The following is a 57016-nucleotide window of genomic DNA, read 5'->3' as shown; positions in this document are numbered from 1 at the left end:
CGATTTGCTGCAAAAAGAGCCGGATGTCCTGAAGCGTTTTGTGGCGGCATCAATGGAAGGCTGGAAATCCTACCTTGCCAATCCGGCTGCCGGTAATGCGCTGATCAAAAAGGAGAACCCGCAGATGACTGATGCGGTTCTCGCCTTTGGCGTATCGCAAATGAAAGCCCTGCACCTGATTGACGGCGGCGATGCCGCGCAGCAAGGTTTAGGCGTGATGACGGATAAACGCTGGCAGGCAACGCGTGACTTTATGGTCAACGCCGGTTTACTCAAAGCGTCCACCGACTGGCAGAGCGCGTTTAGCACGCAGTTTGTCGCGGCGAAAGTGGAGTGAGGTGCTCATGAGCCAACTGCTAATTCAACACTGCGCCGCGATCCTGACCGGCGATAAACAGCAACCGCGTAGCAGCGCGCGCGATATTCGACTGCGCGATGGCCTGATTGTGGAGATGGGCGAACTCGATGCTGTCGCCGATGAAACCGTGATCGACGCCCGCGATTGCGTGGTTTATCCCGGCTGGGTTAATACGCATCATCATCTGTTCCAATCGCTGCTGAAAGGCGAACCCCAAGGTCTGAATCTGAGTCTGGGCGGCTGGCTGGCGGCGACGCCGTATCGCTTTCGTGGTGCCTTCGACGAACAGACATTTCGCATCGCCGCGCGGGTGGGTCTGGTCGAGCTGGTGCGTTCCGGCTGCACCACCATCGCAGACCATCACTATCTTTATTGGCCTGATATGCCGTTTGATGGCGCAGAAATCCTGTTCGATGAAGCCGACAAGCTAGGCGTGCGCTTCGTGCTGTGTCGCGGCGGTGCGACGCAAAGCCGTGGCTTAGAGAGCGACTTGCCCACCGCACTGCGCCCGGAAAGCTTTGACAGCATGATGGCCGATGTTGATCGTCTGGTGGCGCGCTATCACCAACCGCAGGATAGCGCGATGCGCCGCATCGTGATGGCGCCGACCACCACGCTGCACTCCACCACGCCGCAGGAGCTGCGCGAGAGCGCGCGCCTGGCACGTCAGCTCGGTATTCGCCTGCACAGCCATCTGTCGGAAACCGTTGATTACCTTGATGCCGCACGCGCGAAGTTCGGTATGACGCCGCTGCAGTTTTGCGCCGAACACGACTGGATTGGCGATGACGTGTGGTTTGCGCATCTGGTGAAACTGCTGCCGGAAGAGATCGCCATGCTGGGCGCGGCGGGCAGCGGTATCGCGCACTGCCCGCAAAGTAACGCGCGCCTCGGCAGCGGCATTGCCGATTTGGTGGCAATGGAACACGCAGGCGTGAAGATCTCGATTGGCGTTGATGGCGCGGCCTCAAATGAAGCAGCGGATATGCAAAGCGAAGCCCACGCCGCCTGGCAGCTCCAGCGCGCACGCAAAGGCATGCTGGCGCAGCCGCGTTATGCCGGTGGAACCTTTGAAGGCGGTGGCGACGCCGCCCGCATTGAAGATGTGGTGCGCTGGGGCACATCCGGTGGCGCGCAGGTTTTGGGCTTAAACACCGGCCGCCTTGCACCTGGCATGGCCGCCGATATCGCCATCTATCGGCTCGACGATCCGCGCTATTTTGGTTTGCACGATCCCGCCATTGGCCCGGTGGCCAGCGGCGGACGCGCCAGTTTAAAGGCGCTGATTTGTGCCGGAAAACTGCTGGTGCAGGATGATGTGATTGCCGGAGTGGATTTGGCGGAACTGGGCCGCGACGCTGCACAAGCGGTAAAAACCTTGCAACAACGCGCGGCGGTTTAACCGCGTTACGCCGCTGCGTCTTTCTTGCGCAGCGGTGATTCTGGCAGAAACAGCAACAGCACAAAGGCCAGCAGCATCACACCCGCCGCCATTTGAAAGGCTGAATGCACCGCATCGCCAAACACCTGCAAATAGGCTTGCTGCACATCATGCGGCAAACGGTGCACCGCATCAGGATCGAGCGTACGCGGCAATGCTTTGCCCTGCTCCACCAGCGTGGTCAAACCCGATTTCAGCACCTGGCTAAACACCGCGCCAAACAGCGCCACGCCAATCGAACCGCCAACCGAGCGGAACAACGTGACCGACGAGGTAGCGACACCGATGCGATCGGGCGTTACGGTGTTCTGTACCGCCAGCACCAGCACCTGCATCACCATGCCCATTCCCATCCCCAACACGCAGGCAAACAGGTAGATATGCCACAGCGGCGCATCAATGGTCAGCGTGGTCAGCAGCGCCATGCCGATAGTCGCCAGCAAGGTACCGCCAATCGGGAACAGGCGATATTTGCCGGTACGGCTAATAATGCGTCCGCTGACGATGGAAGTGATCAGCAATCCGCCCATCAGCGGCAGCAGCTGTAAACCGGCTTCGGTCGGCGTCGAGCCCTTCACCACTTGCAGATAGAGCGGTAAAAACGTCACGCTGCCAAACAGCGACATGCCAACGATAAACGCCATCAAACTGGCGAGCGAGAAGCTGCGATTGCGGAACAGTGACAGCGGAATAATCGGTTCCCAGGCGCGGCGCTCCTCATAAATAAAACCGAGCACACCAATTACACCAAACGCCAGAATGCACCACAGCAGCGGATCGGACCATTCACGTAACGTGCCGCCTTCGCTGGTAAACAGCGTGATACCCACCAGCGCCAGGCTGAGAAACACCGCGCCGGGATAGTCAATCTCATGCGGCTTGCGTTTGTTGTCGGTCTTAAACACCGCGTTGATGATCACCAGCGCAAACAAACCAAGCGGCAAATTGATGTAGAAAATCCAGCGCCATGAAGCGTGCTGCACGATAAAACCGCCCAGTAGCGGCCCAATCACCGTTGCCAGACCGAAAACGCCGCCAAACAGGCCCTGATATTTACCGCGCTCTTGCGGTGGAATCACATCGGCGACCGCCGCCATGCTCACCACCATCAAACCACCGCCGCCTAAGCCTTGCAGCGCACGAGTGAAAATCAGCTGCTCCATATTCTGCGCCAGACCGCACAGCGCCGAGCCGATTAGGAATAGAATCACCGAGATCTGCAGCACCGATTTGCGACCAAACAGGTCGCCGAATTTGCCGTACAGCGGCACCACAATCGTCGAAGCCAGCATATAAGCGGTGACGATCCACGACAGGCGATCGAGCCCACCCAGTTCGCCGACGATAGTCGGCAACGCGGTGGAGACGATGGTTTGATCCAGCGCCGCCAGCAGCATCACCAGTAATAAAGCGCTCATCAGTAAGCGAACAGAAGGAGGATTCTCCTGCCCGCTGCCCGACTGCGGCGCGAGTGTTTGGGGTTTCATAACAGACACCAATTGAAATTAATTAAATACACAATTAATATTGCCTGCAGTCTGACATGAATCAAGTGAGCGAGTAAAGATGACCGCACGAAAAGTCCCTGCTGACGATATGGCCAACGCAGTCAAACCCCGCCGTCCCGGCCGTCCGCGCGGCGGCGCGATCAACGTGCAGCAGCGCGAACATCTGCTCGACATCACCCTAGCGCTGTATGCCGAAAACGGCATCGGCGAAACCTCGCTCAATGCGATAGCGCGCAAAGCGGGCGTGAGTCCAGCGATGCTGAATTACTATTTTCAGTCGCGCGAATCGCTGCTGGATATTGTGGTTGAGGAGCGTTTTTTGCCGTTACGCCAGCGCCTGGTGGCGCACTTTATGGATGACCCGCGCGATCCTGTCACCACGTTCAGCGCCTTTATCCGTGAAGTCGCGGACATCGTCACCACACACAACTGGTTCGCGCCGCTGTGGATGCAGGAAGTAATGCAAGGTGAAGGCGGTTTAGGTCAGCACATCAAAAAGCGCTTTGGTCACGGTGAACGTGATGAAGTGAAAAAACTGATTGAAGGCTGGCAGCAGCAAGGATTACTCAACCCCCATCTGGAGCCACAACTGCTGATGACTTCGATTCTCAGCCTGGTGCTGGTGCCCTTTACCCGCTTTGCCAGCGATCCCGCTTACTCGCGTGAAATCATTGTCCAGCACACGTTGAGTCTGTTTTGTCAGGGGATCCAGCCAACACCCTAAGGTCGCCATTCATGGCGACCTTAATTTAAACCAATTTATCCTCTGTAAAGGATAAAACTATATTTATCCCCCGCAAGGGATAGAGTTGACATTATCCCTTTCAGCGGATAATGTCATTAATATCCTCAATAGAGGATAATCCTGGCTTTCGCATCGACCCTAAATGAGAATAAGCGATGATTTACAGTCCGCGTCAACTTGCTCATCACGTCAGGCTAATTCGCCAAAAAAACCATTGGACGCAAAGTGAGCTGGCGAAAAAAGTCGGCCTTAAGCAAGCCACCATATCTCACTTTGAAAACAATCCCGACCTCACCACGCTCGCGACGCTGTTCAAAATATTACAGTCACTTGATCTAAAAATGGACGTGCAGGAAAAAGATCCATCGGCTGTAAATGGTCAGGAGAATGACTGGTGAAACAGGAATTGATTGCCTGGATGAACGGCGAACGCGTAGGCATTCTCACGCGCAATACCAACGGTGCGCATACTTTCCAATATTACCCGAGCTGGTTGAGCAATCGCCTTGCCAGGCCTTTATCTCTGTCGTTGCCATTACAGTTACCGGTGATCACATCCACCGCAGTGCTCAACTATTTTGATAATCTACTCCCTGACAACCCTTTAGTACGCGATCGCATTGTCGCGCGTTATCACGCGAAATCGCGTCAGCCTTTCGATCTGCTAAGTGAAATCGGCAAAGATAGCGTCGGTGCCGTCATGCTGCTACCACCGGAAAATACGCCCGCCGATTTAGGATTGAACTTCGAAAGGCTGAATGAAGATAAGCTGGAACGTGTGCTATCGGCTTATCGGACCGATATTCCGTTGGGCATGATCAGTGAAGAACAAGACTTTCGCATCTCCGTAGCGGGTGCTCAGGAGAAAACAGCGTTGCTGGCAACGGACGATGGCTGGGCCATTCCGCATGGCGCCACGCCCACATCGCACATTATCAAATTGCCTATCGGTGAAATTAAGCAACCTTTTGCCACTTTGGATATGCGTGAAAGTGTCGAAAATGAGTATCTTTGCTTAGCGCTGGCGAGAGAGCTGGGATTTGCCGTGCCCGATGCCAGCATCATTCGCGCGGGCAAGATGAAGGCGTTGGCCGTGCAACGTTTTGATCGGCGCTGGAACCACCAGCAGACACAATTGCTACGTTTACCTCAGGAAGACATGTGTCAGGCATTCGGCTTACCGTCAGCACGCAAATATGAATCTGATGGTGGACCCGGCATCGCCGATATTATGCAATTCCTGATGGGATCCAGTAATGCATTGGCCGATCGCTATGCCTTTATGAAATTTCAGGTATTCCAGTGGTTGATTGGCGCAACGGATGGTCATGCCAAAAATTTCTCTGTTTTTATCGAACGCGGCGGAAGTTATCGTCTTACGCCTTTCTACGACATCATTTCTGTCTTCACCTCGATGGGCGGAAATGGTCTGAATATCCGCGACCTGAAACTGGCGATGAGTTTGAAAGCCAGCAAAGGCAGAAAAAATCAAATAGATAAAATTTTCCCTCACCATTTTTTAGCCACGGCAAAGCAGGTGAATTTTGATCAAAACCAAATGATTGAGATCCTGGATTTCTTTAGGGATGAAATGGGCACGGCTATTAGACGTGTCGCAATTACATTACCAGTAGATTTTCCGATGAGCGTCGCTGATTCACTGTTTGAAAATAGTTTGTCCCGTATTGACCGACTCAGGCGATAATTTTTTCACCCCCACCGAAACTTTCCTCCCTGCCCCAGCGAACTGAACTAATGAGACATCCAAATCGGAACTCCCATACATCGCAGGAGCAGAAAATGAAACGCATCAAATCCCTCGTTTGTACCCTGACCATGACCGCAGCGCTGGGTCTTTCCGCCTTTAATGCCGGTGCCGCATTGCCGGTGGGCGCGAAAGCGCCGAACTTCGAACTGCAGGGCGCGTTGGCCGGTAAGCCGTTGACCTTCTCGCTGGAAAAGGCGCTGCAAAAAGGTCCGGTCGTGCTCTATTTCTTCCCGGCGGCGTTTAGCGCGGGCTGTACCATTGAAGCGCACGATTTTGCTGAAGCCACAGACAGCTTCAGCAAAATGGGTGCCACGGTAATTGGGGTGACCGCGGGCAATACCGATCAGGTCAGCGATTTCTCTAAACTTGAGTGCCGCGATAAATTCACCGTTGCCGCCGATCCCGGTGCGAAAGTGGCGGCGCAGTATCAAACCACCATGCAGATGAAAGGCAAAACCCTGTCCGATCGCACCTCTTACGTGATCGCGCCCGATGGCGACATTCTGCTGAGTTACACTGACAGAAATCCGGACACACATATCGAGAAAGCGCTTGCCGCCGTTAAGCAGTACGACGCTTCTCACCCGCAAACTCATTAAGTAAAGAGGCCAGCGATGTTAACCGCCATGCTGGCCGCCTTCATCGGCGGCATCATTCTGAACTTAATGCCCTGCGTGTTTCCGGTGATCTCGCTGAAAGCGCTCGGCCTGTTGCGCCATACCGATAACGCCGCCAGCGCGCGTCGCGAAGGCTTGGGCTTTTTACTCGGCGTTGTGGTGACCATGATGGCGCTGGCAGGCATCCTGCTGGCGGCACGCGCCGGTGGTGCGGCGGTTGGCTGGGGTTTCCAGCTGCAATCGCCGCTGGTGATCGCCTTGCTGTCGCTGGTGATCCTCGCCGCCGCGCTCAACTTGCTCGGCGTGTTTGAAGTAGGCTTATCCGTGCAGCGCGTCGGCTCGGTAGATGTTGGTCGCGGTGCCTTTGCGCGTTCGGCGTTAACCGGTGCGCTGGCAATCGTCGTCGCCACGCCGTGCGCCGCACCCTTTATGGCGAGCGCCATTGGTTATGCGTTGGTGCAGCCGCCTGCCGTCGCCTTAGTGATCTTCTTTGCGCTGGCCATCGGCTTCGCCGCACCGTTCACGCTAGTTTCACTGTTCCCGGCGCTGGCGAAATTCCTGCCGCGTCCCGGTGCATGGATGGATGTATTGAAACGCGGTCTGGCGTTCCCGATGTTTGGCGCGTATGCCTGGCTGGTGTGGGTGCTGGCGCAGCAAGCGGGAAGCGCGGCGCTGGCCACCTTGCTGGCCGCTTCCGTGGTGGTCGCCTTCGCCGGCTGGTTGTACGGCATGGCGCAACATCGCCACTTTGCCGGTAAAAGTCACAAGGTGCTGTTTGCCGTTACGGCGCTGCTGATTATCGCGGTGATCGCCCCGTTGCCAACGCTGATCAAACCCGGTGCAGGCCTGGCGGGCGATCAGTTGACGGCGGAAGTGACCAAAGCCAAATGGACGCCGCAGGCGGTTGAAGCGCAGCGCGGTCACGGGAAAGCGATCTTTGTCGATTTCACCGCATCCTGGTGCATCACCTGTCAGGTGAATGAAAAAACCTCGCTCTCAACCCAGGCGGTTAAAGAGGCCATCGCTAAAACCGGCACGCTGTACATGGTGGCAGATTCCACTAAATTTAACCCGGACGTGGATGACACCATGAGTGAATTTGGTCAGGGCGGATTACCGATGTATCTGGTTTACCCTGCCGACGGCGGACCGCCGAAAGTGCTGCCGCAGGTGCTGACACCGAGTATTGTGGTGAACGCATTGAACCAGGCGAGCAAGAAGGCGTAAGAACAACAAGGCGGATTATGCAAACAAGCGATAGCGCGCGCGAAGGTTGGCCCGCGCTAATGGAACAGGCGCAGGCGGGCGATCAGCTCGCCTATACCCGACTGCTGAAAGCGCTGGTGCCGGTGATTCGTTCGCAAACACGCAAACAGATCGCCGATGATGCACTGGTAGAAGATGTGATTCAGGATGTGCTGCTAACGGTGCATCGGGTGCGTCACACCTATGATCCTGCCTACCCTTTTTTACCCTGGCTGATGGCGATTATCTCGGCGCGCGCGATTGATGCGCTGCGGCGAAGTGGCCGCCATCAGCAGTGGGAAGTTAACAACGCTATCGTGCCGGAAGCCGCCAGTGCGCCAGACGCACCGCAGCAGGACTCGCAGGAAGAGCTGGCCGGATATCTGCGTCAGCTCCCTTCGCGTCAGCGCGAAATTGTCGAACATGTGCATCTGCGCGAAATGAGCCTGACGGAAGCGGCCGCGCATAACAATCTGAGTGTGGCCGCGGTGAAATCGCTGCTGCACCGCGCGCTGACCAATCTGCGCCGCTTTGGAGCCAATCATGACCGATCATGACCTGTTAATTGAAAAACTCGGGCGCGAGATGCGACCGGTTAAACCGCTGCGATCCACTAGCTGGCGCGTTATCACCTGGCTACTGCTGGCATTGCCCTGCGGCATTGCCGCCAGCTTCCTGGTGCAGCGCAGTTTCACCGACTGGGCGCAGCCGGGCGCGCTGCAGGCGATCTTGCAGCTGGTGCTGGCCTTTGTGCTCGGCACGCTGGCAATTCGTAGCGCTTTCAACATGAGCATCGCCGGACGCCGCAGTATCAGCTGGAAAGCGCTGCTGCCGATTGGCCTGCTGTGGCTCGGCATGAGCATCAGCCAGATTCCCGGTGAAGTGCCGATCGAACATGACAATGACAGCGCGCGCTGCTTTACCTTTCTGCTGGTGGTCAGCACGCCGATGATGGTGCTGATGATCGCCAGCCTACGCCGCACCCGCGCATTGCATCCGGTGCGCAGCCTGGCGATGGCCGGTTTGGGCGTCTCCTGCATGGCGGTCACGCTGCTGGCATTTTGCCATCCGGTGCATCTGCATCCGCTGGATTTTGTCATGCATCTGGCGGCGATAGCGACGATTGTGGCGATGACGGTGCTGGTGGGGAAACGTTGGGTGACGTTGAAGTGAGTCGAGAGAAAGAGTGCAATGGTTAAGTTAATTCTTTGGTGCGATATTTCCGCGCAAAAGATTAAAAATCGGCTCACCCATATTGTAAATACGCTATTTCTAAACTATAGAATAATAGCAATATAATTACATTCCCATCAATTACCTCATCCAAGGATACGTATGAAAAAGTTAATTTTCGTATTATTAGCAAGCTCGGTATCTTTCAGCTCACTCGCCGCAGACCTGATGAGCAAAGTTGAGTTTGAAAAGGTAAAAGATCAATATGTAGAGGTAGGGAACATTTCCACCTCAGGTGAAACGGATCCCGCCAGCGCCAGAGAGGAACTGTCTAAATTGGCTGAAGAAAAAGGCGGCGATATCTTTGTCGTAACCTCCGCGAATACCAATAACAAAATACATGGTACCGCCATCGTTTATAAGAAAAAGTAAGTTTCCATTTTGCCTCAGTATAAGCTTAAAAACATAACTTATGCTGGGGCATTATTTTTAATAAATCAAATTGCCGATCCGGTTGCCTGACAATAAAGCGGATAGTGAGTCGCTATATTTTATATGATGTAAAAGCGGCCCCTATGAGCCGCCCTTATCAATCAAAATTATTGCGGAATCACTTTCTCCGCTTTCAGTCGATCAAATAACTGCGTAAATGAATCCAGCGTTGAACGATAACCGGTGAAGCCCGCTTTGCGGCTCTTGCTCATGTCGGTGAACGCTTCCATTGGACGTCCCAAATCCGCGTCGGTATGCCACCATGATGCCAGTTTAGTGATGTCCGCTTCACGCAATTGATAACGTACCGCCACCTCGCGCCACGTTTCAGCCGCATCCTGCATGCGTCCTTCCAGTAGCATCATCTGCGCCGGATACTCCGCCGCTTCCACACCAAAGTAAGCCGCCAGACGTGGCCACAACCAGTTCCAGCGGAACACATCGCCGTTCACCGCGTTGAAGTCCTGATTGGCCGCTTCTGCCGCCGTCGCGGCCCACAGCAGCTGTTCCGCCAGCAAACCCGCATCGGTTACGTCGGACACACCGTTCCACTGCTCTGGCGAACCCGGGAAGATAAACGGCAAACCCTGCTCGCGGCACAGCGTGGCATACACCGCCAGCGTCTGGCCCATATTCATCGCGTTACCCAGCGCAAAGCCCACAATCGAGTGCGGACGATGTACGCTCCAGCGATAGCCATATTTCTCCGCACCGGCAAACACTTCGTCTTCCTGGGCGTAATAGAAGTTATCGACCGGCTGGCGGCCCTGCTCTTCGCGGAATGGCGTCACCGGCACTGCGCCTTTACCGTAGGCTTCGAACGGGCCGAGGTAATGCTTCAGGCCGGTCACCAGCGCCACATGCGATCCCTTCAGACGCTCGCCCAGTGCTTCAATGACGTTACGCACCATGCCGCCATTGACGCGGATGTTCTCTTTCTCATTTTCCTGGCGCGACCAGACGCTAAAGAAAAGCGCATCCGGCTGCTCTTCTGCTAACGCAGCACGCACCGCATCACCATCCGTTAGATCGGCGGTCAGGCTGCGGCAACCTTCAGGCACTGCGCCACGTCCGCGCGATAAACCGCTGACCTGCCAACCTTCACGCTGCAATTTTTCCGCCAGCGCACGTCCAATCACACCGCTAATGCCTACAATCAATGCCTGCTTTTGCATTTCAATTCTCCTCGGTTTCAGTAATGATGAGTTTAATAGAGAATTTAATTCCTATCATTGGCATTAATTCACGGTATTCATAACCTGAGTTCACGAATCCATGCACGATCAGCGCCTGAAAGATATCGTTCCTTTTGTAGCCAGCGTCGAGGGCGGCAGCTTTGCCGCCGCCGCTGAGCGCCTGCATCTCACGGGTTCGGCGGTGAGCAAAAGCGTGACGCGGCTGGAAACCCGCCTGGGTTCGCGCCTGCTGGAGCGCACCACCCGCAGCCTGAAACTCACCGACGCCGGAAACGCCTATTACCAAACCTGTTTACGCATTATGGAGGAGCTGGCAGAAGCCGAAGCGGTGCTGGCGGCGCAGCGCACCATTCCTTCCGGCCGCTTACGCCTGGCGGTGCCGAACACCTATGGACGCCTCGGCGTGATGCCGCTGCTGATTCCGTTTTGCCACCAGCATCCGGATGTGGAGCTCAATCTGACTTTTTCCGACCGCTTTATCGATCTGTTTGATGAAGGGATTGATGTTGCGGTGCGCATTGGTGGATCGCCGGATCTGCCCGCCTCGCTGGGCTGTCGCCAGATGGGCCGCGAACGCATGGTGTTTTGCGCATCACCCGATTATCTGGCGCGCGTGGGTCGGCCCACCAGCGAAGCCGAATTGTTGCAGCATCAGGCGATCATGTATGAACGCGTCGATGGCAGCACCAAGCCGTGGCTGTTCACCACGGAAGATGGCTATCCGCACTGGCGTAACCTGCCGCACCGCATGGCGCTGGGTGATGTGGATGCGCAGATGCAGGCGCTGTGTGCCGGATTAGGCGTGGCACAGATGCCATCATGGCTGGTGCGGGAGCCGCTGGCGCGCGGCGAGCTGGAGATCATTCTGCCCGAGCAGCAGCCGGATGGTTTGGCCTTAACCCTGATTTGGCCGCGCCGCAAGCAGCTGTTACCCAAAGTGGATGCGTTGCTGGCGGCGTTAGAGGGATTGCAGATCAGATAGAAACATAAGGTCAAAAGCGCGCGATGAATCGCGCCGCTATCCCTCTGCACACCTGGCGTAGCGGCGCAATTTATTGCGCTTTTTTTGATATCAACGGTGATTCAACCGGCGCGACAACCTGTCGCCAAAGAACTGCAGCACCGTCACCAATGCCACCAGCACCACAATCACCGTCAGCATCACCTGCATATCAAAACGCTGATAACCATAACGATACGCCAAATCGCCCAAGCCGCCCGCACCAATCGCGCCGGCCATCGCCGAGGCGTTAATCATCGTCACCAGCGTAATGGTAAACCCGCTCACAATGCCGGGCCGCGCTTCGGGTAGCAGCACATGCCAGATAATATGCCAGCGATGAAAACCCATCGCCTGCGCCGCTTCGGTCAGCCCTTTATCCACTTCGCGCAGGCTCACTTCGGCGATACGCGCAAAGAACGGCGTCGCCGCCAGCGTCAGCGGCACCACCGCCGCCCACACGCCGTAGGTGGTGCCGACGATCCAGCGGGTAAAGGGAATCAGCGCCACCATCAGAATCAAAAACGGGATCGAGCGGAATAGGTTCACCACCCAGCCCAGCACGCGATTCAGCAGCGGGCTGGGAAACAGATCGCCGCGTCCGGTTACCACCAGAATCACCGCCATCGGCAAACCCAGCGCCAGCGCCAGCAGCGACGACACGCCCACCATCAGCAGCGTGTCCAGCAGCCCAATCCATAAACGATCAATAGCCAGTGACATAGCCCGGTATCTCCAGTTGATCCGCAATCGGGGTTAAAAGCGTCCGCGCGGCATCAGCGTCATGCTGCGCATCAAGCAGCAGCAACATTTGCCCGGTCGGTTTGCTGTCCACCCACTCCACCGCGCTATAAATTAACGTCAGTTCCCCGCCAACCCGTGCGCTTAGCGCCGCCAAATCCGGCAGTGCGCCCTGTCCGGTGTAGCGCAACCGCACCAGCAGACGCGAATCGCCATGCTCGCGCGTCGGCGTCAGCAGCGGTTGAATCGCTTCCGGCAGCGCGCTGAACTGCGGATTGAGCAGCTGTCGCGTAGTCTCTTGCTGCGGATCGCTGTACACCTGCCACACCGGCCCGCGCTCAATGATTTCGCCCTGATCGATCACCGCCACCTGATGGCAAAGATCGTGCACCACGTCCATTTCATGGGTAATCAGCACAATGGTGATGTGACGCTGTTGATTGATCTTCTTCAGCAGCGCCAGAATCGAGCGAGTGGTTTCCGGATCGAGTGCCGAGGTGGCTTCATCACACAGCAGCAATTCCGGATCGTGCACCAGCGCGCGCGCAATGCCTACGCGCTGCTTCTGCCCGCCGGACAATTGCGCAGGCCACGCGTGCTGGCGCTGCTCAAGGCCCACCAGCGCCAGCAGTTCATCCACTTTACGCCGCCGCTGCGCCGCAGGCACGCCCGCCACTTTCATCGGCAGCTCGATGTTTTCGCGCACCGTTTTCGCCGACAGCAAATTGAAGTGCTGGAAAATCATGCCGGTACCGCGTCGCCAATCCACCAGCTGACGATCGCTCAGCGTGCTTAGGTCAATCCCGTCAATCACCACCTGACCGCGAGTAGGCTTTTCCAGCCGATTAAGGCAGCGGATCAGCGTCGATTTACCCGCCCCGCTACGGCCAATGATGCCGAAAATCTCGCCGCGCTTAACCTGCAGATCGACCTCTTTCAGCGCATCCTGAGTTTGGCCGGGATAGCGTTTACTCAAGCCACGAATCTGCACGTGGATTTTCCCTGCCGTCTCGGCCGTCGGTGACAGCAACGCATCGCGCTCGCCGGGTAGCGTCAGGCTCACCATGCTTACTGGCTCCAGCCCGGCTGATACAGCTTGCCGTAAAAGTCATCGAGCTTGGCGCGCACCACCGGCGAATGCTGGTAAATATCAACGAACTTCGCCAGGCGCGGATCGTTCTGATGACCGTCGCGGATCACGAACTGAATTACGTATTCCGGATGTTCCAGGCCATCAAACAGCAGCGCATTGTTTGGATCAATGGTCTTCGACAGGCGCAGATAGTGCGGATAACCCTGCGCTAAATCGACTTCATCCAGCGAACGCGACAGCTGCACCGCTTCCACTTCGATAATCTTCAGATGCTTCGGATTGCTGACAATGTCATCTACGGTAGATTTGAGGCCCGCGCCCGGTTTTAAGCTAATCAGCCTGGCTTTTTGCAGCAGCAGCAGGCCGCGCGCGCCGTTAATCGGATCGTTGGCAATCGCCACCGTGCCGCCATCGGGGATCTGGTCAATCGCGGTATGTTTTTTCGAATAGAGGCCGATGTTGTTAATGATCGCCGGCGCGTACGGCACCAGATGGAATCCGCCCTGCTGATTGGCGTTTTCCAGGAACGGTTTGTGCTGGAACAGGTTTACATCGATATCGCCGTTTTCCACGCTGACGTTCGGCGCGGTCCAGTCGGTGAATTCCACCAGCTCAACGTTCAAACCCTGTTTTTTCGCCTCAGCCACCGCGGTTTCCAGCGGCGGCGCAAAGGCTGCTGTAGTACCGACTTTCAGCGGTCCGCTGTAGTTTTCGGCGGCGACGGCGCTAAACGCCAGCAGTGCGACGCTGGCAGCCAGCGCAAAATGACGTGCAATGTTCATATCAGATCCCTGAGGTTAAATTAACGAAGGTTAACGCCGTCGCGCCAGCGCGCCGCCGGATGGCGATCGGGCAAGCGGTCCTGCTGTTGAAAAATTTTCTGCCGCAATGAACCGGGCTGATACGCGGTCTTGAAGCGGCCGCGCTGCTGTAATTCCGGCACCACCAGATCGATAAAATCGCGGTAGCTCTGCGGATTAAGGATGCGCGTCAGGTTAAAGCCATCGATATCGCCTTCATCGATCCACTTAATCAGCGCATCCGCGACCTGGCTCGGATTGCCAACGATCAGCGGATAGCGGCTGCCCATCGCGTGCTGCTCCAGCAAACGACGCCGCGTCCATCCGCTGAAGGCTTTGCTCACCGATTCTATGGCGCGCGTGTTGCCGGTCTGAATTGGCTCATCGAGTTCGAATGCCGCCAGATCGAGGCCAATCGAACTGGAGAAGTGCGCGATGCCGGCTTCCGGGCTGGCGTAGGCGAGGTAGCTTTGATGCTTCTCCTGCGCTTCACGTTCGGTAGGCGCGACAATCACGCTAACGCCCATAAAAATGCGCAGATCGTCAGGATGGCGTCCGGCCTCCACCGCCGCCTGGCGCAAGCGCGTCGATTGCTCGCGCATCGCTGCCGGTGACGCGGCATTCACAAAGCTGCACTCGGCGTGACGTCCGGCGAACTGCACGCCGCGCGCCGAGGAACCGGCCTGAAACAGCAGCGGCGTGCGCTGCGGCGACGGGCTGCTCAGGTGATAACCCTGCACCTGATAGAACTCGCCCTGATGATTGATTTGGTGGATTTTATTGGCATCGGCGTAGCGACGATTGGCTTTATCCTGCACCAACGCATCATCCTGCCAGCTGCCTTCCCACAGCTTGTAGGTGACATCGAGAAACTCATCGGCCTGATCATAGCGGCGATCGTGCGCCAGCAGCTGTTGCTGGCCCATGGCACGCGCGGCGCTATCAAGATAACCAGTGACGATGTTCCAGCCGATGCGCCCTTTGGTCAGGTGGTCGAGCGTGGAAAGGCGGCGCGCGAACGGATACGGCGCTTCATAACTCAGGTTGGCGGTGACGCCAAAACCCAGATGCTGCGTAACGCTGGCCATGCCGGAAATCAGCATCAGCGGATCGTTCACCGGTAGCTGAATCGACTCTTTGGCGGTCAGGCCAATGCCTTGCTGATAAACGTCATACACGCCGAGAATATCGGCGATAAACAGCCCATCAAACAGCCCGCGCTCCAGCAAACGCGCCAGATCCAGCCAGTGATCCAGCGAGTTGAAATCCACCGAACGATCCTGTGGATGCGTCCACATACCGTGATGAATGTGCCCAACGCAGTTCATATTGAAGGCGTTGAGCAGAATCTGTTTTTGACTCATATTGTTCCCCGACGCGGCGGCAACACGCCATTCAGCAGGTAGTTGCCGATGGCCGGATATTTCCAGCGCACTGGATCGTGCAAGGTGTGGGTACGCGCATTGCGCCAGTGGCGGTCAAAGTTATGCTCGCGCAGGCTGGATCGCGATCCGCCAAGTTCAAACAGCAGGTTGCTGGCCTCCAGCGACACGTCCGTGGTCCAGGCGCGGGCTTTGGCGACTTCTACCGACGCCAGCGCCACGTTTTCGGCGCTGGGATCGCGCTGCGCCACGTCAACCGCATCACCCGCAATCGCCAGCAACGCATCGCCGGCGCTCAAACGTGCGGCCAGACGACCGGTACGATCAAGCGTCAGCGGATCGTCGCTCGCACGGTCGACGCCGCTGTCCGGCCACGGCCGCGCGCGTTGACGTAGGAAATCGAGCATGTCGTCAAACGCCGCCCGCGCGATGCCCTGATCGATAGCCGCATGCATAATCTGCGCAAAGGGCCCAACGGTGCTCGGACGCTCAAACGCCGTCTGGAACGGCACCACATCTTCCGGCGCAATCGCTACGTCGCGGAACTGCACGCTGCCGCTGCCGGTGGTGCGCTGGCCAAAGCCGCTCCAGTCATCAATCACGTTGACGCCGTGCTGATGGCGCGGCACAAACACCAGCTGCTCTTTGCCATCATCGGCAATCGCCAGCGTCGGAATGCGATCGGCATACAGCGCGCCGGTGCAGTAAAACTTATTGCCGTTGAGGCGTAATCCTTCCGCCTGCTGCGAAACGGCCGTCGAACGCTGATGCGCGGCGGGCGAACTGAATTCCGCCAGCGCGTTGCCGTGATGCACGCCTGCCAGCACTTCGGCATAGAGCCGCTGTTTCTGCGCCTCGCTGCCGTTGATGCGCAACACTTCCAGCGCATAAAAATGGTTCTGCGGCACCTGACCAATCGAACCGTCGGCGGCGCTCAAAAGCACGAAAATCGCGGCCAGTTCGGCGGTAGAAATCTCAATGCCGCCAAAGTCACGCGGCACGGTGATGGCGCCGAGTCCGGATTGAAAAAGCTGCTGCAACTCGGTGTGCGGCAGTTCACGTTCGCGGTCGCGCTGGGCAGAACCGGCACGAAAACGCTCCGCCAGCTCCTGCGCGACCTGCAACGCCTGCTGGGCATTCTCAATGCGCGTCGCGCGCTGTTTAGGCGATACCTGCGTCATGGTTACTCCTTAAATCCACGCATGACGCGCAGGCAGCGCATCATTGAGGTAATAGTTGCCGATGGCATGAGTTTTCCAGCGCACCGGATCGTGCAGCGTGTGAGTGCGCGCATTGCGCCAGTGACGATCAAGACCGTGACGCAGCAAGGTGCCGCGACTGCCGCCCCATTCCAGCAGCTTCTCACTGGCACGCAGCGCCACTTCGGTGGTCAGCACTTTGGCTTCCGCTACCGCAATCGATGCGCGTGCGCAGTTTTCGGCGGTCAGCGCCTGTTGATCGATGCTGTCGAGTACGCGGGCAGCACGCGTCAGCAGCGCGTTGGCGGCGCTCAGTTCGGTGCTGATGCGACCCACATCGGCGAGGATGTAGGGATCGTCGGCATTGCGGCTGACATTGGCATCCACCCAGGGTCGCGAGCTGCTGCGCACAAACTCCAGCGCCTCATCCAGCGCACCTTGCGCAATGCCCGCATCAATCGCCGCCTGAATCAGCTGGGAAACTGCGCCGCGCAGCGTCGGCTTTTCAGCGGGAGGCAACGACATCAATAACGCGGGATCAACCACAACCTGATGCAACTTCACCGTACCGCTAGCGGTAGTGCGCTGGCCAATACCGGACCAGTCATCCACAATTTCCACGCCCGGCGTCGGCAGCGGAATAAAGGCCATTTTCGGCTGCTGATCGTGCATCGCCGTGGTGACAAGAATGTCGGCGAACAGCGCGCCGGTAGAGTAAAACTTCTCGCCGGTGAGCTGCACGCCGTGTGACGTTGTCACTAGCTGTGCCTGTACGTCTCGCGTATGTTTGGTGTTTTTCTCCGGTCCGCCGTTGCCCAGACGTTTGCCCTGCACCACCGCGCTCAGCAGCCGCTGCTGTTGCGCGGCAGAACCTTCGCCAAGGATGAACTGGATCAGACCAAAGTGGTTTTGCGGGATTTGCCCCAGCGAGGGATCGCTGGCGGAGATCAGACGAAACACTTCGGCCATGGTCTGGTACGACAAACCCGCACCACCCAATTCGCGCGGCACGCTGATGCTGCCAAGTCCCAACGCGGTGAACTGGTTGAGCAGCGCGATGGGATAGATGCGTTGCTGATCGCGCTCGACTGCGCCACTTTTCGCCTGCCCGCCCAGATGGCGTGCGGCGGCGATGGCTTCTTCATCGCTGTTTAATACCGCTGCGCGGTTAATAATCTCGTCACTGTTTTGCGTCATAGCTGATTTCACTTTTACTGCACAGCGAAGTGTAAGCCTGCACTGAAAAACTCAGCAGGCCGTGGAATGAATAACGGATTGAAAGCGATGATAATCAGCGGGGTTAAAGCAAGTAAATAGCGCGGTTATGCTATATCCGGCAATGCGTTGCCATTATTAATCTATGGATTTATTGAAGCACAACAACAGGCTAGCGGCGGCGCTGCAGGCAATTAGCGAGTATTAAAAAGCAGTGAGTAATTCTTAAGATCAAATAACGCTAAGAAAAGTTTAATTCCGCAAATAATGTAGCGGCGCGATTTATCGCGCGTTGATGTTTAACTTTCAAAAACGCGCGATAAATCGCGCCGCTACGGATGGTGCGGAATTTAAAAGCGGCGCGAAATATTAATTATTTAATTGCGCATCAAACTGCGCGGCAGCGAAACTGCGGGTGGATTCGCTTTTCACACTATGCGGAATCTGCACGCTATCGATCAACTTCGCCAGCTGATAGGTTTTCACCGTCTCATTTTGCGTTAGCTGCTGCGCATAATTCGCGGTCAAATCCCCTTTCTTATTCTGCGTCACCGAGGTCTGGCTGCGCTCTTCATCATCGATCAAATGATACTTATAGTTTTGCGACGACTTCTGTTCGGTCAGCTTCGCCGCTGAGACAGAATCCAGCGCGGTGTGGAAGCTGGCCTTGAGTTTAAACAGCGTTTGCTGGGTCAAATCCTGGGTATCACCATGCGTTTGCGTAGCGGTTTTTTGCGCCACGTTCAGGGAGAAGGTTTCTTGCTCTTCCGGCTTATACGGATTACCGGAAACCGGCGTCTGCTGATAGCTCGCCGAGAAGTCCGCCAGTCCGCTGATTGCGCCGTTCTTCGCCGCATTGGCATCAATCGACTTCACACGCTGCGTATTGATGCTTTCAGCCGCTTTGCCTTCGGTGGTATTGAGCGCGCGGAAGCTGTCTTTAAACAGCGTCAGCATGTCGCTATCGCCGTGACCGCGCGAAGCGGCCTGATCAAATTTGCTGCTCCACTGATCCAGCGCCGCTGCCTGCTGTGCCGCGCTGCTCGCCTGCGTCAGTTTCGAAACATCGGTATCGAGTTTGATGCTGACATCGCCGTTGTGGAAGCCGAGCCAGCGCGCCTGATCGTCGGCATGCAAGTTCAGCGACTGCGTGACGTTATTGCCATTACGCAGATCGGTCTTCAAATCGACGCTTTTCAACACTGAAGTGTCGAACTTCATCAGATCGCTGATATCGAGTTTGGTAGTGCTGCCATCCAGGCCATCCAGCGCCTTCTGCAAACCGGCGGATAGCTGACCCATCGCCGCCGCTTCAACGTTGCTGAGCTGGCCGCCGCTGGTTTTCAGCTCCACCACCATGCCGCCCTGTTGACGCGTCATCTGCAAACTCACCTGCACACCAGATTGGGTAGTGATGGTCAGCGCCAGCGCACTTTGGCTATTGCTCCGCGCGCCGTTCAGCGCTTCCGTCGCTGGCACGCTTAAGGTTACGTCGCCGCGATGGCTGGCCAGATTACTCAATAAGGTGCTGCCGAGACCGTTCATGTCGACGCCGCTGGCGTGCGCGGCACCGTTGAGCTGCGCTTGCAAGCTGCTGGTGACATCGACGGAACTCTTGACCTGCGCGGGCTCGATTTTGTAGATCGCGGCGATGGCATCACTCGCCTCGCTGAAGGTGACTTTGGTCGACGCTTCCGCCGTCAGGGCGTTTTGCGCGGATTTGTTGTTCACCGCCGGCGTCACCACCGCATTCGATGCGATTAAATTTCTCAGTACGCTGCTGCCAATCCCATTTAGCATGAAATAATCCTCGTTGTGTACTATTCCTGAGGGTTATCGGCGAAATGTTCAGCGGCTTTAATGGTTTTTGCCCTCACCCTAACCCTCTCCCATAAACGGGAGAGGGAACCAATTGTGCAACGTCTGCTCCCTCTCCCGCCTGCGGGAGAGGGCTGGGGTGAGGGAAATGCATTGGCAGTTCTGACATAACATCTGTCCGCCTAAACACAGCCGCACTTCACGCAGTGACTTAGGTTATTCATCAACACATCTCTCACTCACGAGGTAAGGTCACGATGAATAATCTGCATTACAAAAGCTTGCTGGAAATTGGCCGCTTGATTCAGTCGGGCGAAATCTCTTCGGTAGACGTCACGCAAACCCTGCTGACGCGCATTGATACGCTCGATCGCGACTTACACAGCTACTTCTACGTGATGCGCGATAGTGCACTGCAACAGGCGGCCGAAGCCGATGCCGAAATAGCCCTGGGCAAAATGCGCGGCCCGCTACACGGTGTGCCGATCGCGCTGAAAGATCTGATCTGGACCAAAGACGCGCCCACCAGCCACGGCATGATCATCCACAAAGATCGTTACCCTACAGAAGACTCCACCGTGGTGGAGCGCTTCCGCGCGGCGGGAGCGGTGATTCTCGGCAAGCTGACGCAAACCGAAAGCGCCTTCGCCGATCACCATCCCGACATTACCCGGCCCAATAATCCGTGGGGCAGCGCGCTGTGGACCGGCGTCTCCTCCAGCGGATCCGGCGTCGCCACCGCCGCAGGGCTATGCTTCGGCTCAATTGGCACCGATACCGGCGGATCGATTCGTTTTCCCTCCAACGCCAACGGCCTGACCGGCATTAAACCGACGTGGGGCCGCGTCACGCGTCACGGTGCCTGTGAACTGGCGGCATCACTGGATCATATCGGCCCGATGGCACGTAACGCCGCCGATGCCGCCGCCATGTTGCAGGCGATTGCCGGTCGCGATGATAAAGATTCCACCTCCAGCAGCGAGCCGGTGCCCGATTATCTGGCGCTGATGACGCGCGGCATCAGCAAGATGCGTATCGGTGTTGATAAAAGCTGGGCGCTGGAGAAAGTCGACGAGGAGACGCGTGCTGCGCTGCAATCGGCGATCGCCACCTTGAGTTCGCTCGGCGCGACGCTGGTAGATATCACCTTGCCCGATACCGAAAAAGCCGCCGCCGAGTGGAGCGCACTCTGCGCCGTGGAAACTGCGCTGGCGCATGAAGAGACCTATCCGGCGCAGAAAGATCACTACGGTCCGGGCCTGGCTGGTCTGCTGGATCTCGGTCACAGCGTCACCGCGCTGGAGTATCAACGTTTGCTACTCAGCCGTGCGGCGCTGCGCGGCGATATCTCCGCGCTCTTTACTCAGGTTGATCTGATTCTGGCACCGGCTACCGCGTATGCCGGATTGACCTGGGACACCATGACCCGTTTTGGTACCGATCAGGCACTGTTTAACGGCGTGCTGCGCTATACCAGTGCATTCGATGCCAGCGGTCATCCCACCATCACCCTGCCGTGCGGCAAAACCGCAGGCGGCGCGCCGATTGGCTTCCAACTGGTGGCAGCACATTTCGCTGAAACCACCATGATTCAGGGCGCGTGGGCCTTCCAGCAGGTCACCGACTGGCATAATCAGCATCCTGCGTTGTAAATCTGCGTCGTTTGCCGCCCCGATAGGTTCGGGGCGGTCATTTCACCCGCTCATGGCCTGAAACTTGCTTCAACTTCCTGACTTCCGCCCTTTTTCGCCATGTTTAGGGGATGCTGATATGAAAGAGCTTTTCACCACCGACGATCTCGATAACCGTCATCGCTTCGATGCCTGGCGTGATGCGGTGTGCTCGCGGCTGATCAACGCCCAAGCGCGACAGATGCATTCAGGCACTTTTTCCGGCAGCTTTGCCTATTCGATGCTCGGTCACATGGATATTGCCAATCACGTATCGCATACCGCGCTGATGTGGCAACGCACAGCAGAATGTATCCGCCGCCATCCTAATCACGATTTCTATCTGGGCTACGTCTGCGCCGGCAGCGGCACGCTGCGGCAGAATGGCCATCAATCACGCGTCAGCGCCGGCGATGTGGTGATTTACGATGCTGCCACGCCGTTTGATTTTACGATGGAGAAGGTGGCGATCAATATCGTGCATCTGCCACGTCACATCATGGAGAAGGAAGCGCCTGCCACCGCCAAACTGGCAGGCAAAACGCTTGATCTCACGCGCCCCGGCATGGCATCGCTCAAACTGCTGCTGCAGGAAGCGTTCGTGTTTAATCCCGACCGCGAGAACCCGTTTCTGGCAGAGCAGTTTGCCAACACGCTGCTGAATATGATTTCGGTGAGTGTCAATTTGCAACACAGCGAAGAGGCGCTGAAGCCGGATCTCTACTCACGCGTAGTGAGTTTTCTGCGCCACAACCTGCAGGAGCCAGAGCTGTCGGTGGCGCAGATCGCCAATGCGCATCATGTCTCGCCGCGCACCATCAGCCGGGTGTTTGCCGCGCACGGCACCACGCCGATGAACTTCCTCTGGCAGGAGCGTTTACAGGCGTGTCATCGCATTCTCGCCGAAGGCAAAGCGCGCAATATCACCCAGGTGGCGTTGGATCACGGCTTTAGCGATATGTCGCACTTCAGCCTGGCGTTCCGCAAAACCTTTGGTTATACGCCCAGCAGCCTGTTACGGCAGCCGGACGCGCCGCTACTTTTGTAGCGTGGTGATCACGCGCTCGGCGGTGTATTCCATGCTGCTGCGCGTGTTCATCGCTTCACTGCGCATCAAGCGATACGCCCCCGATTCATCCAGCCCGAAGGTTTGCATCAGCACGCTTTTGGCCTGCGCCAGTCGCTCACTCCGCGCTTGACACGCCTGCTGTACCGCACGCAATCGCTGCTGATGACGCACGGTTTTTAGCGTGCCAATCATTTGCACAATCAAGGCAAACGGATTGAGTTCACGCGCAGCGATGGCATTCGGCTGGAGTTGCAGCAGTAGCGGAAACAACCGCGCGTTGTGGCTATCCGCCAGCGCAATGATGGGAATATCCCTTTCGCGCGCGCTGATAAACAGCGGGGTTAACAGTGGCTGCTGATGCATATCGATCGCCACCAGCAGCAGCTGCGTATCCGTGGAGAGTGACGCGGCAGGCGGCCAGCTATGCTGCGAGTGACAGCCCAACTGCGTCAGCGAGGCGCAAAACGCGCGCACGCTCTGTGAATCAGGATGGAAAATATGCAGCCGGACACCAGAAAGCGTTGCCAGTAATGATTGTTCAGTCATGGTTCACCCTATGCGCATCCCGAATGAGGAAAGCTCACAGTAAGCGAGCGGATGGGTTAACGCTGTGCTGATGCTGCCGGGTGCTGTGTCAGGGCGGACAATGTCCGCTGCGCGCTGATGCCCTCACCCCGGCCCTCTCCCACAGGGAGAGGGAGACACTGCCATATACAAGCCCGCTCAATCTGTCCCCTCTCCCACAGGGAGAGGGAGACGCTGCCATATACAAGCCCGCTCAATCTGTCCCCTCTCCCACAGGGAGAGGGAGACGCTGCCATATACAAGCCCGCTCAATCTGTCCCCTCTCCCGCTTGCGGGAGAGGGCTAGGGTGAGGGCGATGGCAAAACAACTCAAACATGAAACCCCAAACACTGCTCCGCCACGCTGGCGCTCGACTGGGATTTCGGATCGATCCTCTGCACAATCTGCCCCTTTTCGATCACATGAATCTGGTCAGAGAGCGCGTATAGAAACTCGATATCCTGTTCCACCAGAATGATCGAAATATCCATCTCATGCCGCAGCCGTCGTAACGTCTCGATAATCTCCTCGCAGATATTCGGTTGAATCCCTTCCGTTGGCTCATCCAGCAGCACCAGCTGCGGCTGGCCGCACAGGCAGCGCGCCAACGCCAATAGCTGCTGCTCGCCGCCCGATAGCGCACCGCCCGGCTGCGCCAGCAGGCGTTTCAGGCGCGGAAAATACGCCAGCATCTGCTCGATAATCTCTGCGGCGCGGGAGAAGTGTTTCACGCAGCCCATGCGCAGATTCTCCTCCACCGTCAGTTGCGGGAAAATCTGTCGGCCTTGCGGTACAAAACCGATGCCCGCTACCGCCCGCTGGTGCGCCTGATAACGGGTAATATCGATGCCGTTCAGCGCGATCTGGCCTTGCCAGGCCGGCAGTTCGCCCATAATGGTGCGCAGCAGCGTGGTTTTGCCCATGCCGTTGCGGCCCAGCACGCCGGTAAACGACTTCGCGCCGACAAACAGCTCGGATAAGTTCAGCACCGGAATCTTGTTGTAACCCGAGACCATCTCTTTAATTTCAAGCATGTTTAATCTCCAGATTGCCGAGATACGCCTCTTTCACCCGCGGATTTTGCGTCACCTCGCGGAAGCTGCCTTCCGCCAGCACCGCGCCCTGGTTAAACACCGTCACCTGCTGCGCAATTATGCTGATGAACTCCATGTCATGTTCCACCACCACCACCGTGCTCTGCTGATTAATCGCCTTGATCAGCTGCGCGGTTTTGCGCACTTCCTGATGCGTCATGCCCGCCGCCGGTTCATCCAGCAGCACCAGCTGCGGTTTGGAGATCAGGATCATCCCCAGCTCCACCCACTGCCGCTGACCATGCGCCAGTTCCGAGAGCACCGCATGTTGCAGATCGACCAGACCGATATCCTCCAGCACCTGTTCTATGGCCGCCGGCAGCGCCGCTTTCGCCAGCTTATTCGCCGCCGCCTGCCACAGGTTTTCCCGCACGCTTAAGCCTTCGAACACGCTCGGCACCTGAGTTTTAATGCCAATCCCCAAACGCGCGATTTCCCATGGCCGTTTGCCAGAGATCACCTGTTCGCGATAGCGACACTCGCCGCGCGTCGGCGTGACCTGGCCGCTCAGCATCTTGAAGAAAGTGCTTTTGCCTGCGCCGTTAGGGCCGATCAGGCAGCGCAACTCACCTTCACGTAGGGTGAAATCCACCTCTTTCACCGCATGCACGCCGCCAAAACTGACGCCCATTTTGCGGGTTTCCAGTAACACGTTGGCCGTCATGGTTTCACCTCACTGACCTGCGCGCGGCTGGCAGGCGCGGCGGGACGCTTGCGCCGCCACAGGCGCTGCAACGTTGGCAGAATGCCGCCGGGAATCAGCAACACAAACACCGCCAGAATCACGCCGAGCACTAAATTGACATCCACGGTTTGCTGCGCGCCCAGCCGCGTCACCATCCACTGCAACAGTACGCAGCTGATCACCGGACCCAGCAGCGTGCCGCGGCCACCGACAATCACCCAGATGATGATCTGCGCCGACTGGCTGATGCTAAACACGCCGGGACTGACAAAGGCACCCCAGTTGACGTACAAACAGCCCGCCAGTCCGGCAATGGCCGCGCCGATGGCGAAGGTTGCCAATTTATGCGCCGGCACGTTGTAGCCGAGCAATCCGGCGCGCTGCTCGTTCTCACGAATCGCCACCACGGTTTTGCCAAAACGGCTCAGCAGCACGAACTTCAGCAAGGCGTAGCACAGCGCCAGACATCCGGCGGTGGCCATAAAGATCGCCTCGGGCGATAAAATCGCATCCGGCTGGAACGGCAGGTTAAGCGTCGGCACCGAAGGAATGCCGTTAAAGCCGCCCAGCAGCGCCTCGCCGATGTGGTATTCGCTGCCGGAGGTGGAGTTGACCCAGTTAAACAGCACCAGACTCACCGCCAGCGTGATGGCGCCGAGATAGACATCGCTGACGCCGCCATAAAAAATCACATAGCCGAGCAATAGCGAGAACAACGTTGGCAGCAGCACCGCCATCACCACCGCCCAAGTCGAATCGCCCCAGTTGATAGCGCAAATCGCATAGGTGTAGGCCCCTAAACCGAAAAACGCCGCCTGACCAAAGCACAGGATGCCGCCGTAACCCCAGATGAACGCCAGGCTGAGCGACAACAAACCCATCACCAGAAACACCGTCAGCGACAGCAAGGTGTAGAGCTCAATCGCGCCTGACAGCCACAGCGCCACCAGCACCATCGCCAGTGAGATGACGATAATCTGGATCTTTTCCGAGAACAGTTTCATTACAGCGATCTCCTGAAGAAGCGTCCGGTGATGCCCTGCGGCAGCAAGCGCAGCAGCACAATGGCGCTCAGCAATAGCGCGACGGCACCAAACACCGGCGTGGAGAAGTAGGTCACCAGCTGCGAAATGGTGCCGAATAACGTCGAGGCGGAGAGCGTTCCGGCGATGATGGCGCTACCACCGCCAATCACCGTGATAAAGGCTTTGGCGATAAAGCTGACGCCAATGGTCGGGATCACGCCGGTAATCGGCGCTAACAGCGCGCCGCCTAAACCCGACAGCGCTGCGCCCAGGCCAAACGTCAGGCTGTAGATTTTGCCCGGATTGCTGCCGAGCGCCGCCGCCATGCGCGCATTCTGCATAGTGGCGCGCGCGCACAAACCTAAAGTGGTGAAGCGCAGCAGCAACCACAGCGCGCCGAGCAAGCCGATCGCAAACACAATCATGAACAGCGAATAACCGCTGATGCTGTAGCTGCCGATGCTGACGCTGGGCAGCGGTGAACTGATGCCCAGCGTGGTGTTGCCGAACAGCATGGTGGCGGCACCAATCAGCGCCAGACTCAGCCCCCATGTCGCCAGCATGGTGTCGATCATCCGCCCGTACAGATGACGGATAATCACGCGCTCAATCACCGCGCCAAACACGCCCACAGTGAGCGGCGCAATCACCAGCATCGAGATCCAGATCGGCACGCCCCACTGATTGGTGGCGAGAATGGCGCTGTAGCCGCCCAGCATCATGAATTCGCCGTGCGCCATATTGACGATTTTCATCATGCCGAACACCACCGCCAGCCCGACGCTCATGATCACCAGCACGGCGATGGCATTAAGCACTTCAATGGCGTAGATAATGAACAGATCCATAGCGGCTCCTGTCACAGCTCAATTTGATACTGTTTGGTATCGCGCGGGTTTTTCTTCAGATCGCACACCATCGCGGTATCCACCGGCGCTTGATCGGTGAAGGTTTGCAGAATTTTCATCTGATGGTTTTCCACTTCGGCGATGTGCACATCCAGCGAACAGTGATGCGTGGCCGGATCCACACTCAGCTTGCCGCTCGGCGAGGTCAGCGTAACGCCGGACTCCAGCGCCTCGATCACCTTCATGCGATCGATATCGCCCGCTTTGCGCACCCCTTCCGCCCAGATCAACATGCCCTGATAAGCGCCCATCGCCAGGTCGCTGATGTACGGCGTATTGGCGCCGTAGCGCGCATGGAATCGCTCAACGAAAGCTTTGTTTTCCGGTGAGGGGATTTCCTGCATATAGTTGGCGGCAACCAGAATGCCGTTGCTCTCTTCCGGCGACAGAATGATATGTTCGTTGCCGCCGCCAAACACCGTGGAGGCAATCGGGATCTTGCCGCTCATACCGGCCGCATGCCACTGGCGATAGAAGGAGATGTGCGCGCCACCGACCAGCGCTGACCACACCATGTCGGGTTTGGCGCTCTGGATTTTAGAGATCGCCGCACCAAAATCGGTAACATCCAGCGGGAAGAATTCAACCGTCACCACTTCACCGCCGTTATCGTGTACCGATTTTTTCACCCACGCCGAGACGATTTGGCCGTAGTTATAATCCGCCGCCAGCACGTAGACTTTTTTGCCCCACTTCTTCACCGCATAAGGCACCAGCTTTTCCACGGTTTGTGCCGGCGTAGAACCGGATGAGAAGTAATTGCGATCGCACACGCCGCCTTCATATTGCGCCGGATAAAAATAGAGTGAACGGAAACGATCCAATACCGGACGAATAACCTCACGCGAGGCCGAGGTAATACCACCATGCACCACCGCCACTTTATCTTTCAGCGCCGCCTGCTGCGCATATTGCGCATAAAGCTGCATATTGGATTGCGCATCGTAATTAATCACCTGCAACGGTCGACCTAATAAACCACCCGCCGCGTTGATCTCTTCTGCCGCCAGATTAATGGCGTTCGACATCGGCTTACCGTAAATATCGAGCCCGCCGGATAAGTCGAGAATACTGGCGATTTTGATGGCGTCCTTGCTGTCGGCGGCGAAAGAGAATTGAGGCGCAACGCCTGCAGCCAAGCCTAATGCCGAAACGGCTGAACCCTGGATAAATGAACGACGACTAATAGCCATAGCAACCTCTTGAAAAGAGAAGGATCAAACAGGAGTGTTTCCGGGAGGCCGGAGAGAATAAAAGCGATCTACAGACGGCGCTGTCTGCATTGACAAGAGGGTTGCCACGTCGTTGGGGCGTTGTTTTTAATAAAGCAAGAAGTGGGCCAAATTAATTAGACTCTGCACATTCACCTAGCGGCGCGATTCATTGCGCGATAAATCGCGCCGCTACGGAAGGTGCGGTGATTTGATACGGCACTTAATTGATCGGCATTACGCAATTATTTGCGCCGCTACGACAACGTGCGCACTGTTAAATGGCAATTGGCACCAATTAGGTGCGAGGTCGCCCTTCATGGCGACCTCAATAAAACTCAGTTAAAAAACTTAATATCCGTCGGCGTGGCAATCTTCGCCACTTCACCCGCGGCTTTCAGCACACCGCTCTGTTCATCGAAATGGAACAGGGTGATGTTATTGGTAAACACGTTCGCCACATAAAGGTATTTGCCGCTGGCATCAAAGGCGAAAGCGCGCGGTTCAATGCCATCCGCTTTATAGCGCACCGGCGATCCCAGTGAACCATCCTGCTCAATGCGGAACACCACTAAGCTGTTATCCGATCCACGATTAGCGGCAATCACAAATTTGCCGTTCGGGCTGAGGAAAATGCCGCCGCCGCTGCGGTACTCGGCGCTGCTGTTTTCCGTATTCAGTTTGACGCTGGATTGCTGCTGCAGACGATCGTCCTTAACCGCAAACACCACCACTTCACCGGCCATTTCGGTAATGACATAGGCGCGTTTACCATCCGGTGAAAACACCATGTGGCGCGGGCCAGAACCGGCCGGGAAGGCGACATCGCGTGAGGTATCCGCTTGCAGCGGCTGAGCATTGCCCGCGTGATAGGCATAAGCGTGCAGTTTGTCGCCGCCGAGATCTGCAGCGTAAAGGTATTTGCCATCATGAGTGAAGGTGGTGGAGTGCGCATGCCCGCTATCCTGACGATCTTTCACCGCCCCGCTGCCGCTGGCGAACGGGAAATTCTGTACCTGCTCGCCAAGCGAACCGTCGTGATGAATCGGGAATACAGCCACGCTGGCACCGCCTTTAGCCACCGAGTAGTTGGCGACAAACAGGAATTTCCCGTCCGGGCTAATGGTGGCATGCGTCGGCTGCTGGCCGTGGCTATCCACCGCGTTAATCACGCGCACTTCGCCGCCGTGATCAATCGCCAGCGCAGTCACAGCACCGGCGTTTTCTTCGTTAGTGGTGTAGGCAAAACGTCCATCGTGCGATTTCACAATCCACGATGGGCTTTTCATTTTGATGAAATCGAGCGGCGTCAGCGTGCCGTCGCTATTGACCTTCAAACGGTATAAACCTTCGCTGGGATGACCTGGATTTTGCACTAACGGCGCATCCGGGATGCTGGTCCATGTGCCCACTAAAGCCGTTTGGTTGTGATGTTCCGCTGCAGTTGCCATTGCACTTCCCGCTAATGTGAAAACAGCTAGCGATAATGCCACGCTTAGACGTGACGCCATACCGCCAGACACCGTTTTATTGTGATTTTTCATTGTGGTACCCACCATAATCGGAATGTTCTTTATAAAAATCGTTCGCAGAGTTGGATTTTTTATTGTGATTGCGGCCAATGCTGCAGGCCGCATAACGACTATAGTGGGATTGCTTTGATTCGCGGCGAACAGGCGTGATCGTGTTCACATTATCGGGGATTTATCCGCCGTTAGAGCACGATTACCTCCAAACGTGGCAGCCGGAATAGCACAAATGCGTAATTCTTATTATTACTGCGTTTTCCTGCATGCTTTAATACAGCCCTATTAACATGCCAGGGATGCTGACGTTGCTATGCTGCAGTTTTCAAATGGTTTTCTGCTGAGTTTGTCGTTATGCCTTGATATTGGTCTCGCCAATATCGCCATGATCACGCTGGCGATGCAGCGCGGCTATTTTCACGGTTTCTGGTTGGGGATTGGCACCTGCATTGGTGACTTAATCTATGCGGTGCTGGCGCTGGCGGGCATGGCGATTGTGTTGCAGTTCACCGCCGTGCGCTGGGCATTGTGGATTGGCGGCGGAGTGATGCTGCTGTGGTTTGCCGGGAAAATGCTGTATGCGGCGTTGCAAAAGCAGGCTGCACTGCCGGAAACCGAACAACAGCCCTATCGATCGCTGCTGCGCGAGTTCAGTCGTGGCGTGATGCTGGCGATGTCATCGCCGACCGCGATTTTGTGGTTTGCCAGCGTCGGCGGTGCGTTGATTTCCCGCATGGGACACGGCAGCGCGGCGGCAACCTCATCGTTTCTTGGCGGCTTCTTTATCGCGGGCGTAGTGTGGACCTGCGTGCTGTGCCTGGTGGGGAGCATGGGCGGCAAGCTGCTGGGGCAGCGTTTATTGAAGTATTCCTATCTTGCTTCGGCGTTGATTTTTGTTTATTTCGCCATCTATGTGATTTGGTCGGGTTACCGGGAATTTATTCTGGTTTGATAGAAGGTCGCCATTCAATGGCGACCGCAACCAACATCACAACCCGGCAATCCGCTTCAAATCCGCTTCCGCACCTGGCGCAACCGCCAATACCTGTGCGCCTTTCAACAATCGTTCACCTTCGGTATTGAACGGGTGATACCAGCCGCCCGCTTCCTTCACCAGGCAATAACCGGCCAGGCAATCCCACGCATGCATATACGGTTCGTAATAACCGACCACGCGCCCAGCCGCGACCCACGCCAGCATCAATGCGCCGGACCCAATGCGGATAAAATTCCCCCCTGCCGCCAGCAGCGATGCGAGGATTTTCCCTACTTCATCCGGGCTGACGTGGCTGTTGGCACCAAAACCGGTGACGTGGTTTTGCAGCGTGCGCGACGCATCCACCTGCAAGCGCTTGCCGTTGAGCGTGGCACCCTGACCCATCGCCGCCACGTAACACTCCTGATAAGTGGGCGCGAAAATCACGCCAATCACCGGCACGCCGTCATGCAGCACCGCCACGGACACGCACCAGTTCGGCATGCCGTTAAGGAACGGGCTGGTGCCGTCGATCGGATCGACCACCCACGTATAACCCGATGAACCTTCCTGCAATCCGTACTCTTCGCCGAGGAAACCGTCGTCGGCAAACTGCGCGCGAATTTGCTGGTCGATCATCTGCTCCACTTCGCGGTCAGCGCGCGACACCACATCCTGCAAATCGTATTTGGTCTCGACCACCAAAGTTTCACGCTGATGGAAATACTCCAGCGCCTTCGCGCCGCCGGTGCGTGCCACCTTCTCCGCCAGAATCAGGCGCGATAACAGCGGGTCATTGTCTAATTCACTCATCATCCATCCTTACATTAACCGGCAATCAGGGCCAAACCCTGAGGTTTAAAATCAATCGCGACGTTCGAGGCCAGCGGCAACTGCTGCTCCATCTCGGCATCGACAATAAACAGTGAACCCAATTCGGTGGCGACTTCATATTCGATATGGTCGCCGAGCCACGTGCTGTGCGTCACTTCGCCGCGCAGTGCACCTGCGCCTTCTCCGCGCAGGGTGATGAATTGCGGTCGCACCGACAGCTGTGCTGCGCCGGTTTTCAGGCCGTTGCCGCGCACGCGATAGCGCTGGCTGCCGAGTCGCACCAGCGCTTCGCTGCCATCAAGCTGCTCCACTTCGCATGGCAGGATATTGGCCTCGCCCATAAAGTCGGCGATAAACACCGAGTTCGGCGCGTGATAAAGACTTTCCGGCGCGCCCTGCTGGGCAATATCCCCCTCTTTCATGACAATAATCTTATCGGAGACCGCCAGCGCCTCTTCCTGATCGTGCGTGACGTACACCGCGGTGAAGCCGAGCCGCTGTTGCAGATCGCGGATATCGGTGCGCACCCGGCGACGCAAACGCTCATCGAGATTCGAGAGCGGTTCATCCAGCAGCAGCACCTGCGGCTCCAGCACCAGCGCGCGCGCCACGGCAATGCGCTGCTGCTGCCCACCGGAGAGCTCAGACGGCAATCGCTGGCCCTGATGTTCGAGGCCCACCAGCTTCAACCCTTCGCGCGCGCGGTCCTGCGCTTCACGCTTATTCATGCCCGACGACTGCAAGCCATACATGATGTTGTCGAGCGCGCTCATGTGCGGGAACAGCGCGTAAGACTGAAACACCATCGCCACGTCGCGCTCGTTGGCGGGCAAGTTGGTGACATCTTTGCCGCCAATCAAAATGCGCCCGGCGCTGGGATGCTCGAGCCCGGCCAGCAGGCGCAACGTGGTGGTTTTGCCGCAGCCGGATGGACCCAGCAGCGTTACCAGCGTGCCGGGCTCCACCGTCAGCGAGAGATCGGGAATGGCATCAAATCCGGCAAAGCGTTTCGAGACGTGTTCAAACACCACAGATCCAGCGGTTACGCGTGTCATACGGCTCTCTCCTGGGTTAATGAGGTTGTTGCGGGCGGCACCGCAATATCGACCGGGCGGGCCACGCGGCGCAGACGCCGTTCGCCCACCAGCCACTGGAACATGCCGATGATCAGCAGCATCACCACAATCAAGACGGTTGAGTAAGCAATCGCCACACCGTATTCGCCGTTTTCCACCAGCCCGACGATGTAAGAGGTTGCCATGTTGTATTGCGCGCTCACGAGGAAGATCACCGCACTGATTGAGGTAATGGCACGCACGAAGGCGTAGACCAGCGCGGCGCTGATGGCGGGTTTTAGCAGCGGCAGTACCACTTTGCGCAGCGTGCGGAAGCTGTTGGCCCCGAGCGTTAATGACGCTTCATCCAGACTTTTATCCAGCTGGCTCATCGCCGCGATGCCGCCGCGCACGCCGACCGGCATGTTGCGGAACACAAAGCAGGCTACCAGGATCATCGCGGTACCGGTGATCTCCAGCGGCGGCAGGTTATAGGCCATCACATAACTCACGCCGATCACCGTGCCGGGAATGGCGAAGCTCAGCATCAGCAGGAACTCGAAGGTCTGACGACCGGCAAACTTCTGCCGCACAATCAGCCATGCGGTGAGCAGGCCGACAATCGCCGTCAGCGGCGCGGCAATCAGCGCGATCTCCAGCGTGGTCCAGAACGAGTTCCACGCCACGCCGCTCCACAACAGATGCCCGTCGCTGAAGCTGACGCCGAAGGCGCGCACGTAATGCTCGATGGTCAGCGCATCATTCAATCCCCACGACTGCACAAAGCCGCCGACCACAATCATTCCGTAGATCACCAGCGTGAACAGGCCCCACGGAATCACCATGCCGTATACGCCAAAGCGCAGCACGCGCGGCAGCTGCACATGTTTGCCGCCGTCGCCTTTGCCGGTGACGGTGGCGAAGTTTTTACCGCCGAGCCACCAGCGCTGCAGCACAAAGGCCGTCAGCGTGAAGCACAGCAGAATCATCGCCAGCACCGCCGCACGACTTGGATCGTTCTGCGCGCCAACTACCGAGAAGAAGATCTCCGTGGAGAGCACGCCGTGACTGCCGCCCAGCACCATCGGATTACCGAAATCGGCCATGCTTTCGATAAAGCTAATCAGGAAGGCGTTGGCCAAACCCGGCGCCATCAGCGGCAGCGAGACGCGCGTAAAGGTGCGCCAGCGATTGGCACGCAGCGTTTGTGATGCCTCTTCCAGCGACGGACTAACACCTTCCACCACGCCAATCAGCACCAGAAACGCGATCGGCGTAAACGACAGCACCTGCGCAATCCAGATGCCGGTTAAGCCATATAGCCAGCGGCCCGGCTCGATGCCAAACAGCGCCGCCAGATGTTCCGTCACCACGCCGGAGCGACCAAACAGCAGGATCAGCGCCAGACCAATGACAAACGGTGGCGTGATGATCGGCAGAATGGTCAGCATGCGCAGTGCTTTCTTAAAAGGCAGCGGCGTGCGCGTAGCGGCTAAGGCAAAGGCAAGACCGAGCAACGTTGATCCGGCGGCGGTCATCAGCGCCAGCCACAATGTGCGCCACGCGGTGCCACAGGTGCCGCCCGACAAACAGGACAAGCTCCAGATCGACGGATCCTGAATGTTGCTGATCAAGCCATCCGGTTTGAAGCTGCCGTCTACGTCCTGCACCGACACCACAAACATGCTCAGCACCGGATAGAGCACAAAGATGCTCACCAGCGCGGTGAGCAGCACCAGCGACGCCACCACAAAGGCGTCGCCTTTCATCACGCCGCGTTCGGCCAGCGCGAAGGAGAACAGCAGCAGGAAAGTGGTCAGTAACAGCAGCGCACCTGCGCCCATCGCCGGCTGGCCCGAGGCAAGTGCGCCGAAGCGGTTTTCCACCCACAGCCAGCTCCAGCCGCTGTAACCAATGACATGACCTTCGATGATGAGGAACAGCACGCCAAGTGCGCTGAACAGCAGCAGCAAACGACTGCGCGCCGCGGCTGGCAGGAGGCCGCAGCCAGCGCACAGCACAAACAGCGCGATGGCGATGATGAGCCACGGATGTTCGCCCACTTGCCACAACGCAGGCGCGTTGGCGCTATCGCTCCACAGGCTGGTTAACCAGCCGCGGCTGAAGAAACCGGCTTCCAGGCTGAACCACGGCAGCAGCAGTAACGCCACCGCGCCGATGAGCAGCGCGCCTGTCAGACGACGATTATTTGCATTCATCCAATCCCCCAAAACGTCATTGCGTGCACGTATGCGTAGCGGCGCGATTTCTCGCGCGTTTTTGCTTTTCAACATTCGAACCGCATGCACCGACGAACAACGCGCAATAAATTGCGCCGCTACGGTGTGCGCAAATTCTGTTACTGCGCGCTGGCACCGATCTCTTTATCCCAACGTCCCAGTAACGCTTTACGTTTGGCCGAATCGCCGTAGGTCTTGAAGTCGTAATCGATCAATTTGATGTTCTCAAAGCGCGGCGCGTACTCTGAAATCTCCGCGTTGCGGTTCGACGGCAGCTGGAAGGATTTGGCCTCTTTCATATGCGATTGCGCTTCGGCGCTCAGCGCCCAGTCGTACCAGACTTTGGCGTTCGCGAGATTGCGCGCTCCTTTAACAATCGACATTGAGCCAATTTCATAGCCGGTGCCTTCACAGGGCGCGACGGTCTTGATCGGGAAACCGTCGACTTCCATCGCCACCGCATCATGCATAAACACAATGCCAACGGTGGTTTCGCCACGCGCCGCCGATTTCACCGGCGCCGAGCCGGATTTGGTGTACTGCGAAATATTGGCGTTGAGTTTTTTCAGGTAATCAAAGGCCTGATCTTCACCCATGATCTGCACCAGCGTCGCCAGCGTGTTGTAGGCCGTGCCCGACGAGTTCGGGTTGGCGATCTGAATTTCTCCTTTAAAGCTTGGGTCCAGCAAATCGGCCCAGCATTTCGGCTCTTTCAGCTTTTTCGACGCCAGTAATTTGGTGTTGTAACCCCAACCGAGCGCGCCGGCGTAAATGCCCACCGTGCGGTAATGAGAGTTTTCCGCCTGCTTCTGCGCCCAATCCTGCTGCTGATCGAGCAGCGGCGATTTGTACGGCTGCGTCAGCCCCTCTTCCGCCGCCTGCATATGCGGATCGCCGGTGCCCGCCCACCAGATATCAGTACGCGGATTACGTGCTTCGCTGCGCAGGCGTGCATAAGCTTCGCCCGCCGAGAGGCGCACCATGCTGACTTTGATATCCGGATGCGCCTTGCTGAAGATGTTGGTCATGCGCTCGCACACCACCACATCGGCGGAGCAGACCATGTTCAGATTGCCCGCCGCCGAGGCGGCAAAAGGTATGGCAGTGCAACAGAGGGATAGCGCGATGGCCATTGAGGTGACTCGCATAGTGTTCTCCTGGATTGTAGGGTTGGTGCTTCATTGGCACCTTTTCTTGCACGTGTGTGCAAAGTAGTAATGAACAAGAAATGTCCTGTCAAACACCACGCTGCGCAATTGTTAGGCGATGTCACAAAAATGCAACAAATGAGAGCTAAAGCGGTTTGCACAGCTTTGCAATCTGAGGCAGACTCAGTTGCAGCCAGATTGTGAAGAGGTGTTGAACATGCAGCATGAGAAAGCGGTGGTGAGCGCGCAGGATGTCGCTGAACGCGCGGGCGTATCGCGCTCAGCGGTGTCGCGCGCGTTTACGCCGGGCGCCAGCGTGTCACCGGCAACGCGAGAACGGGTGATGAAGGCGGCGGAAGAGTTGGGGTATCACGTCAATCATCTGGCACGCGGTCTGGTGCGTAATCGCAGCAGCATTGTCTGCCTGATCGTCTCGGAAATCGCCACGCCCTATCGCGCCAGTCTGGTGCGCTGGCTGACGCAGTTTTTGCAGGAAGCGGGCAAAGTGGCGATGCTGATCAACACCGATCGCTCGGATAACAGCGTTTCGGCGGCGCTGCAGCAGGCGATTAATTTCCGCGCCGATGCCTCAATCATTCTCTCCGGCATGCCGGATCGCACCATCACGCGCCAATGCTATAAACACGGCCAGCGCATCATTTTGATCAACCGCGATGAAGCGTTGCCGGGCTCGCTTAGCATCAATCTCGATGCCGAAAGCGCCGCGCAAACGGCGGTAATGGCGTTTCAGCGCGCCGGTTGTCAGCATCTGGCATTTGCCAATTCGCTGGCGGGCACGCCGAGCCTGAAAAAGCGTGAAGACACCTTTGTGCTGGCGGCCGAACGGGCGGGATTAACCGTGACCATCGAACGTTTTGGTACCACCTCTTACGAGAGTGGGCAGATTCTGGCGCACCGCTTGCTAACGCGTCATCAGCGACCGGACGGCGTGTTTTGCGTCACCGATTTGGTGGCCTGCGGCTTTATGGATGAAGCGCGCCACCGCTTTGCGCTGCGCGTGCCGGAAGATCTCTGTTTGATCGGTTACGACAACATCGCGCAGGCCGGCTGGTCATCCTACAATCTCACCACGTTTTCCCAGCCGGTTGAGCAGTTCGCGCAGGACGCGGTGAAATGGTTGATACAAACCGAGCAGGAGGAAACCGGCTTCACGCCGCAAGTTGAACAGCAGCACGACAGCCTGCTGTATCAGGCCGATGTGGTGTGGCGTGGTTCGGTGCGCGGCGGCTGACAAACATTTTTTACCACGCCGCGTAACCAATGATGCGCCGCGTCGTTTTCCAGTCGCGGATGCCACAGTTGTGACACTGTCATTTCTGGCGTGGCGAACGGCAGTTCAAACATCGCTAAGCGGGTGCTGTTTTTGATCAACGGATGATGCAGAAACAGCGAACGCGGCACCAAAGCAATGTGATCCGATTCCTGCGCCAGCGCCACCGCGCTGGAGAATGCCGCTACCACCGCCGCCACCTTGCGGGTTAATCCTGCCTGCTGCAGCGCATCGTGAATCGGCCCGCCAAGCTCACCGCGCCGTGACGCCACGATATGACCAAAAGCGGCGAACTGGGTGATATCCAGCTGCTGCGTGAGCGGATGCCCGGCGCGCACCACGCCAACGAAGCTATCGCGGAACAGCGCCTGCAGGCGAATCTCCGGGCCCATATTGCCCAGGACGCCAATCTCCAGATCGATGTTGCCTTCGCGCAAATCGCGCGCGCTTTTCTCCGGCTTGGGCACAAAACTGAGCCACGCGTGCGGCGCCTGGTGCGCCACGGCAGCGATGAGCGCGCTGCCAAAGGCTTCGACGAACCCTTCATTGGTGCGCAGGGTGAAGCAGCGGTCTAGCTGATGCAGATCCAGCGACTGCGCCGTTGGGCTTAACACCGCACGCGCCTCGCGTACCGTGTGATGCGTGCGCTCGCGGATCGCTTCGGCATAAGGTGTCAGCACCATGTTGCGTCCGGCGCGCACTAACAGCGCATCGCCGGTGGTGGCACGTAAGCGTCCCAGCGTGCGGCTCATCGCCGATTCGCTTAAGCCCAAGCGACGCGCAGCGCCAATCACGCTGCCTTCAATCAGCAGCGCATCCAAAGCAATTAACAGATTCAAATCGGCATCATTCATACGCTTTATCCTCGCCTATTGCGCACTTTGAGACAAGGCGTTTGGCGCAGGTTAATACTGCGAGTGCTGCGCGTTCCGCCTGCCCTCGCCCGGCGCTACACTCTTCTTATCGCAAACACCGAGGAGAACAACATGAAGATATTGCTGATTGGCGCATCGCGTGGCCTGGGTTTGGCACTGGCGGAAACCATGCTGCAGCGCGGTTATCAGGTGGTCGCCACCGGACGTGAAAACTCGACAGGAAATTTACAACAACTGGCCGATCGCTTCCCCGCACAGCTGACGGTGGAGAGCGTGGATATCAATGAACCGGAACAGGTCCAGGCGCTGCATACGCGGCTGGCGGATCGCCAGTTCGATATGCTGTTCGTCAACGCGGGGGTGAAAAATGATGACCGAGAAACCATCGCCGATGTCACAACCAGTGAGTTCACCCGCGTGATGGTGACTAACGCGCTAAGCCCGCTGCGGGTGATTGAAACCTTTAAAGATCGCGTTACGCCCAGCGGCACTATTGCGGTGATGTCATCTGGCCAGGGCAGTTTGACTAACAATACCAACGGTAATTACGAGGTGTATCGCGGCAGCAAAGCGGCGCTGAATATGTTTATGCGCAGCTTCGCCGCACGTAGCGGCGGCGAGCGCACGTTATTGTTGATGGCACCCGGCTGGGTGCGTACCGATATGGGCGGCCCGGAAGCGCGCCTGACCATTGAGGAGAGCATTCCGAACTTGCTGAACACCATGGAAAGCTACGCTGGGCGACGCGGAATTCATTATCTGGATTATTTAGGGCGTGTGGTGCCGTGGTAAACGTGCAGGTCGCCATTTATGGCGACCTCATCAAAGCGGCTTACTCTTTATCAGCCCGCGCAGCCTCTCCCGCAGCCAGCGGCTGGCGGCATCTTCGCTACGCGCGTTATGCCACAGCAGCGACACTTCATAATCCGGCATATTGACCGGCACTGGCGCGGCGCTCAGGTCATACAAATCGCACCAGGATGGTACCAAACCCTGCGGCACCGTAGCGAACAGCGGCAAGCGCTTAAGCAGAATCGGCAACGCGGAGAAATTTGGCGTCACATAGCGCACGCGCCGCGCTACACCTTGTTACTGCAGCTGCCGATCCAGCGCGCACAAATAGCGGATCGTCAAACATCTCGCGCAGCCGTTTTAACGCCCCGCTCACTGCCGGTTGTCCGAGATAGAGCCGATTTGCCGCCTGCGTGACGCTGCGTACCTCGTACATCACCAGCAACACCACCAGCAAATTCAGGTCGATGCGTGAAAAATCATTTTCGTTGATGCTCTGCATGATTCTAATCGATTTAAATAATGATCGTGCCGCCATTATAGTGAGGCTTCTTCGCTGCCACCAAAAAATTTAGGAGCACCTCATGACGATTCGCGTCGGCGATTGCCTGATTACCAAAGTGAGCGAACAAACCGCCGCCTTCCCGCTGGGCGTGCTGTTTACGCCACATCGCGCGGAAATGAGTGACGAATTAGCTGAGCAGCACGCCGAAATGTCGATTCATAGCTGGGTGGTGCGCACCGGTGAACACACCATCATTATCGATACCGCCACCGGCAACGGCCGCAATCGCGACAACAAGCCATTATTTCACCAGCTGAACACGCCGTATGCCACAAACCTCGCGCAGGCGGGCGTTGATCCAGCCGAAGTGACGCTGGTGCTGATGACGCACATTCATACCGATCACGTTGGCTGGAATACGCATCAGCGTGATGGCGAATGGCAGCCGATGTTCCCGAATGCGCGCTATATCTGCTCGGCGCGGGAACTGGCGCACTGTCAACAGAATCCGGCGGCGCATGAGCTCTATCGCGACAGTATTCTGCCGCTGATAGCAAGCGGACAGCTAGAGACTATCAACGTGCAGGATTCACCTTTGTTTGCTGGCGTGCTGCGCTATCTCTCCACGCCCGGTCACAGCGTTGATCATGCATCGATCGTGCTGGAAAGCGCCGGTGAATCGGCCATCTTTGCCGGCGACGTGATGCATAATGCCATCCAGTTTCAGTATCCGCACTGGAACTCACTGTTTTGCGAGAATAAAGCGCTGGCGGTCACTTCACGGCAACGGGTGGTGGACTGGTGCGCACAACATCAGGCAATCTGGTTCAGCACCCACTTTACTGGCAGCGCGTGCGGACGCGTCACGCGCGACGGGCAATGGATTCCGCTGGAGAATTAACCTAATGCAATACGCTGATTATCTCACCGCTTCGATTAACGATTTACAGCAGGCGCTGACCCAGCACAGGGTGAGCGCGCGCCAGTTAGCCACCTTCGCGCTGCAGCGCATTGGCGAGGTGGATCAACCGCGCTACAACGCCATCACCTGGCTGTTTGCCGAACAAGCCCTAGCGGCAGCGGACGCCAGCGATGCGCGTCGTCAGCGCGGCGAGGTGGCGGGACCGCTGGAAGGGATTCCTGTGCTGATTAAAGACAATATCGAAGTGAAGGGCTGGCCAACCAGCGCCGGTTCGGTGCTGCTGCGTGAGGTTATCGCCAGCGACGATGCGCCGCTGGTTACCCGACTGAAAAAGGCAGGTGCGATTCTGATCGGCAAAACCGCCATGCACGAGCTGGCGGCGGGCATTACCGGCGCGTCGTCGTTAAGCGGATTTACCCATAATGCGTGGGTTGAAGGCCGCTCGCCGGGCGGATCGAGCAGCGGTTCCGCCGTGGCGGTCGCAGCCGGTTACGTGCCGCTGGCGATCGGCAGCGATACCGCCGGATCGGTGCGCATTCCGGCGGCGTTTAACCATCTTTTTGGCCTGCGCATGACGCGCGGTGCAATCAGCACCGACGGCATTGTGCCGCTGTCGCCAACTCAGGATATTCCCGGCCCGCTGGCGCGGTCGGCGGCGGATTTACGTTTAGCGTCTGAAATTCTCAGCGGACAACAGTTTGCGGAGAGCGATGAGCCGCTGCGCATCGGCATCTGGCTGGAAGGGTTTGCTGCCGATGAAGGCGAGATTAACCAGGCGGTGCGCGCGGCGCTGGCGGATTTCGCGCCGCGTGAGGTGAGTTATCCGAAGCTGGAGACGTTGGCCGCCGACGCCAATATCATCGGCTACGAATTTGCCGCTGCGCTGGCGGCATATCTGGCGGATAAACCGCAGGCGCAGGTCCGCACGCTGGCGGAAGTGGTGGCGTCCGGGCGCTATCATCCTCAGCTGGAAACGGTGTTTACCACGCGGGCCCAGCATCCGGGCGTTGAGAGTGAAGGTTACCGGCGGGTGCAGCAGCGTCAGCGCGATCTGTATTTGCAGCTGGCTGAATTTTTCGCCGCGCAGCAGATCAATCTGTTGGCTTATCCGGTGGTGCGCCGTGCGCCGGTTAAGCACGGTGAGATGCAGGATGGCAGCAACGCGCTGATTTCAGCGGTGACCGGCGCACCGGCGATCAGCATTCCAGCGGGATTCAGCGCCGCAGGTTTGCCGATTGGGCTGGAGCTGCTGGCGCTGCGTGGGCGGGAAGATTTGTTGCTGAGCGCGGCGGATAAGTTTGTTTAGTATTGCCCTCACCCTGGCCCTCTCCCGCCCGCGTGAGAGGGAATGAGTAGGTGGAGCGAATGATCATCTACTAAGCCGCACAATCGGTTCCCTCTCCCGCCCGCGGGAGAGGGTTAGGGTGAGGGAAAACGTGCTTTACCCGTGCAACGCCAATCCCTTAATCGCCTTATCCACCGCCTTCTTCGGGCCGCGCAGCGCAATGCCGACCAGATTCAAATGATCAGCATCCTCCGCCATAAACACTTCGCGGTTCGCCGCATCGTGACCGGTGGAAAACATCGCTTCCACGTAAGGAATAATGGTTAACTCGCGCTCCAGTCCCTGACGGTGCGCACGCTGTAAACCGGCTAAATCCCCGGCAAACACCAGCATCGGCTGGCCTGCCATGTTGCCGTACTGTCGCGCTTTGGCATCAATATAAGGTTCGCCCATCATCTCGGGGGCGGCGGACGCCACGCCGGTAGCGAGGAACGCCACCACATTCAGGCGCTGCCAGGTGGCTAAATCATCACGTACGATCAGGGCGATTTTGGTATCAAACATCTGCAACAACTCTCCAATGACAACGAAAACCTCATCATCTAAGAGCAGGCGGGGAAGCGTATAGAACGTTTGTGCACTGACGTTGATAAGCGGCGGGCGTCATGCGATAGGCGCGCTGAAACCAACGGCCCAAATGACTTTGATCGGCAAATCCAACCTGCGCCGCCACCTGCACCGGCTCAATGCCCTGCGCCAGCAACGCGCGCGCGCTGCGCAAACGCAAACGCACCAAATAGGCATGCGGCGATTGGCCGAACGCCTGTTTGAACTGGCGCGTCAGGCGGAATCGATCAATGCCGGAAAGGCGCGACAGCTCATCCAGACCAATATCCTGCGCCATAAAATCGTGCAGATAGTCGCGCAGCAGCTGCATCTGACGCATCGCTTCGCTGTGCTGCAGGCTGGGTTTGGTATCCAGATGGCGTGACAGCAGGGTGAGCAAATGATCGAGGCTTTGATCGCGCGCCAACCGCCCTTCGCCCTGATGTACGGCAAACCAGGCTTGCTGAATAGCGCTGGCTAACAGCGCATCGTCAGTCAACGTGTGGCGGAAAGCGCCTTCGATATTCGATACATCGCCCAAGCCGCGACGCTGCATCATCTCCGCCACCCAGCTCTGCGGTAGATAGAGCATCACGTAGGTGAAACCCTCGGCGTCCGGCGCATGGCCATCGTGAACCGCGCCCGGTTCAATCAAAATCGCCCGGCCTGGCGTGCTGGTGTGCAGTGAACGATGGCAGTTAAAACGTTGCAAACCTTGTTGCGTCACGCCCACCAGCAGTTCATCGTGATCGTGCGGATCGTAAGCGTGTCCGCGAAAGTGCGCGTTGACGCTTTCAATTCCGGTCTCATCATCACGACGAAAATCAACCCAATCATTATTGGCTGGCATAGGCAATCTCTGGCAAAGACATCAGGCATAGCCTAGCAGCCGAAACCACAGATAATCCAGCGGTAACAGCAACACCGCGCTAAGCAGAAAAATCAGTGCGCACAGCTGTAAACCGGCCTTCGCCGGAACGTTGCCGAGTCCCATCGCCACCACCACCGGCGATGCCTGATACGGCAGCAGCGGCGTAGCGTAGGCAAACACCTGCAACATGATCACGGTGAGCAGCGGAAAGCCAGACGCGTTCGCCAGTTCTTGCGCCATCGGCGTCACCATCGCCGGTACGCCGTTGGCGGTGAGCACGAAATTCAGTAGCGACACCAGCGCATTGAGCACCGCGAAATTGCTGAAAGATGGGTGTTCGTGCAGCGGCAACACGTTAAGCAGCGCATTGGCGATCATCCGTCCCAGGCCTGAATCCACTACCAGTGTGGCGACGCCAAGAATCCCGGCAATGTAAATGCAGGTGCGGAAATTTACCCCGCTGGCAAAGTCCTCGCTGGAGATAAAACCTACGCGCGGCAATAAACAGATACAGGCTGCCGCCAATCCCACCCACGCAGCCGGTAAGCCGTGCACGCTGTCGGTCATCCACAGCAGCAAGGTGATCGCCAGCAGGCCAATCAAGCGCCATTCGCTGCGGCTAAGCGCGGTTAAGCTGTCGCGCTGGTGGACCGCTTTGGGCTGCGCGTGAAACAGAAACAGCAGGCAACCTATCAACAACAAGCCCTTAACGACGCCCACCACCGGCATATGCAGCAACCACCACGGCAACCATTGCAGATGCAGCTGATACGCGCTCTCCGCCGCGCCGCTCAGCACCAGATTCGGCACGTTGGCGGGCAAAATACTGGCGGAGAGCTGGAAGGTGCCAAATCCCACTGCCAGCGCCAGGCCAATACTGCCGCGGCTGCCCGCTTTGATTCCTGCGCGTTCGCCCATCGCCAGCACCACCGGCATCAGCAGCGCGATGCGTCCCATATTTGAGGGCATAACAAACGCCAGCAGATAAGTCAGCAGCACAGTTCCCGCAATCATACGCGGCCAGCTTTGGCTAAGCGGCACCACCAGCCAGTTCGCCCAGCGCTGCGCCAGACCAACTTTGCGGATCGCCGCGCCCAGCACAAATCCGCTGAGCACCAGCCAAAACGCCGACGAGGCAAAACCGCTGAATATGCTGCTGGCAGGAGCCAACTTTAGCAACATCGCCGCCGTGAAAAACAGCAAAGCGGTAACGTATTCCGGCAAACGCGCGCTGGCCCATAGCAAAATGGTGCTGCCCACCACCAGCGCGGTGAGCCAGAAGTTGAGATCGGCGGTCATTGATGAACTCCCTTTCTTTTCCAGGTCGCCATAAAGGGCGATGCTACGAGTGGATACGTTATCCCGCCAGCTGCGTGAGCCAGTGGATTAGCGCAGCGCTGCCCGGCTGGCTGAGCGAGCGCTGCGGCCAGGCGAGGAAATAGGGTTTGCTAAGCGGCAAGCTAAGCGGATCGACAACCACCAGCTCGCCGCGCGCCAGTTCGTTGGCAATCAAACGCCGCTGACCGAGCAGCAAGCCCGCGCCTGCCACGGCGGCATCAATCGCCAGCGAGGTAAGATTGAAACTGAACGACGGCTGCGGCGGCGCATCGTCAATGCCTTTAGCCTGAAACCAACTGCGCCAGTCAGGTAAGAAACGCCCTTCGTTGCCCCAGTCGAGGTGAATCAGCGGCGCGTGCTGCAACACATCCATACCGGCAAAACGATGCAGTAGCGCTGGGCTCGCCACCGGCAACACCTCATCGAGAAACAGTAGCTGCTTGTCCAGCTGCGGATAGCGATCTTCGCCGAAACAGATGACAAAATCGGCTGGCGTGGCGTTGAAATCCACTTGCGTATGGGTACCGTGCAGCGATAAATCAATTTCAGGACAGTGCGCGCGCCACTGCGCGATGTTCGGCAGCAGCCATTTTGAGGCCAGCGCCGGCAGCGAATAGAGCGTTAATCGCGGTGCCGACGCCGCATGGCGCAGGTTTTGCTGGCCGAGGTGCAGAATGTCGAACGCCTCAGTGACATAACGCAGATACTCTTTGCCCATCTCCGTCAGCATCACGCCGCTTTGTGTGCGCACAAACAGCGTGCTGCCCAACTGCTCTTCCAGCTGGCGAATTTGCTGGCTCACGGCGGCGGGCGTTAACGCCAGCTGCGCAGCCGCTTTCGCCAGGCTGCCCAGTTCCGCCGCCACTTTGAAGGATTGAATGACGCTGATTTTGGGCAAACGCGGTGATGGCGCGGGCATTAAGGTTTCCTTAGCAAGGTGTTAAATTTTTATCGTTACGTATTAACATATCAGCGAGTTACAGTCTTTACACACCTGTAACACATGAGAAGTAAAACTATGTCTGCCTTGATTCGTTTCGATCTGCATCCGCTGGCCGATGCCGACTGGCGTCGCACCTGCCGTGAGCAACTTAATCAGCACGGCGCTTTAGTTTTGCGTCAGTTCCTGCAGCCTGCTGCGCTGCAGGCCATCATTGCCGAAGGCGATGCGCAGCGCCATCTGGCGTATCACACCGCCAGCAAACATAACGTTTATCTGATGAAAAAAGATGAGGCTTTCAGCGCCGATCATCCGCGTAATCGCGATGTCATTAGCACCAAAGGCTGCATCACCGATGATGTGATTGCCGCCGATTCGCCGCTGCGCCAGCTCTACAACGATGAACTGTTCAAAAGCTTCCTGTGCGATGTGCTGGGTGAGGAGGCGCTCTATCCGTATGCCGATCCGCTTTCGTCGATCAATCTGCACTACGCGCCCGACGGCCAGGAACTGGGCTGGCATTTTGATAACTCGTCGTTCGCCATCACGCTGCTGGTGCAGAAACCGCGCGCCGGCGCCGTGTTCCAGTACGTGAAAGATCTGCGTGATGCCGATGCCGGTGAGATGAATTTCGACGGTGTGGCGGCAGTGTTGGATCAGCGCCAGCCGGTGGAAGCGCTGGCGATTGATGCCGGGGATCTGGTGCTGTTCCGTGGCCGCAATTCGCTGCATCGCGTTACGCCAACCGAAGGCGATATCACCCGCATGCTGGCGGTGCTGGCGTATAACACCGAGCCAGGCATTGCCCTGTCGGAAACCGCCCGCATGACCTTTTACGGACGCTTATAAATCGATTAACGCCCGCCAGCCACGCACAAAAATCTGCTGGGTGCGAAAAGCCACCAGCGCGCGCCAGTCAGCGTCGGCGGGCCAGAACCCTTCCACCAGCTCCTGCTTAATCGCCCGCCCGCTTTCACTGGCTGGATCGCCTTGCAGATGCAGCCAGTGATCGTCGCGCACGCGGCGATGCATCTCCTCGCCAGGATAGGTGCCGCACTCCACCACCAGCGGCAAAATCTGCGTCTTAGGTAGCGACGTCAGCAGAAATTGCGACACATAGCCGGTAGCCGTCGCGGTCACGCCGGTTTCGCTGTCGCGCCCTGCGCCGGTGAACAGCAGCGTTAACCATTCTCCATAAATCTCCTTGCCCCAGTCATGTGCGGCAAAACGCTGCTCGGCAATCGACAGCAGCATCGGATGTCCCCACGCGCCCGCGCCGGTGTGCAGATCGAAGCTGATGATGGTTTTGGCCTGCGACAAGTGATCGGCGATGATGGTTTGCAGCGTGCGGTACGACCAGCCTGGCTGTTGGCCGCCGAAGAAGAAACCGTCCGCCGCGCCATATTGCCCCGCTTCCACCACGCGTTTTATCGCCGGCCAACCGGCGCTGTTGAGCGCGTCAGCTAACAGCTTATCGGCGCGGGCGCGATCGCCGTGGTAAATGCCATGCCACGCGGCGTAATCGGGATTGGCGGGTGAAGGCTGTGAAAAATCGATAAAGTTGCGATTGAGGTCGATGTTGTCTTCATTGACGCGGCGTAAATGCGCCGCGCCCCACGGATTGAGCTGATGCAGCATCACGATAGCAGTATCCGCGGGCAGCGCCATGAGGTTGAAGGTATCCAGCCAGGCGATCTGGCAATCGGAGCCGTAATAGCCTTCTACGCCGTGCGTGCCGGAGATCACCAGCATCAGCCGTGATGCGTTGGCATCGCCGATTATCGCTACGTCAGTGAAAAGTTCCTCGCCCTGCGGACCGGGTAACGGATGCGCGTAGGACGTTAATGCGCCGTTTTGCCGTTTGACGGCGGCGAGAAAGCGGGCGCGTTGAGTTGGGTAGTGCGGTAAGTTCGTCATGATTTTTGAGTGAGTGTGGGTGCGGTTGGTGGGCAAGGTCGTCATCAATGGCGACCTTGCGTGCATATGACTTTTACGGATAAACCTTGAATTTGAAGTACTTCTTCGCCAGTTGATCGTAAGTGCCGTTGCTATGCAGTTCGGCCAGCGCGTTGTTGATCAACTTCAGATTGGCCGCATCGTCTTTACGCAATCCAATGCCCACGCCATTGCCCAGCACCTCTTTATCCACCAGCGTGGCACTGATGACATAGTCTTTGCCGGCTGGCGTGTTAAGAAAACCTTGTTCTGCCGAAACCGCATTGGCCAGACTGGCGTCGAGCCGTCCCGCCACCAAATCAGGATAGATCTCCATCTGATTAGGGTAAGAAACCACACTCACGCCCTTGGTTGCCCACTGCGCTTTGGCGTAGGTTTCCTGAATGGTGCCCTGCGCGACGCCGATTCTTTTGCCGCGCAGCGCGTTAATGTCTCCCGTTAGCGGCGCTTTGGCGGGTGTAAGCAATGCGCTCGGCGTGACGTAAAGCATGTCGCTGAAGGCGACCTGCTCGCGGCGTTTCTCCGTCATCGACATCGCCGAAAGAATCGCATCAAACTTTCTCGCCTGCAGCGCCGGAATGCTGCCATCAAAACCAATCTGCACCCATTGGCACGTCACTTTGGCCTGGGCGCAAATCGCGTTGCCGAGATCGATATCAAAGCCCTGCAGCGTACCGTCGCTGGCTTTGGATTCAAACGGCGGGAACGTTGGATCAACGCCGAAGCGCAAGGTTTGCTGGGCAAATGAAGCGTGGCTGAAAGCACTCAGCGAAAGAAGTAAGGCGAAAGAGAGATTCTTCTTCATTATTAACTCCGGCAGGCAGAAATATTCACAAAGGTATGCAGAGTTAATAACATGGTGGACAGGTTGTCACTACAGAAATTACGGATTTTGAGTAGAGCAAATACTTATAATAGTTAATAAGTTAGCTTTTATTTATGCCCCATTAAGTTTTACTTAATGCTCGTCGGTCAAGATATGAAAACCGCTAATACCGAAAGCACACATTGTAGCGGCGCAATTCATTGCGCGATAAATCGCGCCGCTACGGAAGATGCGATGATTTGATACGGCGCAGAACTAATCGGCATTACGTAAGGTGCATGTCATTCTTTTGTCATAACTCGCTCACACTGATGTCAGAGCCGATTGCTTACCCTGATGGCCTACCTTGCCATCTGGAGCATTACGATGAAATTGAACAAACTCACTCTTGCAGCAGGCATGCTGCTGGCTATCGGCGGCGGCGCGGCGCAGGTTCAGGCGCAGCCGGTTAAGAATATTGTGCTGGTGCACGGCGCGTTCGTCGGCGGCGCGGGCTGGCGTCCGGTGTATGACCGTTTGACGCATGACGGCTACAATGTGACGCTGGTTCAGGAGCCGCTCACCGGCTTCCCGGAAGATGTGACGGCGACACGCCGCATTATCGATCAGCAAAATGGGCCGGTGATTCTGGTTGGTCACAGCTACGGCGGCGCGATCATCAGTGAAGCCGGTAACGACACTAAAGTCGCTGGGCTGGTTTACATCGCGGCGCATGCGCTGGATAACGGCGAAACCGAAGCCAGCAACGGCAAGAAATTCCCCAACAGCGCGCATCCGTTTGCTAAATCCAGCGACGGTTATCTGACCATCGCGCCGGAAAATTATCACAGCGATTTCGCCGCTGATTTGCCTGCGGCGCAAGCCGATTTTGAGGCGCACGCGCAGATGCCTACAAACTCCACGGTGTTCAGCGCCAACATTCCTGACCCGGCGTGGAAGACCAAGCCTAGCTGGTACATGGTGGCGAAAGCTGACAAAATCATCAGTCCCGATCTGGAGCGCATGTACGCCAAACGCGCGCGCAGCCACACGGTGGAGATTGCCGGCGCCAGCCATTCGGTGTATCAATCGCATCCTGACGACGTCGCGAAGTTGATCGAGCAAGCCGCGTTACACGCCCAGCCCTGAAACCCCTCCCGCGGAGAAGCGCATGAAAATTTTGGTGATTGAAGATGAAGCCAAAGCGCGCGATTACATGCGCAAAGGATTGACCGAAGCGGGATTTATCGTTGATGTGGCGGAAAACGGACAGGATGGCTTGTTCTACGCGCAGGAGCATCATTACGATTTGATTCTGCTCGACGTAATGATGCCCGGCATGGACGGCTGGCACGTGATGGCGGCGCTGGATAAGCAGATCCACACGCCGGTGATTTTCCTCACCGCTAAAGGCACGCTGGAGGATCGCATCAAAGGGCTGGAATTGGGCGCTGATGATTATCTGGTCAAGCCCTTTTCGTTCGCCGAACTGCTGGCGCGCGTGCGCACCCAACTGCGGCGCGGCGCTCAGCAGAAGTTGCCGGATGTTCTCCAGCTGGCCGATCTGCAACTGGATATCCTGAAACGTCGCGTTGAGCGCGGCGGTCAGCGCATTGATCTCACCAACAAAGAGTTCAACCTGCTGCATCTCTTCCTGCTGCATCCCGGCGAAGTGCTGACGCGCACCGTGATCGCCTCACGCGTGTGGGACATGAATTTCGACAGCGACACCAATGTGGTAGATGTGGCGGTGAAACGCCTGCGGCAGAAAATTGATGGCCCGTTTGCCCAGCCGCTAATTCACACCGTGCACGGCGTAGGTTACCGCTGTGAAGCTGAATTATGAAAACCCGGTCTCTCGCCACGCGCCTGTCGCTGCTGCTGAGCGCCACGGTGATTTTCATTTTCTCCCTCAGCGGCATCGCGCTTTATCACTCGCTGGCGACGCAGATTGGCGTGCGCGACGACGCGGCGCTGCTGACGCGCATCGATCAGATTCGCACGCTACTGCGCGATGAAGATGCGCTTAAGCTGATCCAGCAAAAACCCCGTTTGTTCGCCAATATGCTCGGCAATACCGAATCGTTATTGGTGCTGCGTTTTCCCGGCCAGCCGCCGCTGATTGTGGTCAATCCCGGCCAGCGTCCAGTCCCCGCGATTACGCCGGTTGCCGCCGATCAGCCGCTGGCGCTGTCGTCGGTGCATCATCTCGCCGCCGCCGACGGTACGCCGTTTATTTCGGCAGCCGCGCTGGCGCCCACGCGCGATGGCAATGGCCAGATTGAGATCATCACCGGCCGCCTGATGAGCGACCGCACGCTAACGCTTAACAGTTATCGCAATCAAATTATTCTCGCCACCGCGCTGGCGGCGTTGCTGGTGGCGGCGATCAGCATCTGGCTAGTGCGGCGCGCTTTAACCCCGCTGCGTCGTTTGGCGGCGCAGGCGGATGCGATTGACGCACGTCATTTGTCGCAGCGCATGCCACAACAGGCAGTAGCGGAATTGCAGCCGCTGGTGGCGGCGTTTAATCAGATGTTGAGTCGCCTTGAGCTGGGTTATCAGCAGTTGAGCCAGGTTTCTGCCGATATGGCGCACGATCTGCGCACGCCGATTAGCACGCTGATCGGCCAAACCGAAGTGGCGCTGAGTCAAACGCGCAGCGTTGGCGATTATCAGGCGCTGCTCGGCTCCAATTACGAGGAGCTGGAACGGCTGGCGAAGATGATCGACAACATGCTGTTTCTTGCCAAAGCGGAAGATGCCAGCCAGGCAATGGATTGGCAGAACATCGATCTGGCGCTGCTCGGCGAGAAGTTGCAGGACTACTTTGACGGCATGGCGGAAGAGCAGTCGATGCGGCTGGAGATGGCGCTACACGGTGAACTGCGCGCCGATCCGCAACTGCTGCAACGCGCGCTGGCCAATTTGATCGCCAACGCGCTGCGCTATGGCGACCAAAACTCAACCATTCGCGTGTTTAATCAGGACCATTCGTTGACAGTGGAAAACCACGGCCCGGCATTAAGTGAGGAACAGCAGGCGCGCATTTTTGATCGTTTCTGGCGCGCCGATAGCTCACGACATCAGGGCAGCAGCGGTTTGGGCTTATCGATTGTGCGCAGCATTATGCGTTTGCATCAGGGAAGTTGTGAGATGCATAGCGAGCAGGGTGTGAACCGCTTTACGTTGCGGTTTCCGTATTGATCTTGCGCGATAAATCGCGCCGCTACAGAAACGTGCGTCCATCCGTAGCGGCGCAATTTATTGCGCGAAATATTTAAATAAAGGTAAAAATCTCGTCACGTGGCAAACGTGATTTCGGCAGCGCGGCGTTGAAATCCGCATCGCTGCGATAACCCAGCGACACCAGCACCACGCTGGTAAAGCCCTTCTCACGCAGACCCAGCGCCTGATCCAGCGCGCGCTGATCGAAACCTTCCATCGGTGTGGCATCAATGCCCAACATCGCTGCGCCCAGCAACAATCCGCCCAACGCCAGATAAACCTGCTTTTCCATCCACTGCGGCACATCGCGTGATTCATAGCGATGCATATCGACATAGCTGCGACGCACCATGTCATTGTTCGCTTTGCTTTCCGGCTTGGCGTAACGGCCATCAGCATCTTCCTGATCGAGCACGTTCTGCAAATGCGCTTCATCCAGATCGGTGCGCATGCACAGCGCGATAACATGCGAGGCATTGCGCACTTTCGGGCTGTTATAGGCAAAGGCGCCATCGGTGGATGCGGCGATTTGCTCGCGACCCGCTTCGGTTGACGCCACCACAAAATGCCACGGCTGCGAGTTCACCGAAGACGGGCTGTTGCGCAGCACGTTCAGCAGGGTTTCGATTTCATCCTGCGGCAGGCTTTTACCTTGTTCAAAGGCTTTTACGGTGTGACGACGAGCGACTGCATCATTGAGTGTCATGGCCTATTCCTTTTTCTTTGTAGCGCGATAAATCGCGCCGCTACAGAAGCGTGCGGATATCCGTAGCGGCGCAATTTATTGCGCGTGGTTTGCATCATTTATTGCGTTAATTTGGTTAAAACCCGCTCAATACGATCTTACCGCGTGCGCGACCGCTCTCAATCAGCGCATGCGCCTTGCGCAAATTGGCGGCATTGATCATGCCGTGATGTTCGCCGGCGGTGGTTTGCAGCGTTTGGTCATCAATCAACTGGCTCACGCGCTGCAGAATCTCATGTTGGCGCTGCATATCGGCGGTATGGAACAGCGAACGGGTGAACATCAATTCCCAGTGCAGTGAAATCGCTTTGCGCTTGAGCGGCACCGCATCCAGCGTCTCAGGATCATCGATCAACGCCAGCTTGCCCTGCGGCGCGAGCGCATCAATCAGCTGATCGTAATAGCTGTCGGTATGCGTCAGCGAGGCGACATAGCGCACCTCTTTATGTCCAATCGCCGCCAGCTGTTCGCCCAGCGGTTGAGAATGATCAATCACATGGTGCGCACCGAGTGAACGCACCCAATCCGCCGTTTCCGGGCGGGAAGCGGTGCCGATCACCGTCAATTTGGTTAGCTTGCTGGCGAGTTGCGTCAATATGGAACCGACGCCGCCACCTGCGCCAATAATCAGTAGCGCGGCGTTGTCATCGGCTTGTACCTCAAGACGATCAAACAGCAGTTCCCACGCGGTCAGCGAGGTCAGCGGCAGCGCGGCGGCCTCGGCGTCGTTCAGCGAACGCGGTTTGTGCCCGGCAATACGTTCATCCACCAGCCCATATTCGGCATAGCTGCCGGCGCGCGTGATATCACCAGCATAAAACACCTCGTCGCCCGGCTGGAACAGCGTGACGTCTGCGCCCACTGCTTCCACCACGCCTACCGCATCCCAACCCAGAATGCGCGGCTGATCGGTTGGCGCACCGGCGCGCACTTTGGTGTCCACCGGATTCACCGCAATGGCGTGAATTTTTACCAGCAGATCGCGCGCGCCCGGCGTTGGCTTATCAACCTCAAGCTCATACAGCGCATTTTCATCGGAAATCGGTAAACCGTTTTGGCTATAAACAATGGCTTTCATCAGGCAGATCCTTATTCATCAGCAGGTTTGGTGAAGTAAATTCAGCATAGCGGTCCGCAGCGCAATGAAAAATGCCAGTTGCAGGTGAACACTTTCACTCTTAGAGTGAAAATCCCTGCTGACTACCATGATGAATAAGAAGATGATCCGACTGGAAGATGTCACTCTGTTTGTGCGTTCAGCCGCACTCGGCAGCTTTTCACGCGCGGCGCGCGAGGTGAATTTACTACCCGGACAGGTCAGCGCGGCAATTCAGCGGCTGGAGCGGGAACTGGATCGCCGCTTGTTCGCCCGTTCCACCCGCAGCCTGCGCTTAACCGCCGAAGGGGAAAAGTATCTGCCCTTTGCGCAGGAGATGCTGGCGCTGATGCATGCCGGTGCCGAAAGCTTGCAGAGCGATGAAGATGCGCTGAGCGGCGAGCTAAAAATCGCGCTGCCCTCGGATATTGGCCGCAATATTTTGCTGCCGTTGATCACTGACTTTTGCCGCGCGCATCCGGCGCTGGCGGTGCGGCTCTCCTTTTCCGACCAGATCAGCGATGTGTTCCGCGATCCGGTGGATATCGCCATTCGCTACGGCAAGCTGGAAGACAGCAGCTACGTGGCGTTGCCGCTGGCGGAGGACAATCGCCGCGTGATGGTGGCGTCGTCGGATTACCTTGATCGTCACGGTCGCCCGCAACAGCTGGAGGAGATCGCCCAGCACCATCATGGCCTGCTGTTTATGATGGGCGGCCACGTTTACGACAAATGGACCTTTCCGCAGGATGGCATGCGCCGCCAGATCACGGTGAAAAGCCGCATGCTGTGTGATGATGCCGAAGTCGCGCGGCGCTGGGCCATCGCCGGCATGGGTATCGCCTATAAATCGTGGATTGATGTGTGTGACGATGTGCTGGCCGGCAGGCTGGAACGCGTACTGCCGGAGATGCCGGGTGAAAGCACGCCGCTGCACCTTATCTGCCCTCATCGCAAACAGTTTTCCCCCGCGATCCGCGCGCTGCATGAGGTGCTACGCACGCCGCTGCGTGCGTTAACCGCGAAGCTCACCCAGCATGAGTAGCGTCGCGATTTATCGTGCAGCTTAGTCATTGAACTTTGCGCGCTGCGTTGTAATTACTATCACACAGGGGCCCGCATTTAGGTCGTTATGCTCGTCAGTTAAGACGTGAAAATCCTTAGTTACCGAGAGCTCACATTGTAGCGGCGCAATGCATTGCGCGATAAATCGCGCCGCTACGGAAGAAGCGGTGATTTGATACGGCGCTTAACTGAGCGGCATTACGCCATGAATGGCGACCTCATCACATCAACTTACCCTGGAAAATCGGCACGGATTCGAACAGATAGCCATCAAAGTCTGGCGCATCGGCATCGGATAACTCCAGCAATGTGTTCTTGACGTTTTCCAGGTGCTGCCACATCGCCTGCCAGGAACCCATCACATCCCGGCGTCGCAGCGCGGCCAGAATGGTTTGATGATCGCCCAGCCACTTCAGGCGATAGGCGCGGGTTTCATACTGCGGTCGCAGCTGCTGCCAGAGCGGGCTGGCTTCGTGATGACGCCAGACGCTGGTAACGGTATCGAGCAGCATCTGATTTTGCGTCGCGCCTGCCAGTAGCAGATGAAATAACTTGTCGTTATCCTGGCTGCTGTCGTTGAGCGCGATGGCGCGCTGCTCTTGCTCCAGCGTGCGGCGCAGGTTTTCAATATCGGCTTTGGTGGCCATTTTGGCGGCGAAGGCCGCGATGTTGCTCTCCAGCAGCTGACGCGCCTGCAACATCTCGAACGGGCCGACATCGCTGCGGAAAAAGGCCTCTTCCGCATCCTCGCTTTCCGAAGGAATGCGCATCACGTAAACGCCAGAACTTTGACGAATATCCACCGTGCCTTCCAGCTCCAGCATTAGCAACGCTTCACGCACAATGGTGCGGCTCACGCCCCAGGTTTCGGCCAACTGACGCTCTGGCGGCAGTCGTGAGCCAACCGGATAATGACCATCAAGGATTTGCTGACGCAGATGCTGACCAATTTCCTGATACTGCTTTTTCTCTTGTGGCGCTTCGGCTTTTTCCACGCTCTCACCCTTTTGCATCATGGTGCATTCGGCCCGGCCGCGTCCTGTGCGAGCCGGAGCCTGACTGCTATCTGGGCGCTAGTGTACCAAAGCCAGTGCCTGATCGAGTACCTTTGCACCATTCAACGTGCCGTAAGCCACGGTATCGATCACCGCAATCGGCAGCTGATAGCTGTCGGTCAGCTTTTTATTCTCCTCCAGCTTAAAGCGCACCTGCGGTCCCAGCAGCACCACCACCACGTCCTGACCGTAGTTTTGTAACTCTTCACGCAGGTTTTGTTCCGGAATGGCATAGATCTGGTACTCAAGACCGCGTGCTACCGCCTCTTTCTCAATGCGGGTGACTAACATCGAAGTCGACATGCCTGCCGCGCAGGCCAGAATAATACGTTTCATCGGTTGTCCTTATTTGGCTTCATCGTCAATGTTGAGGGTCAATTGCTGGGTATCGCGCAATTGACGGAACCAGTGCGCGGATTTTTTCATCCGTCGCTGCCGCTGATTGTCGAGGTCGATCTCGATCAGTCCGTAGCGGTTTTTGAAGGCGTTCATTGGCGATACGTTGTCGGTGAACGCCCACAACATGTAGCCCAGACAGTTGCTGCCCGCTTCACGCGCACGTACCGCCTGGTAAAGATGTTCGGCAATAAAGTTGATGCGGTAGTCGTCCTGAATTTCGCCCTGCGCATCCTTAAACTGCGCTTCGTTCTCGATGCCCATGCCGCTCTCGGCCACAAACCACGGCAGATTGCCGTACTCCTCTTTCATACGCTGCGCCATGTCGAAGACAATGCGCGGCTGAATTTCCCAACCGCGCGAGCTGTTCATGCGGCGGCCTGGCAACTCAAATTGTTCGTAGTAAAAAGCGGGATGGAATGGCGTCTCTGGGTGCCAGGCGCGTGAAGGCGCTTTAACACGATGCGGATAGTAAAGATTCAGCCCCACTTCATCGACGGTGTTGGCGGCGATGATGGCCAGCTCTTCCTCGGTCGCATCCCACTGCACCTCATGTTTATCCAGCAGCTGCAGTAATTCCGCTGGATAGACGCCTTTGATTGCCGGATCGAGAAACATCCGGTTGTAGAACAGATCGTAGATTTTTGCGGCTTTAACATCGTGCGCCGCCGAAGAGCGCGGATAGGTCACTTCCGGATTGAGAATGGTGCCCACCGTGCCGGCGTAACCCTGCTGGCGGAACAGCTTGACCACCTTCGCCGTGGCGAGATTTTTATGATGATTCCACTGCATCCACTTATGGGTGTTCTGTTCATACGGCCAGCGCAGCGCATCAAGATAGACGCGCGTCTGCACCACAATCGGCTCATTGAAAACAAACCAGCGCGTCACTTTTCCGGCGTAGCGGGCAAACACCTTCTCGGCATAGCGGGTAAAAAGCTCAACCACATGTTTTGATTGCCAGCCGCCATACTCCTCCAGCAACTGCAGCGGCAGTTCGTAATGTTCGAGACACAACATCAGTTCAATGCCCTGACGCAGCATCTCGTCAATCAACTGGTCGTAATATGCCGCGTACTCCTCATCAACCACCGCGTTTTCATAGTCGGTGAGAAAACGCGACCAGTTGATTGAGGTGCGATAATGCGTCAGTCCCGCCGCTTTCATCAGCGCCACGTCTTCGCGGAAGCGGTTGATAAAATCCGTCGCCACCGCCGGCCCAAAGCCGTTATGCCAGACGTGCCGATCCTGCTGATACCAGGCATCCAGATACGAATCCTGGCCGGCTTTTTTGCCGCTCCAGCCTTCGGTTTGCCAGGCCGATGCCGCCGCGCCGAGAATAAAACCCTGCGGCAGCGCAATGGTGTGCTTACTCATAGATCCTCCTTAATTTTGTGCCAGTTCGGCCTGCAGATTTTTTGCTTCCGCCGCTTCGGCGCGACGCGCGG

General features: G+C 57.3%; 56 protein-coding genes and 1 pseudogene (2 of these 57 only partly in view). 23 read left to right on the top strand and 34 right to left on the bottom strand.

Features of this window, described 5'->3' with window-relative positions; genetic code table 11:
• Both DEU53_RS09180 and DEU53_RS09175 read left to right on the top strand, forming a co-directional pair.
• A protein-coding gene (locus DEU53_RS09180) for an ABC transporter substrate-binding protein (protein ID WP_110866783.1) crosses the window boundary here: on the top strand, positions 1-337 show its 3' end. 632 nt of this gene lie to the left of the window's left edge; only the last 337 of its 969 coding nucleotides appear in the window; its start codon lies beyond the left edge, outside the window; the stop codon is at positions 335-337.
• Between the two features lie 7 nt (positions 338-344).
• Positions 345-1760, top strand: a complete 1416-nt coding sequence (locus DEU53_RS09175; protein ID WP_110866782.1) for an amidohydrolase family protein — start codon at positions 345-347, stop codon at positions 1758-1760.
• A 5-nt stretch (positions 1761-1765) separates the two neighbouring features.
• Here the strand turns inward: DEU53_RS09175 and DEU53_RS09170 are convergent, their stop codons facing one another.
• A complete protein-coding gene (locus DEU53_RS09170; protein WP_110866781.1) occupies positions 1766-3286 on the bottom strand; it encodes an MDR family MFS transporter in 1521 nt (506 codons plus the stop codon).
• A gap of 79 nt (positions 3287-3365) precedes the next feature.
• Here DEU53_RS09170 and DEU53_RS09165 point away from each other — a divergent pair, with 79 nt between their 5' ends.
• The 8 genes from DEU53_RS09165 to yahO all read left to right on the top strand — a co-directional run bounded on the left by DEU53_RS09165 (position 3366) and on the right by yahO (position 9287).
• Positions 3366-4031, top strand: coding sequence for a TetR/AcrR family transcriptional regulator (locus DEU53_RS09165; RefSeq protein ID WP_110866780.1), 666 nt, complete (start codon positions 3366-3368; stop codon positions 4029-4031).
• 176 nt (positions 4032-4207) lie between these two features.
• Complete coding sequence (gene hipB / locus DEU53_RS09160) at positions 4208-4450, top strand: type II toxin-antitoxin system antitoxin HipB (RefSeq protein ID WP_110866779.1); 243 nt, start codon at positions 4208-4210, stop codon at positions 4448-4450.
• Positions 4444-5757 carry a type II toxin-antitoxin system HipA family toxin gene (locus DEU53_RS09155; protein WP_304465973.1) on the top strand — a complete coding sequence of 438 codons (1314 nt, stop codon included), beginning with the start codon at positions 4444-4446 and terminating at the stop codon, positions 5755-5757. The genes hipB and DEU53_RS09155 overlap by 7 nt, the downstream gene beginning before the upstream one ends.
• Positions 5758-5852: 95 nt before the next feature.
• Complete coding sequence (locus DEU53_RS09150; RefSeq protein WP_110866778.1) at positions 5853-6419, top strand: peroxiredoxin; 567 nt, start codon at positions 5853-5855, stop codon at positions 6417-6419.
• A gap of 15 nt (positions 6420-6434) precedes the next feature.
• Positions 6435-7664 (top strand): protein-disulfide reductase DsbD, encoded by a 1230-nt coding sequence (locus tag DEU53_RS09145; RefSeq protein ID WP_110866777.1) that lies wholly within the window; start codon positions 6435-6437, stop codon positions 7662-7664.
• Between the two features lie 17 nt (positions 7665-7681).
• On the top strand, positions 7682-8239 hold the full coding sequence (locus tag DEU53_RS09140; protein ID WP_110866776.1) for a sigma-70 family RNA polymerase sigma factor: 558 nt from the start codon (positions 7682-7684) through the stop codon (positions 8237-8239).
• Positions 8226-8855 (top strand): NrsF family protein, encoded by a 630-nt coding sequence (locus DEU53_RS09135; protein WP_110866775.1) that lies wholly within the window; start codon positions 8226-8228, stop codon positions 8853-8855. The genes DEU53_RS09140 and DEU53_RS09135 overlap by 14 nt, the downstream gene beginning before the upstream one ends.
• A 162-nt stretch (positions 8856-9017) precedes the next feature.
• Complete coding sequence (yahO, locus tag DEU53_RS09130; RefSeq protein WP_101761698.1) at positions 9018-9287, top strand: DUF1471 family periplasmic protein YahO; 270 nt, start codon at positions 9018-9020, stop codon at positions 9285-9287.
• Between the two features lie 167 nt (positions 9288-9454).
• Here the strand turns inward: yahO and DEU53_RS09125 are convergent, their stop codons facing one another.
• A complete protein-coding gene (locus DEU53_RS09125; protein ID WP_110866774.1) occupies positions 9455-10522 on the bottom strand; it encodes an SDR family oxidoreductase in 1068 nt (355 codons plus the stop codon).
• Between the two features lie 100 nt (positions 10523-10622).
• On the opposite strand from DEU53_RS09125, the gene DEU53_RS09120 reads away from it, so the two are divergent.
• Positions 10623-11525, top strand: a complete 903-nt coding sequence (locus DEU53_RS09120; RefSeq protein WP_101761700.1) for a LysR family transcriptional regulator — start codon at positions 10623-10625, stop codon at positions 11523-11525.
• A 90-nt stretch (positions 11526-11615) separates the two neighbouring features.
• Here DEU53_RS09120 and DEU53_RS09115 read toward each other — a convergent pair whose 3' ends face one another.
• From DEU53_RS09115 to DEU53_RS09085, 7 genes are all read right to left on the bottom strand, one after another.
• On the bottom strand, positions 11616-12266 hold the full coding sequence (locus tag DEU53_RS09115) for a methionine ABC transporter permease (RefSeq protein WP_061719142.1): 651 nt from the start codon (positions 12264-12266) through the stop codon (positions 11616-11618).
• On the bottom strand, positions 12250-13350 hold the full coding sequence (locus tag DEU53_RS09110) for a methionine ABC transporter ATP-binding protein (protein ID WP_110866773.1): 1101 nt from the start codon (positions 13348-13350) through the stop codon (positions 12250-12252). Before DEU53_RS09110 ends, DEU53_RS09115 begins: the two co-directional genes overlap by 17 nt.
• A 2-nt stretch (positions 13351-13352) precedes the next feature.
• Positions 13353-14159, bottom strand: coding sequence for a MetQ/NlpA family ABC transporter substrate-binding protein (locus tag DEU53_RS09105; protein WP_110866772.1), 807 nt, complete (start codon positions 14157-14159; stop codon positions 13353-13355).
• 20 nt (positions 14160-14179) lie between these two features.
• A complete protein-coding gene (locus tag DEU53_RS09100; RefSeq protein ID WP_110866771.1) occupies positions 14180-15541 on the bottom strand; it encodes an LLM class flavin-dependent oxidoreductase in 1362 nt (453 codons plus the stop codon).
• A complete protein-coding gene (locus DEU53_RS09095) occupies positions 15538-16740 on the bottom strand; it encodes an SfnB family sulfur acquisition oxidoreductase (RefSeq protein ID WP_110866770.1) in 1203 nt (400 codons plus the stop codon). The genes DEU53_RS09100 and DEU53_RS09095 overlap by 4 nt, the downstream gene beginning before the upstream one ends.
• A 9-nt stretch (positions 16741-16749) precedes the next feature.
• Positions 16750-17955, bottom strand: coding sequence for an SfnB family sulfur acquisition oxidoreductase (locus DEU53_RS09090; protein ID WP_110866769.1), 1206 nt, complete (start codon positions 17953-17955; stop codon positions 16750-16752).
• Positions 17956-18342: 387 nt separating this feature from the next.
• A complete protein-coding gene (locus DEU53_RS09085; protein WP_110866768.1) occupies positions 18343-19773 on the bottom strand; it encodes a hypothetical protein in 1431 nt (476 codons plus the stop codon).
• 275 nt (positions 19774-20048) lie between these two features.
• Between DEU53_RS09085 and DEU53_RS09080 the strand changes: the two genes are divergently transcribed.
• Entirely contained in the window at positions 20049-21443 is a 1395-nt protein-coding gene (locus DEU53_RS09080) for an amidase (protein WP_110866767.1), read from the top strand.
• A gap of 118 nt (positions 21444-21561) precedes the next feature.
• Positions 21562-22509: a helix-turn-helix domain-containing protein gene (locus tag DEU53_RS09075; protein WP_110866766.1), complete on the top strand. Its 948-nt coding sequence runs from the start codon at positions 21562-21564 to the stop codon at positions 22507-22509.
• On the opposite strand, the gene DEU53_RS09070 is transcribed toward DEU53_RS09075, so the two are convergent.
• The 7 genes from DEU53_RS09070 to DEU53_RS09040 form a co-directional block, all read right to left on the bottom strand.
• On the bottom strand, positions 22498-23076 hold the full coding sequence (locus tag DEU53_RS09070) for an ANTAR domain-containing response regulator (protein ID WP_110866765.1): 579 nt from the start codon (positions 23074-23076) through the stop codon (positions 22498-22500). The genes DEU53_RS09075 and DEU53_RS09070 overlap by 12 nt on opposite strands.
• A gap of 348 nt (positions 23077-23424) precedes the next feature.
• Positions 23425-24129 (bottom strand): ABC transporter ATP-binding protein, encoded by a 705-nt coding sequence (locus DEU53_RS09065; protein ID WP_110866764.1) that lies wholly within the window; start codon positions 24127-24129, stop codon positions 23425-23427.
• On the bottom strand, positions 24122-24853 hold the full coding sequence (locus DEU53_RS09060; protein WP_110866763.1) for an ATP-binding cassette domain-containing protein: 732 nt from the start codon (positions 24851-24853) through the stop codon (positions 24122-24124). Before DEU53_RS09060 ends, DEU53_RS09065 begins: the two co-directional genes overlap by 8 nt.
• Positions 24850-25878 carry a branched-chain amino acid ABC transporter permease gene (locus DEU53_RS09055; RefSeq protein ID WP_110866762.1) on the bottom strand — a complete coding sequence of 343 codons (1029 nt, stop codon included), beginning with the start codon at positions 25876-25878 and terminating at the stop codon, positions 24850-24852. Before DEU53_RS09055 ends, DEU53_RS09060 begins: the two co-directional genes overlap by 4 nt.
• A complete protein-coding gene (locus DEU53_RS09050; RefSeq protein ID WP_110866761.1) occupies positions 25878-26747 on the bottom strand; it encodes a branched-chain amino acid ABC transporter permease in 870 nt (289 codons plus the stop codon). Before DEU53_RS09050 ends, DEU53_RS09055 begins: the two co-directional genes overlap by 1 nt.
• Before the next feature lie 11 nt (positions 26748-26758).
• A complete protein-coding gene (locus DEU53_RS09045; RefSeq protein ID WP_110866760.1) occupies positions 26759-28000 on the bottom strand; it encodes an ABC transporter substrate-binding protein in 1242 nt (413 codons plus the stop codon).
• Between the two features lie 356 nt (positions 28001-28356).
• Complete coding sequence (locus DEU53_RS09040) at positions 28357-29469, bottom strand: lactonase family protein (protein WP_110866759.1); 1113 nt, start codon at positions 29467-29469, stop codon at positions 28357-28359.
• A gap of 388 nt (positions 29470-29857) precedes the next feature.
• Between DEU53_RS09040 and DEU53_RS09035 the strand changes: the two genes are divergently transcribed.
• Positions 29858-30496: a LysE family translocator gene (locus tag DEU53_RS09035; protein ID WP_110866758.1), complete on the top strand. Its 639-nt coding sequence runs from the start codon at positions 29858-29860 to the stop codon at positions 30494-30496.
• Between the two features lie 36 nt (positions 30497-30532).
• On the opposite strand, the gene DEU53_RS09030 is transcribed toward DEU53_RS09035, so the two are convergent.
• The 4 genes from DEU53_RS09030 to DEU53_RS09015 form a co-directional block, all read right to left on the bottom strand.
• Positions 30533-31333 (bottom strand): inositol monophosphatase family protein, encoded by an 801-nt coding sequence (locus DEU53_RS09030; protein ID WP_110866757.1) that lies wholly within the window; start codon positions 31331-31333, stop codon positions 30533-30535.
• Positions 31334-31347: 14 nt separating this feature from the next.
• Positions 31348-32409, bottom strand: a complete 1062-nt coding sequence (locus tag DEU53_RS09025) for an ABC transporter ATP-binding protein (RefSeq protein WP_061719127.1) — start codon at positions 32407-32409, stop codon at positions 31348-31350.
• The gene (locus tag DEU53_RS09020) at positions 32406-34628 is read right to left on the bottom strand and encodes an iron ABC transporter permease (RefSeq protein WP_110866980.1); all 2223 of its coding nucleotides are present in this window, start codon (positions 34626-34628) and stop codon (positions 32406-32408) included. Before DEU53_RS09020 ends, DEU53_RS09025 begins: the two co-directional genes overlap by 4 nt.
• Before the next feature lie 140 nt (positions 34629-34768).
• Complete coding sequence (locus DEU53_RS09015) at positions 34769-35797, bottom strand: ABC transporter substrate-binding protein (protein ID WP_110866756.1); 1029 nt, start codon at positions 35795-35797, stop codon at positions 34769-34771.
• A 217-nt stretch (positions 35798-36014) separates the two neighbouring features.
• On the opposite strand from DEU53_RS09015, the gene DEU53_RS09010 reads away from it, so the two are divergent.
• On the top strand, positions 36015-37049 hold the full coding sequence (locus tag DEU53_RS09010; RefSeq protein WP_110866755.1) for a LacI family DNA-binding transcriptional regulator: 1035 nt from the start codon (positions 36015-36017) through the stop codon (positions 37047-37049).
• Here DEU53_RS09010 and DEU53_RS09005 read toward each other — a convergent pair.
• A complete protein-coding gene (locus DEU53_RS09005; RefSeq protein ID WP_110866754.1) occupies positions 37007-37942 on the bottom strand; it encodes a LysR family transcriptional regulator in 936 nt (311 codons plus the stop codon). The genes DEU53_RS09010 and DEU53_RS09005 overlap by 43 nt on opposite strands.
• A gap of 132 nt (positions 37943-38074) precedes the next feature.
• On the opposite strand from DEU53_RS09005, the gene DEU53_RS09000 reads away from it, so the two are divergent.
• Positions 38075-38755, top strand: a complete 681-nt coding sequence (locus DEU53_RS09000) for an SDR family NAD(P)-dependent oxidoreductase (protein WP_110866753.1) — start codon at positions 38075-38077, stop codon at positions 38753-38755.
• Between the two features lie 30 nt (positions 38756-38785).
• Here DEU53_RS09000 and DEU53_RS23310 read toward each other — a convergent pair.
• Positions 38786-39257 (bottom strand): annotated as a pseudogene (locus tag DEU53_RS23310) (LysR family transcriptional regulator).
• 82 nt (positions 39258-39339) lie between these two features.
• Here DEU53_RS23310 and DEU53_RS08990 point away from each other — a divergent pair.
• Both DEU53_RS08990 and DEU53_RS08985 read left to right on the top strand, forming a co-directional pair.
• Positions 39340-40161, top strand: coding sequence for an MBL fold metallo-hydrolase (locus tag DEU53_RS08990; protein WP_110866752.1), 822 nt, complete (start codon positions 39340-39342; stop codon positions 40159-40161).
• 4 nt (positions 40162-40165) lie between these two features.
• Positions 40166-41488, top strand: coding sequence for an amidase (locus DEU53_RS08985; RefSeq protein WP_110866751.1), 1323 nt, complete (start codon positions 40166-40168; stop codon positions 41486-41488).
• A 135-nt stretch (positions 41489-41623) separates the two neighbouring features.
• Here DEU53_RS08985 and DEU53_RS08980 read toward each other — a convergent pair whose 3' ends face one another.
• Genes DEU53_RS08980 through DEU53_RS08965 form a run of 4 tightly spaced genes read right to left on the bottom strand, consistent with a single transcriptional unit; the run spans position 41624 to position 45201 of the window.
• The gene (locus DEU53_RS08980; protein WP_110866750.1) at positions 41624-42031 is read right to left on the bottom strand and encodes a DUF2000 family protein; all 408 of its coding nucleotides are present in this window, start codon (positions 42029-42031) and stop codon (positions 41624-41626) included.
• Positions 42032-42065: 34 nt separating this feature from the next.
• Entirely contained in the window at positions 42066-42923 is an 858-nt protein-coding gene (locus DEU53_RS08975) for an AraC family transcriptional regulator (RefSeq protein WP_101761724.1), read from the bottom strand.
• Positions 42924-42944: 21 nt separating this feature from the next.
• Positions 42945-44243 (bottom strand): SLC13 family permease, encoded by a 1299-nt coding sequence (locus DEU53_RS08970; RefSeq protein WP_110866749.1) that lies wholly within the window; start codon positions 44241-44243, stop codon positions 42945-42947.
• A gap of 58 nt (positions 44244-44301) precedes the next feature.
• Positions 44302-45201: a LysR substrate-binding domain-containing protein gene (locus DEU53_RS08965; RefSeq protein ID WP_110866748.1), complete on the bottom strand. Its 900-nt coding sequence runs from the start codon at positions 45199-45201 to the stop codon at positions 44302-44304.
• A gap of 99 nt (positions 45202-45300) precedes the next feature.
• On the opposite strand from DEU53_RS08965, the gene DEU53_RS08960 reads away from it, so the two are divergent.
• Positions 45301-46071: a 2OG-Fe(II) oxygenase gene (locus DEU53_RS08960; protein ID WP_110866747.1), complete on the top strand. Its 771-nt coding sequence runs from the start codon at positions 45301-45303 to the stop codon at positions 46069-46071.
• Here DEU53_RS08960 and DEU53_RS08955 read toward each other — a convergent pair.
• Positions 46066-47139, bottom strand: coding sequence for a DUF2817 domain-containing protein (locus DEU53_RS08955; protein WP_110866979.1), 1074 nt, complete (start codon positions 47137-47139; stop codon positions 46066-46068). The two genes, DEU53_RS08960 and DEU53_RS08955, sit on opposite strands and share 6 nt — an antisense overlap.
• A 73-nt stretch (positions 47140-47212) precedes the next feature.
• Entirely contained in the window at positions 47213-47983 is a 771-nt protein-coding gene (locus tag DEU53_RS08950; RefSeq protein WP_110866746.1) for a transporter substrate-binding domain-containing protein, read from the bottom strand.
• A gap of 387 nt (positions 47984-48370) precedes the next feature.
• Here DEU53_RS08950 and DEU53_RS08945 point away from each other — a divergent pair, with 387 nt between their 5' ends.
• From DEU53_RS08945 to DEU53_RS08935, 3 genes are read left to right on the top strand one after another with little or no spacing between them, the layout of a single operon-like run.
• Positions 48371-49132 carry an alpha/beta hydrolase gene (locus DEU53_RS08945; protein ID WP_110866745.1) on the top strand — a complete coding sequence of 254 codons (762 nt, stop codon included), beginning with the start codon at positions 48371-48373 and terminating at the stop codon, positions 49130-49132.
• Positions 49133-49154: 22 nt separating this feature from the next.
• Positions 49155-49829 carry a heavy metal response regulator transcription factor gene (locus DEU53_RS08940; RefSeq protein ID WP_110866744.1) on the top strand — a complete coding sequence of 225 codons (675 nt, stop codon included), beginning with the start codon at positions 49155-49157 and terminating at the stop codon, positions 49827-49829.
• Positions 49826-51190, top strand: a complete 1365-nt coding sequence (locus tag DEU53_RS08935; RefSeq protein WP_110866743.1) for a heavy metal sensor histidine kinase — start codon at positions 49826-49828, stop codon at positions 51188-51190. The genes DEU53_RS08940 and DEU53_RS08935 overlap by 4 nt, the downstream gene beginning before the upstream one ends.
• 73 nt (positions 51191-51263) lie before the next feature.
• Here DEU53_RS08935 and nfsB read toward each other — a convergent pair whose 3' ends face one another.
• The gene (nfsB, locus tag DEU53_RS08930; RefSeq protein ID WP_110866742.1) at positions 51264-51917 is read right to left on the bottom strand and encodes an oxygen-insensitive NAD(P)H nitroreductase; all 654 of its coding nucleotides are present in this window, start codon (positions 51915-51917) and stop codon (positions 51264-51266) included.
• Positions 51918-52032: 115 nt separating this feature from the next.
• Positions 52033-53034 carry a zinc-binding alcohol dehydrogenase family protein gene (locus DEU53_RS08925; RefSeq protein ID WP_110866741.1) on the bottom strand — a complete coding sequence of 334 codons (1002 nt, stop codon included), beginning with the start codon at positions 53032-53034 and terminating at the stop codon, positions 52033-52035.
• Positions 53035-53176: 142 nt separating this feature from the next.
• Between DEU53_RS08925 and DEU53_RS08920 the strand changes: the two genes are divergently transcribed.
• Positions 53177-54097, top strand: coding sequence for a LysR family transcriptional regulator (locus tag DEU53_RS08920; protein WP_110866740.1), 921 nt, complete (start codon positions 53177-53179; stop codon positions 54095-54097).
• Between the two features lie 241 nt (positions 54098-54338).
• Here DEU53_RS08920 and DEU53_RS08915 read toward each other — a convergent pair whose 3' ends face one another.
• The 4 genes from DEU53_RS08915 to DEU53_RS08900 all read right to left on the bottom strand — a co-directional run.
• A complete protein-coding gene (locus DEU53_RS08915; RefSeq protein ID WP_036650080.1) occupies positions 54339-55112 on the bottom strand; it encodes an FCD domain-containing protein in 774 nt (257 codons plus the stop codon).
• Between the two features lie 78 nt (positions 55113-55190).
• A complete protein-coding gene (locus DEU53_RS08910) occupies positions 55191-55508 on the bottom strand; it encodes a PTS sugar transporter subunit IIB (RefSeq protein WP_008110135.1) in 318 nt (105 codons plus the stop codon).
• A gap of 9 nt (positions 55509-55517) precedes the next feature.
• A complete protein-coding gene (locus DEU53_RS08905; protein WP_110866739.1) occupies positions 55518-56945 on the bottom strand; it encodes a glycoside hydrolase family 1 protein in 1428 nt (475 codons plus the stop codon).
• A gap of 9 nt (positions 56946-56954) precedes the next feature.
• Positions 56955-57016, bottom strand: the 3' portion of a protein-coding gene (locus DEU53_RS08900; protein ID WP_110866738.1) for a PTS sugar transporter subunit IIC. The gene runs 1273 nt beyond the window's last position; the window shows 62 of its 1335 coding nt (coding positions 1274-1335); the start codon falls outside the window, past its right edge; the stop codon is at positions 56955-56957.

This window comes from Pantoea sp. AG1095 (genome assembly GCF_003208415.1).
Classification (GTDB): domain Bacteria; phylum Pseudomonadota; class Gammaproteobacteria; order Enterobacterales; family Enterobacteriaceae; genus Pantoea; species Pantoea leporis.
The sequence above is the reverse complement of the archived record's forward strand: the minus strand, read 5'-3'. Positions and strand labels throughout refer to the sequence as shown.

Coding starts and splice junctions, on each gene's coding strand:
- DEU53_RS09175 (WP_110866782.1), top strand. CDS start 345: ATGAGCCAACTGCTAATTCAACACTGCGCCGCGATCCTGACCGGCGAT.
- DEU53_RS09170 (WP_110866781.1), bottom strand. CDS start 3,286: ATGAAACCCCAAACACTCGCGCCGCAGTCGGGCAGCGGGCAGGAGAAT.
- DEU53_RS09165 (WP_110866780.1), top strand. CDS start 3,366: ATGACCGCACGAAAAGTCCCTGCTGACGATATGGCCAACGCAGTCAAA.
- hipB (WP_110866779.1), top strand. CDS start 4,208: ATGATTTACAGTCCGCGTCAACTTGCTCATCACGTCAGGCTAATTCGC.
- DEU53_RS09150 (WP_110866778.1), top strand. CDS start 5,853: ATGAAACGCATCAAATCCCTCGTTTGTACCCTGACCATGACCGCAGCG.
- DEU53_RS09145 (WP_110866777.1), top strand. CDS start 6,435: ATGTTAACCGCCATGCTGGCCGCCTTCATCGGCGGCATCATTCTGAAC.
- DEU53_RS09140 (WP_110866776.1), top strand. CDS start 7,682: ATGCAAACAAGCGATAGCGCGCGCGAAGGTTGGCCCGCGCTAATGGAA.
- DEU53_RS09135 (WP_110866775.1), top strand. CDS start 8,226: ATGACCGATCATGACCTGTTAATTGAAAAACTCGGGCGCGAGATGCGA.
- yahO (WP_101761698.1), top strand. CDS start 9,018: ATGAAAAAGTTAATTTTCGTATTATTAGCAAGCTCGGTATCTTTCAGC.
- DEU53_RS09125 (WP_110866774.1), bottom strand. CDS start 10,522: ATGCAAAAGCAGGCATTGATTGTAGGCATTAGCGGTGTGATTGGACGT.
- DEU53_RS09120 (WP_101761700.1), top strand. CDS start 10,623: ATGCACGATCAGCGCCTGAAAGATATCGTTCCTTTTGTAGCCAGCGTC.
- DEU53_RS09115 (WP_061719142.1), bottom strand. CDS start 12,266: ATGTCACTGGCTATTGATCGTTTATGGATTGGGCTGCTGGACACGCTG.
- DEU53_RS09110 (WP_110866773.1), bottom strand. CDS start 13,350: ATGGTGAGCCTGACGCTACCCGGCGAGCGCGATGCGTTGCTGTCACCG.
- DEU53_RS09105 (WP_110866772.1), bottom strand. CDS start 14,159: ATGAACATTGCACGTCATTTTGCGCTGGCTGCCAGCGTCGCACTGCTG.
- DEU53_RS09100 (WP_110866771.1), bottom strand. CDS start 15,541: ATGAGTCAAAAACAGATTCTGCTCAACGCCTTCAATATGAACTGCGTT.
- DEU53_RS09095 (WP_110866770.1), bottom strand. CDS start 16,740: ATGACGCAGGTATCGCCTAAACAGCGCGCGACGCGCATTGAGAATGCC.
- DEU53_RS09090 (WP_110866769.1), bottom strand. CDS start 17,955: ATGACGCAAAACAGTGACGAGATTATTAACCGCGCAGCGGTATTAAAC.
- DEU53_RS09085 (WP_110866768.1), bottom strand. CDS start 19,773: ATGCTAAATGGGATTGGCAGCAGCGTACTGAGAAATTTAATCGCATCG.
- DEU53_RS09080 (WP_110866767.1), top strand. CDS start 20,049: ATGAATAATCTGCATTACAAAAGCTTGCTGGAAATTGGCCGCTTGATT.
- DEU53_RS09075 (WP_110866766.1), top strand. CDS start 21,562: ATGAAAGAGCTTTTCACCACCGACGATCTCGATAACCGTCATCGCTTC.
- DEU53_RS09070 (WP_110866765.1), bottom strand. CDS start 23,076: ATGACTGAACAATCATTACTGGCAACGCTTTCTGGTGTCCGGCTGCAT.
- DEU53_RS09065 (WP_110866764.1), bottom strand. CDS start 24,129: ATGCTTGAAATTAAAGAGATGGTCTCGGGTTACAACAAGATTCCGGTG.
- DEU53_RS09060 (WP_110866763.1), bottom strand. CDS start 24,853: ATGACGGCCAACGTGTTACTGGAAACCCGCAAAATGGGCGTCAGTTTT.
- DEU53_RS09055 (WP_110866762.1), bottom strand. CDS start 25,878: ATGAAACTGTTCTCGGAAAAGATCCAGATTATCGTCATCTCACTGGCG.
- DEU53_RS09050 (WP_110866761.1), bottom strand. CDS start 26,747: ATGGATCTGTTCATTATCTACGCCATTGAAGTGCTTAATGCCATCGCC.
- DEU53_RS09045 (WP_110866760.1), bottom strand. CDS start 28,000: ATGGCTATTAGTCGTCGTTCATTTATCCAGGGTTCAGCCGTTTCGGCA.
- DEU53_RS09040 (WP_110866759.1), bottom strand. CDS start 29,469: ATGGCAACTGCAGCGGAACATCACAACCAAACGGCTTTAGTGGGCACA.
- DEU53_RS09035 (WP_110866758.1), top strand. CDS start 29,858: ATGCTGCAGTTTTCAAATGGTTTTCTGCTGAGTTTGTCGTTATGCCTT.
- DEU53_RS09030 (WP_110866757.1), bottom strand. CDS start 31,333: ATGAGTGAATTAGACAATGACCCGCTGTTATCGCGCCTGATTCTGGCG.
- DEU53_RS09025 (WP_061719127.1), bottom strand. CDS start 32,409: ATGACACGCGTAACCGCTGGATCTGTGGTGTTTGAACACGTCTCGAAA.
- DEU53_RS09020 (WP_110866980.1), bottom strand. CDS start 34,628: ATGAATGCAAATAATCGTCGTCTGACAGGCGCGCTGCTCATCGGCGCG.
- DEU53_RS09015 (WP_110866756.1), bottom strand. CDS start 35,797: ATGCGAGTCACCTCAATGGCCATCGCGCTATCCCTCTGTTGCACTGCC.
- DEU53_RS09010 (WP_110866755.1), top strand. CDS start 36,015: ATGCAGCATGAGAAAGCGGTGGTGAGCGCGCAGGATGTCGCTGAACGC.
- DEU53_RS09005 (WP_110866754.1), bottom strand. CDS start 37,942: ATGAATGATGCCGATTTGAATCTGTTAATTGCTTTGGATGCGCTGCTG.
- DEU53_RS09000 (WP_110866753.1), top strand. CDS start 38,075: ATGAAGATATTGCTGATTGGCGCATCGCGTGGCCTGGGTTTGGCACTG.
- DEU53_RS08990 (WP_110866752.1), top strand. CDS start 39,340: ATGACGATTCGCGTCGGCGATTGCCTGATTACCAAAGTGAGCGAACAA.
- DEU53_RS08985 (WP_110866751.1), top strand. CDS start 40,166: ATGCAATACGCTGATTATCTCACCGCTTCGATTAACGATTTACAGCAG.
- DEU53_RS08980 (WP_110866750.1), bottom strand. CDS start 42,031: ATGTTTGATACCAAAATCGCCCTGATCGTACGTGATGATTTAGCCACC.
- DEU53_RS08975 (WP_101761724.1), bottom strand. CDS start 42,923: ATGCCAGCCAATAATGATTGGGTTGATTTTCGTCGTGATGATGAGACC.
- DEU53_RS08970 (WP_110866749.1), bottom strand. CDS start 44,243: ATGACCGCCGATCTCAACTTCTGGCTCACCGCGCTGGTGGTGGGCAGC.
- DEU53_RS08965 (WP_110866748.1), bottom strand. CDS start 45,201: ATGCCCGCGCCATCACCGCGTTTGCCCAAAATCAGCGTCATTCAATCC.
- DEU53_RS08960 (WP_110866747.1), top strand. CDS start 45,301: ATGTCTGCCTTGATTCGTTTCGATCTGCATCCGCTGGCCGATGCCGAC.
- DEU53_RS08955 (WP_110866979.1), bottom strand. CDS start 47,139: ATGACGAACTTACCGCACTACCCAACTCAACGCGCCCGCTTTCTCGCC.
- DEU53_RS08950 (WP_110866746.1), bottom strand. CDS start 47,983: ATGAAGAAGAATCTCTCTTTCGCCTTACTTCTTTCGCTGAGTGCTTTC.
- DEU53_RS08945 (WP_110866745.1), top strand. CDS start 48,371: ATGAAATTGAACAAACTCACTCTTGCAGCAGGCATGCTGCTGGCTATC.
- DEU53_RS08940 (WP_110866744.1), top strand. CDS start 49,155: ATGAAAATTTTGGTGATTGAAGATGAAGCCAAAGCGCGCGATTACATG.
- DEU53_RS08935 (WP_110866743.1), top strand. CDS start 49,826: ATGAAAACCCGGTCTCTCGCCACGCGCCTGTCGCTGCTGCTGAGCGCC.
- nfsB (WP_110866742.1), bottom strand. CDS start 51,917: ATGACACTCAATGATGCAGTCGCTCGTCGTCACACCGTAAAAGCCTTT.
- DEU53_RS08925 (WP_110866741.1), bottom strand. CDS start 53,034: ATGAAAGCCATTGTTTATAGCCAAAACGGTTTACCGATTTCCGATGAA.
- DEU53_RS08920 (WP_110866740.1), top strand. CDS start 53,177: ATGATCCGACTGGAAGATGTCACTCTGTTTGTGCGTTCAGCCGCACTC.
- DEU53_RS08910 (WP_008110135.1), bottom strand. CDS start 55,508: ATGAAACGTATTATTCTGGCCTGCGCGGCAGGCATGTCGACTTCGATG.
- DEU53_RS08905 (WP_110866739.1), bottom strand. CDS start 56,945: ATGAGTAAGCACACCATTGCGCTGCCGCAGGGTTTTATTCTCGGCGCG.